Here is a 53544-nt window from a genome sequence, read left to right as displayed (position 1 = left end):
ACAACGGGCCTGTTTTCGGCAGGTTTGTTCATCGGGCGTCAGGCTCCCCGCTCCGGCTTCCTGCAATGGTGATCTTGGCCAGCGTGCTGATGTGGAAGGCGGTCCAGCAGAAAATCCCGAAAAACTTGGCACTGTCCTCAAGCAGGACCAGCCTTGGATCCAAGCTGTGGAAAAGCGTATCGACGGCGACGCTCGTTGCAAGGGCCGTACCACCCATGATCAAAAGCCAGACATCGCCGGCAAGCATGACTTTCCGGTTGGAGACGAAATAGGCTGCGGCAAGACCGGCATACGCCATGAGTACCGCGTTTTGCGGAACGCCAAGGGAAGGCATCACGGTTTCATGCACCAGGAACGCATCGTCCAGCGCCATCCAGCCATTGAACAGGCCCGCAGTAAGAGCAAACCGGAAAACGGCGCCGCCAAAGCCGGTGGCCAGCAGATGAACAGCAGCAAATAATCCTGTTGCCGCCGTCATTGCCCACAACATCACACCGAGCATGGAAACAAATCCGTAGTGGGTATGGCAGCAGTCACCTGAAAGCTGGGCGGCAGTCAGCGGATCGAGAAACATCCACTTGGGCTCCACCCAGGGCTGGAGGATCACCGCCGCCAGGAACACAACCGGAAGAAAGAAGGTTGCCGCCCTGACCAGCCAGTCGACTGTTGAGGCGCGGCGCACGAGCGGCCGGAAATAGGGAGACAGACGCAGCAACAGCGTCAGTGACGGCCGCTGTTCGCCAAGCGGATCTGCGGGCAGAATGGACATGTCAGGCGTCCTCCGGTGTTTTTGGCCAGTATTTGGCTGTCGTGATCTGGGGGGTGTGATTGGATTGGTTTGGACCAAACAGGCCCAACACCAGACTGTCAGCCCGGATTTGAACGCCTTTGTCCGGTTTTTGGCGGGCTTTCAGCATCCAGCGGGCAAAGTTGTTGAGCCAAACCTTGCTTAGGATCAGTTTCTTGCCGGCCAGGCGTATCGCCAGCCCGGCACAGATCAGTCTTCCCCGAAGGGAGAAGGGCCGCGAATAATTTACGAGCGGGATTTCCGTATCGCACCAGTCGGTTTTGTAGGGTTCATCGCCAATCAGAAAATCGTAGCGCTTCAGTTGGCTGCGGGCAGCCAGTTCAAGGGTTTTGACCAGAAGTTGAACGCCAATCGAGTATTTTCCGTTGAGTTCGGGCGCGTAGGCGGAAACGAAATAGTAGAAGGTGTCGCGGGTAATGAATGCAAGCATTCCGGCCACCGGCTTGCCGTCCAGGAACATGGCGAAAACCCTCAGGCCGCTGCCTTCAGGATTGGCAATCGTTCCTTCAATGGCTTTGCGAACGCTGCTCGGCGAATCCGCGCTGCCAAACGGGTTGCGATAACCGTTTGCCGAGAGCTGACCTGCTTTCCAGTCCAGTATTCTGCGGGTGATCGCAGCACGTTCGGAGTGGTCGCGAACCTGGCGGAACCGGACTTCCCCCTGCTTTGCAAGCGAGCGCAATTTGCTGCGAAGCCGTTGCCGCGATTTGCCCGATCGTAAACCGGCATAGAGTTTTTCCCAGTCTTTTTCGAGCGTTACGGCATGAGACTTGAATTCGGCAGTGGTAACCGTCGCCCCCGGCTCCCTGGTTTGCTCCATATCGAAGCTGCCGACCGGATTGCGAATGAGATGGACTGCCTGAATGACCGGGAAGGCAACGCGCAACATTGTGACAACCCGGCAAATCAGGCCGCGCGGCATGATGGCGGCATAGCTGCGGTCGACAATCATGCCATTGTAATCGGACATTTTTTCGCCAAGCCAGGCGAGGCGCATTCCCAGTATTCCGGGTTGAAGGGTGAAAGGCAGGATCACGACCGGCTTGGCACCGACAAATCCCACCACGAAAACACTCTGCTGCCGCTCGCCGGCATGTTGCGTTCCGGCATCAACCAATGCCTTCGCCCAGGCCAGCGATTGAAACGGTGAATAAGTGCCGCTGCGTTCAAGCTGGGACCAAAGACCGGCAATCTCGTCCAGATGGTGGTAGACGTAGAATTCGCAGGCATCATAGGCGCCAAGATGGAGGCGTCCAGGCACTTTCGTGCCCTGACGAAAGACAGAATGCTTCTCTTTGGCGAATCTGATCAACGCACACCCCCACGACGTACAAGGTGCGGTTCAATTTCCCGGAAATTCCGCCCGGGTTTGCTGGCCGCATGTTGGAGGCGGAAGATAACAGCTACTGCCGGAGCAAGGGTAAAAGAGCAGGGTAAAGATGAGAACTGGGTTAACGGATTGCGCGCAAGTTCACTTTCCTGCAACGGAAGTGCTTGTTTTGCGATCTTGGCGGTCTGAGATGGTGCCCCCCGCCGGAATCGAACCGGCACTCCCGAAGGAACCGGATTTTGAATCCGGCGCGTCTACCAATTCCGCCAGGGGGGCATAGCACAAACGGCAATCCCGGACGGGCGTGTGCATCTACCGTCAAGCCCCTTTGCCGGTCAACCACAAACACGAGAGCGTCACCAAATCCGAAGGCTGGTAAACAGCCTGCGCAGGCACAGCACCTGCTTGCGCCTTGATGTGGCAGCAAGCTTGCCATATGGGAGGCCCAGATCAGCCGATGGACGGGCCGATTCGGGCTGCCATCCTGCCGAAGCAGTTCATGATGTGAAACTCGGGGAGTTCTCGGTGCTGACGACGATCAACCGCTGGATCCGTGCCCTTTACGATTGGGTGCTGGCGCTTGCCGCCCACCGGCGGGCAAGCTGGGCGCTGTTCGGTGTTTCGTTTGCTGAAAGTTCGTTCTTCCCAATTCCGCCGGATGTGATGCTCATTCCCATGGTGCTGGCAAGGCGCCATCGCTGGCTGTTTTATGCAGGCCTTTGCACGCTGGCGTCGATTTTGGGGGCCTTTCTGGGTTACTGGATCGGTGCCCAGCTGTTTGAAAGCGTCGGCAAACCGATCCTTGCCTTTTACGGCAAGGAGGATTCGTTTCAGGCGGTGCGCGAGTGGTACAATACCTGGGGCGGCTGGGGCGTGCTCTTTGCCGCCGTTACACCGTTTCCCTACAAGGTGCTGACGATCTTCTCGGGCGCTACCGGCCTTGATCTTGCCACCTTTACGGTGGTCAGTATCATTGGCCGGGGGCTGCGATTTTTCCTGGTTTCCTGGCTGCTCTACAAAATCGGCGAACCGATCCGCGACTTTATCGAAAAGCGCCTAGGGCTGATGTTCACCATCGCCCTCGTATTGCTTGTCGGCGGTTTTGTTGCCGTGCGCTATGTTTTCTGACGGAGCTGCGCTGCTCAGATGCTGATGAAAGAAACAGGTCTCAACCAGCAGATGGTTGCCTTGCTCGTTCTGCTGGGCATGGTCGCCGTTATCCTGACCGTACTGGGTTTTGAGCATATTGGCGGCTACACGCCGTGCAAGCTGTGCCTGGGTCAGCGTGAACCTTACTATGCCGCCATTCCTGTGGCGGTACTGGCGCTGGTGGCGGGCTTTTTCAAATGGCCTGCCTGTGTGATTCGGGGTTTGCTCGCCATTGCAGGGATTTTGATGGTCTATGCCATGCTGCTTGGCGTTCAGCATGCGGGCATTGAATGGGGCTGGTGGGAAGGGACCGGCGACTGCGGTGGCGGGGGAACCGTCAGCGATGCTGGCAATCTGCTCGATAGTCTTGGAACAGTGAAACCGCCGTCCTGCGATGAAGCGGCAGGCCGGTTTCTCGGCCTTTCCTTTGCGGGCTGGAACGTTATCGTTTCGCTTGTGCTCGCGGTAATCGCCTTCAAAGGTGCCTTTGGCAATGCGGAGCGCAGTTCCGGTAAAGCCTGATCACGGCTCCAGTTCGCTGTCCCAGTAGAGAAAATCCATCCAGCTTTCGTGCAGATAGTTTGGCGGGAACTTGCGGCCATTGCGGTGCAGGTCCTCCACTGTTGGCATGAAAGGCTTCTGGAGCGGCCACATGCCGGCCTGTTTGGGCATCTTGTTGCCCTTGCGCAGATTACAGGGTGAACAGGCCGCGCAAACGTTTTCCCATTCGGTGCGCCCGCCCCTGGAACGCGGGATGACATGATCGAAGGTCAGTTCGGACGGCGAGCCGCAATACTGGCACTCGAACCTGTCGCGCAGAAAGACGTTGAAGCGGGTAAACGCCGGATGGCGGTTTGGCCTGATGTAGGATTTGAGGCTTACAACGCTGGGCAGCCGCATTGCGAAAGAGGGACTGTGCACCGCCGCCTCGTATTCGGCAACGATGTTCACCCGGTCGAGAAACACGGCCTTGATTGCATCCTGCCAAGACCACAGCGACAGGGGATAATAACTGAGCGGGCGGTAATCCGCATTCAGTACCAGCGCCGGATGTGCATCCGGCGAAACCGCAACCGTCAAGGAATTCTCCTTCAAGCGATTCGTTTCGTCGGTGATCTTATGAATATCCTATAAAACAGGATTGTGAAGCTTTTTGAGAAAGTTGGGGCCCGCTTTGGCGGTCTGGAATTGAGGCAAGAAGCCCTAGGCTGTATCGACATTCAGGATTTGGAGCGCGGTATGGGGGAAAATCGTTCAATTCCAAGAGCGGGACCGATGACAGGTCGCTATCCTTTCGAGGTTCCGCGACGCCGAAGTGGGCGATTTTACCCCTAATTCTTGCAGAACGCGGCGGATTTTGCCCCTGGCATCGTTGAAAACCCCTTGTGGTGGGGCGACACCACGGCGGATTTTTAGCCTTGCCAGAGACGAAATCCGTCTCGCGCCGCGTGCGAAACCTGAATGTCGATACAGCCTAACGCAACAGGATCGGCAGGATCGAAGCAATCAGCAGAACCGCCATGGTCCAGTTGAAAACCTGTAGCCGGCGCCGGCTTGTCAGAAAGCGGCGCATTTCCTGTCCGAGCCAGGTCCAGGCCGTGATCGCCGGAAAATTGACCGACATAAAGCCGATGGCGACGAACAGTGCTCCCCACACAGATGCCTCCGGGGCATAAGCCGTTTGCGCTGCAACCGCCATGATCCACGCCTTCGGGTTGACCCACTGAAAGGCGGCAGCCTGCAGAAAAGTCAGGGGATTGCCCCGTTTTTCGCCCGCGCCGGGAGGTGCTGCATTGGCGATTTTCCAGGCAAGCCACACCATGTAGGCGCCAGCGACAACGCCAAGCGCCATCTGCAGTTTCGGGAAGGTGACAAAAAGCCCTGCGAGCCCAAGCCCGACCATGAAAACCATGAAGGAATGGCCGATCGAAACGCCGAACATGTGCGGCAGGCTGCGGCGGACGCCAAAATTGGCGCCCGATGCCAGCAGCATCACATTGTTCGGTCCCGGTGTGATCGATGAGACGAAGGCGAAGGCAAGCAGCGCGGTGAGCAGCGTAAGCGTCATGAGGTGATACTATGACGATTTATGCGATGAAGTGTTGCAAGATTGGGCGATGACCGAGTAATTTTGCAACAAATGCCGAAAGTTGATGACATAGACCAAAGAATATTGCGCGAATTGCAGCGCAACGGCCGGCTATCCAACCTCGAACTTGCCGAGCGCGTTGGCCTGTCGCCCTCGGCGACATCGCGGCGGGTTGCGGAGCTTGAGCGCAGCGGGGTGATCTCCGGCTATCGTGCCGTGCTTGATCCGGCGAAGCTGGGCCAGGGCTTCACCGCTTATATAACGGTCGGCCTTTCCCTGCACACCAAGGCCGCACAGGAGGCTTTCGAGCGTGCAATGGAAACCGCCCCGCAGGTCCGGGAATGTCACAACATCACCGGTGTCGTCGAATATCTGCTGCGGGTGGAGACGGCTGATCTTGTTGCCTACAAGAATTTCCACACCAACGTGCTCGGCACCCTGCCGCAGGTCAATTCAATCACCAGCTATATCGTGATGGGAAGCCCGAAGGATGAGCGTGGCTGACCTGTTGGATTGTTGTATCAGACAACCGGCATGGCATCGCGCTTCTTGACGGCATAATAGGCCCAAAGGATGCGCGCGGCGACGGACCGCCAAGGTGCCCAGGCTTCGGCTTCGGCCCGGCAGGTTTTTTCGTCGGGGCGCTCTTCCATGCCGAAACCCATTCGCATGGCCTCCTGAAGGGCAAGATCGCCGGCGGGGAAAACGTCGCGGTGTCCGGCGCAGAACATCAGATAGACTTCCGCCGTCCAGGGGCCGATCCCCTTGATGGCGACCAGTTCGTCAATGGCCTGGCCGGGCGGCAGGGCACACAGTCCTTCGAGATCAAGGCGGTTTTCCAGCACCGCATTGCTGATCTCAACCAGTGTGCGTTGCTTGGGCCGGGAAAGGCCGGCTGTCTTCCAGCCATCTTCGCCTGCTTGCAGAAAGCGCTCCGGCTCCAGCGGGCCAGTAACGGTCTTCAGCCGCCCGAAGATCGCATCGGCGCTTGCCTTGGACACCTGTTGCGAGACAATGATGGAGCACAGCCCCTCAAACCCCGGTGGCGACAGGCGCAACGGAATGGGCGGGCATTCCTCCAGCATGGCGCGCAGGTGAGAGCAGGAATTGCGCAGGTGTTTCACACCTGTTGAAATGTCACGTTTGCTGGCAATGCGTTTCATGGCCTTCAAATCCGTTCCGCCTTGAGGCAATTCGCTTCAATGCAGGCTTGGAGTGTGAGAGAAGTAGCTCCATGACGCAAGCCGTATTCCGATTTGCACCGTCTCCCAATGGCAGGCTGCATCTGGGCCACGCCTATTCGGCCCTGCTTAACCAGAAGCTGGCCCGGGAGACGGGCGGCAGGCTGCTGCTGCGCGTTGAGAATACCGACACGGTTCGGTGTTCACCTTTGCTGGAAGCTCGGATGCTGGATGATCTGCGCTGGCTCGGCGTGACCTGGGAGGGCGAGCCGCGCCGCCAGAGTGAGCATGGTGAAGACTATGTGGAGGCTGTTGAACGGCTGCAAGCCCTGGGGCTTGCCTATCCGGCTTTCCTGAGCCGGGGCGAGGCGCGGCGGCTTGTTGAGGAAAAGGCAGCCGCTGGCCGGTCCTGGCCGTGTGATCCTGACGGTGTGCCGCATTATCCCGGGGAAGAACGATTGCTCGGTGAGGCGGAGCGTGACGTCAGGATCGAAGCGGGAGACCCGTTTGCCATTCGGCTGGACATGAAAAAGGCGCTGGCAATGTGTGATTTGCCGCCGAAGCAGCTTTGCTGGCAGGAGGAAGGCAACGGGCCGGAGGGTGAGCATGGGGAAACTGTCGCCGATCCCGCGGCATGGGGCGATTTCATGCTGACCGGCAAAGACCGGTCGGCAGCCTATCATCTGGCCTGTGTGGTGGACGATGCCATTCAGGGAATTACCCATGTTGTGCGCGGGCGGGATCTGTTTCACGCCACTTCAGCACACCGGTTGCTCCAGGAATTGCTGGGGCTGCCGGTACCCGTTTATTGCCATCACGATCTCATTCTCGATAGCGACGGGCGCAAACTCTCCAAAAGCCGTGCTGATACCAGCATTGCAGAGCTGCGGACTGCCGGAGCAGCGCCAGGCGACATTGCCAAAATGGTGGGATTTTGAGTGCAGTGCGGATGTGCTCTCAGGACCGCAACTCCAGTTTAGCGGAACCGGAAGACCGCCTTTACCGACAACATGATGAACAGCATGGCGAAGGCCGAACCAAACGCCATCGCCAGGGTCAATTGTGAATCCCATGAAAAACTGTGGCCCATCAGGTTGTAGGCAAGCAGGCCGATATAAGTGCCAGCCAGCATGAGCAGCCAGTTTCCCAGGACGGAAAAGCCGGCATAGCCCACAATGCGGTCGGCAACCCAACCGCCGATGAAGCAGCAGCAGCAGATGAATGCAAAGGACATCATCCACTGCTCGAAGGAAAGTTCCCAAAGCATGATGTACTCCTGTTGCTTTCCGTCAAGTGTAAACCGAACGGGTTGTTGTCAGGTAAATGACAATACTAAAGCTTTAACCAGGCCGTTTTCGCCGTAGGCTGGCGGCATTTATCTCTCCGCCAAAGATGAAAATAAGACCCAGCATGTAGAGGAAAATCAACCCGACCATGGCACCGGCAAGCCCCGCATAGGTGGAAACGTAATCGGCAAACTGCTCAAGATACATGCCGAAAGCGAGCGAACCTGCCAGCCAGCAGATGAGGGTGAAGAAGATGCCGGGCAGCACGGAAGAAATGCTGCGATGGCCTGCGGGCAAAACAAGGTGGCTGACCAGCAGTGCCAAAAACAGCACGGCAAGGGCCAAGGCCACCCGCCAGATCAAAACGGCTTCCCGCCAGGGGATCAATTCGGGAATATACCGGGCCATGATCTGCCAGCCGAGGGGGAGCAGAACAAAAAACAGCGTGATGACCATCAGCACGACAATCGAGAGAAACACAAAACCAAAACTCTGGAGCCGCAGATACCAGAAAGGGCGCTCGTCCTTTTCACGATAGGAGCGGTTCAGCGCCACTCTGAGAGCCTCAACGCCATTGGAGGCAAAATAGAGTGTCAACAGGCCACCGATCGTGATGATGTCTGTTCTGGGGACCGTCAGGATTGTTCTGATTTCTCCGGCAATCGCTTCGCGGGCGGCCGGTGGCCAGTAGTCGAAGATGAGGTGGATGACGTTTTCAGTAAAACCGCCAAGCTCGAAAAAGGCAGCGATGGAGGTGGCAAAGATCAGAAACGGAAACAGCGCGAAGAGGCTGGACAGGGCCACATGGCTTGCGATTGCCCAGCCGTCGTCCCGATTGAACTTGTCATAAGCGTCCCTTAGGACATGCCACCAGTGAAGCAATTCCTTGTACATGGGTGAGATATGACTGGTGAATGCGGTTTCGACAATAGCGGCACTTGGGCCGCGCTCAATAGTGCCGGTGTGACATGGCTGTCATTCTGATTACCGGCTGTTCCTCCGGCATTGGAAAGCACTGCGCCATTCGGCTGCAGGAAGATGGATGGGACGTTATCGCTACAGCGCGCCGGCCCGGCGATATCAAAATGCTGCGGGAAGCAGGGTTGAACGCTGTCTATCTCGACTATACGCAAACCGGCTCGATTTCATCTGCGGTCGAGGCAGCGCTGGAAAAGGGCGGCGGCAGGATAGAGGCCCTTTTCAACAATGGCGCCTATGGCCAGGCAGGCGCGGTGGAAGATATTTCCACCGACGTGCTTCGCCGCCAGTTTGAGGCAAATTTCTTCGGCTGGCACGAACTGACCAATCAGGTGCTGCCGCATATGCGAAAGGCGGGCCAGGGCCGCATCGTGCATTGTTCGTCCATACTGGGATTTGTTCCCTATCGCTGGCGCGGTGCCTACAACGCATCGAAGTTCGCGCTGGAAGGACTGGCCTCTACCATGCGGCTGGAACTTCGCGGCAGCGGCATTCATGTAAGTCTCATCGAGCCGGGTCCGATTGAATCGAAATTCACTGTCAACGGATTGAAGCATTTTGAGGAGAATATCGACATCGAGAACTCGGTTCACAACAAGGTGTACCGCAAGGAGTTGAAACGGCTGCAATCGGAGGGCGGTGTCAACCGCTTCCGGCTCCCGCCGGAGGCAGTATACGAAAAACTGCGCCATGCGCTGACATCGGCCCGCCCCAGGGCGCATTATCATGTTACGGTGCCGACGAAATTCATGGGCGTGGCAAAACGGCTGCTTCCCCAATCCCTGATCGACAGGCTATTGCTCAAGTCTGGCTGACCGCAAAAACCTGATTACCGCAAGACAGAAAGCCCATGACCGCCCTCATTCCCTATGCCATTCTCGGTCTCATCCTCATCGTCGCCGTCATTTTGGCGATGGGTCTCATCAACATGATGCGGGGCGGTTCGCCGAACCGTTCACAGACGCTGATGCGCTGGCGGGTGATTGCCCAGTTCATCGCAGTCCTTGCCATGGTGGCTGCATTGTATTTCTTTGGCCGCTAGAGCGTGTCTTGATTAGCTGGAAGCAGTTTGAATGGATGGATTTTTCGCCTCTGGCAAGGAGAATACCGCAGAGCGATGCCATGGCATCGGACGGGGATTTCGACGAAGCCAGCGCGCAAAAGACACCACAGGTGATGCAATACCATGTTGAATAGCTTTTGTTTTCTGCAATCGCCTGAACCTGGTTCCCGGGCCTTTGGGCTGCGTTGCAAAAGGCTGACAGTGCCTGCACTGCTGCGCTTTTTGCGCCTTGCCGAAGACCCGGTTACCGGCGTTCAAACGATTCCATCTAACCAGGACACGCTCTAGTAACGGGCCCGGGGGCCGCCAATAACAGGCCGGGAGGAAATTTCGAATGGTCGTGCTGAACAAAATCTATACAAAGACCGGCGATGACGGCACGACGGCACTTGGCAGTGGCGAGCGCCGGAAAAAGTACGATCTCAGAGTGGCTGCCTATGGTACGGTCGATGAGGCGAATGCCTGTATCGGGCTGGCGCGGCTGCATCTTGTGGATAATGGCGAACTGGATGCGGTTTTGATGCGCATCCAGAATGACCTGTTCGACCTTGGAGCAGACCTTGCGACGCCGGAAATCGGCGAAACGCCCGACTATGAACCGCTGAGAATTACTTCGGGACAGGTGACGGCGATTGAAGAGGAAATCGACCGCATGAACAAGGAATTGAAGCCATTGCGTTCCTTCGTCCTGCCGGGCGGCTCTCCGGCTGCGGCCTATCTGCACCTGGCGCGCACCGTTGCCAGGCGCGCAGAGCGGATGATCGTCGAATTGTCCGAAGAAAAGGGTGAACAGGTTGGCGGTGAGGTGATTTGCTACATGAATCGCCTGTCGGATTTTCTGTTTGTCGCTGCGCGGGCATCGAACGAAAACGGCGCGGCGGACGTGCTTTGGGTACCGGGCGCAAATCGCTGATGGCGGAATTTTCCGCTTTTCTGGCAAGGTTCGAAAGGTAAGCCGGTCATGTTCATCCCCCTGCATGATGCCAACGCGCTCAAGCACATCCGGCTGCAATATGTCACGCTTGGCGTCATTGCGGTGAACGTCCTGTTCTGGCTTGCCACCGGCACGCCGATGGTTTCCGACGCCGCGGTCAAGCAGGCGAGCTTTCTTGCCTATGGTTTCATTCCGTCGGTGGCCAACGGATTCGAGGTGCTGCCGGTCGAACTTGACCGCATTCCGCCGCTGGCGACCTATGTCACCTATGCGTTTTTTCACGGCGATTTCATGCATCTGGCCGGCAACATGCTTTTCATCTGGGTGTTCGGCGATAATGTTGAGGATGCAACCGGCCATTTTCGGTTCGTGATTTTCTATCTGGTCTGTGCTGCTGCTGCGGCGCTGACGCACTCGCTGGTCGACCCGCAATCCCCGGTGCCGCTGATAGGTGCCTCGGGTGCGGCGTCGGGCATTATGGGCGCCTATCTCCTGCTGCATCCCAAAATCCGCGTATGGGCGCTGGCGCTTGGCCGAATTCCGTTGCGCATTCCAGCTGCGGTGGTGCTGCTGGGCTGGATCGGGTTTCAGATATTCCAGTTTTTCAGCGACCTGGGCGGCCAGGTTTCCTGGGCAGCGCATATTGGCGGGTTTCTTGCCGGAATGGTGTTGATCCTGTTCATGCGGCGCTCCGGTGTCCTGCTGTTTGACCGTGTCGACAATGTCGTGCTTCCTGATCCGGCAGACATCGGGTCGGCTGGGGAAACCGGCAATTCCGGTCAAACAACGGAAAAAGCGGCCGATAAAGCGGTCAGGACGGGCTCGGTTCCCGCCACCGGCAAACGGGGGACGATACGCTGGGGCCGCGGCGGTGGCGACGAAAACTGACCTTGAGCACTGAACGTCCTGGCAATGGAAAAACGGGCAGCACCAGTTCACGAAACCGCTCTGCTGATTGACGTGCACGTCAATTTTGTTTAGGGAGCGCTGCATCCGCGAAAACGCGAGCCGGGTGTGCCAAAGCGCCCAGCAGGAATTTGACACGAAAAGTCGGTTTTAGCCTATCAGTCCAGCATTGAATGCCATAGGGGAAGCCTGTATTTGCAGTTGCGGCCCGCCGGGCGAAGAGATGTTTCTGAGGGTCGGTTTTTACCGGAAGAAGCGAAAATCAGCGGGTTGATGCCAAAGGCAGAGGAAAAGCAATGAAGATCATAGTACCGGTCAAACGCGTGGTCGATTACAATGTGAAAATCCGCGTGAAGGCGGATGGCAGCGGTGTTGACCTTGCCAATGTGAAGATGTCGATGAACCCGTTCGACGAGATTGCCGTCGAAGAAGCGATCCGGCTCAAGGAAGCTGGCAAGGCGGAAGAGATCATCGCTGTTTCGGTTGGTCCGCAGCAGGCCCAGGAAACCATCCGTACCGCGCTTGCAATGGGTGCAGACCGGGGCATTCTGGTAAAAACCGACGATCTGGTGGAGCCGCTGGCCGTGGCCAAAATCCTCAAGGGCGTTGTCGAGGCGGAAGGCCCCGGTCTTGTCATCCTCGGCAAGCAGGCAATCGACGACGACAGCAACCAGACCGGCCAGATGCTGGCGGCATTGCTCGGTTGGAGCCAGGCCACCTTTGCAAATACCGTGGAGATCAAGGGCGACGTGGCGGAGATCACCCGCGAGGTCGATGGTGGTCTGCAGACCATCGAGGTCACGATGCCGACGATTATCACTACCGATCTGCGCCTTAACGAACCGCGCTATGCTTCGCTGCCCAACATCATGAAGGCGAAAAAGAAGCCGCTCGACGAGAAGACGCCGGGCGACTTTGGGGTTGATACCGCTGCCCGGCTGAAAGTCATCAAAACGGTTGAACCGGAAGGCCGCAAGGCCGGCGTCAAGGTTGCCGATGTCAATGAACTGCTCGACAAGCTGAAAAACGAAGCCGGTGTGCTGTAAGAAAGGGACTACGAGACCATGACCATTCTTCTTCTCGCAGATCACGACAATTCTGCCCTTTCCGACCAGACCGCAAAGGCGCTGACCGCTGCCGGCGAAATAGGCGGCGATGTGCATGTTCTGGTGGCCGGTCAGGGCTGCAAGGCCGTTGCCGACGAGGCTGCCAAGCTTGCCGGAGTTTCCAAGGTGCTGCTGGCCGACGATGCGGCCTATGCCAATCATCTTGCCGAGCCGGTGGCCGATCTGATCGTTTCTCTAGCCGGCGACTACGATGTGCTGATGGCGGCCGCCACCTCCAGCGGCAAGAACATCATGCCGCGGGTTGCAGCCCTGCTCGATGTCATGCAGGTTTCCGATGTCATTACAGTCGTTTCCGAAGATACCTTTGAGCGGCCGATCTATGCCGGCAATGCGATCCAGACTGTGCAGGCGACCGATGCCAAGAAGGTTCTGACCATCCGCACGGCGGGCTTTGCCGCAGCAGGCGAGGGTGGCAGCGCCTCCGTCGAAAATGCATCGGCCGCAGGCGATCCGGGTCTTTCCAAATTCATCGGCGACAAGATTGTCGAGAGTGACCGGCCGGAACTCACTTCTGCCAAAATCATCATCTCCGGGGGCCGGGCGCTGGGCTCGAAAGAGAACTTCATGAAAGTCATCCTTCCCGTTGCAGACAAGCTGGGTGCTGCTGTTGGTGCGTCGCGCGCGGCGGTGGATGCCGGCTATGCGCCGAACGACTGGCAGGTCGGCCAGACCGGCAAGGTTGTTGCTCCCGATCTTTACATTGCCTGCGGCATTTCCGGTGCCATTCAGCACCTCGCCGGCATGAAGGATTCCAAGGTCATCGTCGCCATCAACAAGGACGAGGAAGCGCCGATCTTCCAGGTTTCCGATTACGGCCTGGTTGCCGATCTCTTCGACGTTCTGCCGGAAATGGAAAAGGCGCTGTAGCCTTCGCAGCGTAAGCCAGAATCTTGAGGCCGGAGCAGGAAAAACCTTGCTCCGGCCTTTTCTTTTTCCCACATAAGCAGGACAATCGCATTGAGGCCAGTAAGGTCAGAACGCGAGAAAACAGGAATACGATGAGCGGCAAGACAAAGTCCGTCGGGGTTATTGGAGCAGGCCAGATGGGCGCCGGCATTGCCCATGTATCGGCACTGGCTGGCTATGATGTGTTTTTGCACGATCTGGGTGCCGAGCAGATCGAATCGGGCATTGCCACCATCAATGGCAATCTCGCGCGGCAGGCAGCGTCCGGCAAGATCAGCGATAAGGAGATGAAGGCCGCCCAGGAGCGGCTTGACGGGGCGCCAACGCTCAACGATCTGGCGAGCTGCGATCTGGTTATCGAGGCAGCGACGGAAAACGAGGCGATCAAGCGGCAGATTTTCGCCAATCTGTGTGCCCAGCTCAATCCCCAGGCGATCGTCGCCTCCAACACCTCTTCGATCTCGATCACACGGCTGGCCTCTGCCACCGACCGGCCGGAAAAGTTCATCGGCATTCATTTCATGAACCCGGTGCCGCTCATGCAGCTGGTTGAGCTGGTGCGGGGCATTGCGACCGGCGATGAAACCTTCGATACAGCGAAAGCCTTTGTCGATTCGCTGGGCAAGACCATTGCCGTGGCGGAGGATTTTCCCGGTTTCATGGTCAACCGTGTCCTGCTGCCGATGATCAACGAGGCGATCTACACGCTGTATGAAGGCGTTGGAAACGTGCAGAGCATCGATACCGCCATGAAGCTTGGCGCCAATCATCCCATGGGACCTCTGGAGCTTGCCGATTTCATCGGGCTCGATACCTGCCTTTCTATCATGCAGGTGCTGCATGACGGGCTGGCGGATTCGAAATACCGGCCTTGTCCGCTGCTGGTGAAGTATGTCGAGGCCGGCTGGCTCGGCCGCAAATCCGGCCGCGGGTTTTACGACTATCGCGGGGAGACGCCGGTTCCCACGCGCTAGGTTATGCTTCGAAAGTCATACTCTTCGTCCGTGCGCAAGGCAGGCTCCGGGTCCAACACTTTTTGAACGGTATCCCGCAATAGCAGCGTGCACCAAGCTGCGGCACCAGGCGGCGGCACATTGCGTGATTTATCCACGTTTGACGAGCCATCACCATTCGTCATCGCCGGGCCTGACCCGAGGCAAGCGAAGCGCCGCCGATGGCGAAAGACAAACGAAGCGCCGTCGAAAGCCGGCGATCCAGCGCTGGTCGTTGTGCACTGGATCCTCGGCTCAAGGCCGAGGATGACGAAGGAGGGGCCGAGGATGACGAAGGAGGGGCCGAGGATGACGAAGGAGGGGCCGAGGATGACGAAGGAGCAAACGACGCACTCCATCCGGCCCCGTCAATTGCCGGAACAGCAGCTACTTCCCCACTACCGCGCCGATCAGGCGCCTGGCATCGCTGCCAGCCCAGTCGGCAGGGCCGTTGAGATTGCCGAGGACGCAGCCGTCGGCATCGACCAGCAGCGTAACCGGCAGGCCGAAGGCGAGGCTCTTCTTTTTCAGTTCATTGAAGATGCCCATGGTCTCGTCCTGGTAGAAGGGCAGGTGCGATATGCCGATCTCCTCAAAAAAGGCGAGGGGTTTGTCCGGCCCGCCCCGGTCGATCGAAACCGGCAGAACCTGAAAGGCGTCACTGCCGAACTCGGCCTGCAAGGTGTCGAGCGCCGGCATTTCCTCCCGGCAGGGCGCGCACCAGGTGGCCCACAGGTTGAGCAATACGGTCTTGCCGGCAAAATCGGCTGTGGAAGCCTTGTTGCCGCCCCGCCCGGCAAATTCGAAGACCGGCAGGGGTATCGGCTCGTCTGAAACAGCGAAGGCGGCAACATCGCCGCCTGCGTGTTGCTCCAGTGCAGCGACCCGTTCTGCGGAGGCGGCACATTGCGCCGTTTGCACCGTGGAATTATCGCTGCAGGCAGCCAGCACAAAGACTGCCATCGCAAACAGCGTACCGTGGCGCCAGTTAGCGGGTAGCACTGAACGGTTTTTTTCTGTATCGCTCACGCGACTTTTCTCCAGGAGCAGATCATGGCCAGGAAGCCATCGACCAAGGGTTCGAGCAACAAGATGTGGGGCGGGCGGTTTTCCGACCGGCCCGATGCCGTCATGGAGGCTATCAATGCCTCCATCAGCTTCGACAAGAAGCTGTATGCGCAAGACATAGCGGGTTCGAAGGCGCATGCAACCATGCTTGCCGAACAGGGCATTCTTTCAAAGCGTGATGCCAAAGCGATCCTCAAAGGTCTAGACACGATTTTGTCAGAAATCGAGGCTGGCACTTTCGCGTTTTCCGCCGCGCTTGAGGACATTCACATGAATGTTGAGGCACAGCTTTCCGAGCTGATCGGCCCGGCGGCAGGCCGGCTGCATACCGCTCGCTCGCGCAACGATCAGGTGGCGGTCGATTTCCGCCTGTGGGTAAAGGCGCAGGCCGAAGCCATGCATTTGGAACTGGGCAGGCTGATCGATGTGCTGCTCGATCATGCCGAGGCCCATGCAGGGACCGTGATGCCGGGATTTACCCATCTGCAGACGGCGCAACCGGTGACGTTCGGCCATCACTGCATGGCCTATGTGGAGATGTTTGCCCGCGACCGCTCGCGGCTTGCCGATGCGATTGTCCGCATGGATGAGTGTCCGCTGGGGGCAGCAGCGCTTGCCGGCACGGGCTTTGCCATCGACCGCAAGGCAACGGCGAAGGCGCTGGGTTTTCGCGAGCCAACACGCAACTCGCTCGACAGCGTTTCCGACCGGGATTTCGCGCTGGAATTTCTTGCCGTTGCCTCGATATGCGCCACTCACCTGTCGCGGCTGGCAGAGGAACTGGTCATCTGGTCAACGCCGCAGTTCAACTTCGTTCGCATGTCGGACCGGTTTTCCACCGGCTCCTCCATCATGCCGCAGAAGAAGAACCCCGATGCTGCCGAACTCATCCGCGCCAAAACGGGCCGTATCAATGGCAGTCTCGTCGCGCTGCTGACGGTGATGAAGGGGCTGCCGCTGACCTATTCGAAGGACATGCAGGAAGACAAGGAAGCGGTGTTCGATACGGCGGAAAATCTGGAACTTGCCGTTGCTGCGATGACGGGTATGGTCGCTTCCATGACCATCAATGCCGATGCGATGAAGCGGGCGGCAGGTTCCGGCTTTTCGATTGCCACGGATCTCGCCGACTGGCTGGTACGTGAAACCGGCCTGCCGTTCCGCGAAGCCCATCACGTGACCGGCAAGGCGGTTGCGCTTGCCGAAAAAATGGGCTGCGGGCTGGAGGACCTTGCCCTGGAAGACCTACAGAAGCTGAACGGCAAGATCACCCGGTCGGTTTTCGATGTGTTGTCGGTGGAAAAGTCCGTTGCCTCGCGCAAGAGCTATGGCGGCACGGCGCCGGCAAATGTAAAGCGCCAGGCCGCACGGTGGCGCAGGTTGCGGGCAAAGGAGCGCAGACAGTGCTGATGAGATGATCAGGCGGGGCTGCTGCCCTGTTTGACAATTGATCCGGCTTGACGAATATGAGCCGCAACGATGACGGAGTTACTGCCATGATGTGTGGCAACGGATATAACAGATTGCTGGCTGTTGTACTGCTGGCGGGCCTTGTGGCGGTCTCCGCTTGCGGGCGAAAGGGACCGCTTGAGCCGCCGCCGGGCAGTGTGTCGCCTTCGACCTCTTCAGGCACCGCAAGTGAACCTGCCGCAGAGGATAACCGCATCATTCTGGATGCGCTGATCTGATCTGTTGCATCGCGCCTTTCCGGCGGGACTTCTTCCGAGATTTTTTTGCAAGGCAGCGCCCGTGAACCATTTCCAGTACAGGCAAGGCATCCTGCATGCCGAAGACGTACCTCTGCCACAGATTGCGGCGGAAGTCGGCACGCCGTTTTACTGCTATTCGACGGCGACGCTGGAGCGGCACTACAAGGTGTTTTCGGGCGCCTTTGGCGATATCCCCTCACTGGTGTGTTACGCCATGAAGGCAAATTCCAACCAGTCGGTGCTAACAACACTGACCCGGCTTGGCTGTGGTGCGGATGTGGTGTCGGGCGGTGAATTGAAGCGGGCACTTTCTGCCGGCATTCCGCCCGAAAAAATCATGTTCTCCGGCGTCGGCAAGACCGATGATGAAATGGATGCCGCGCTCGAAGCCGGCATTTTGTGTTTCAACGTAGAATCGGTGCCCGAACTGCATGCGCTGTCGGCGCGGGCGGCGGCAATGGGGAAAACGGCGCCCGTCTCCTTCCGCATCAATCCGGATGTGGACGCGAAAACCCATGCCAAAATCTCCACTGGCAAGAAGGAAGACAAGTTCGGCGTGCCCTGGGAGCAGGCGGAGGATATCTATGCACTTGCCGCGAGCCTGCCCGGCATCGCGGTTACCGGCATCGACATGCATATCGGCAGCCAGATCACAGAGCTGGAGCCTTTCGATCATGCCTTTTCAAGGCTGGAAGGCCTGGTGCGGCGGCTACGGGCGGAAGGGCACACCATTGACCATGTTGACCTCGGCGGCGGGCTGGGCATTCCCTATCGCGGCGACAATGCGCCGCCACCGGGCCCCGACGCTTATGCCGACATCGTCAAACGCCATGTGCGGGCGCTCGATTGCCAGGTGATTTTCGAGCCGGGCCGCCTCATCGTCGGCAATGCGGGCATTCTGGTCGGCAGCGTGATCTACCGGAAGGAAATGCCGCACAAGACTTTCCTGATCGCCGATACCGGCATGAACGACCTGATCCGGCCGACGCTCTATGATGCCTGGCACGATATCCGTGCCGTGGTGGAGCCTGCCTCCGATGCGGTATGGAGTCAGTGCGATGTGGTCGGCCCGGTCTGTGAAACCGGCGATTTCATGGCCCATGACCGCGACCTGCCGCCGATGGACCGTGGCGACCTGTTTGCCATCTTTTCGGCAGGGGCCTATGGTGCGGTGCAGGCGGGAACCTATAATTCTCGCCCGCTGGTGCCGGAGGTACTGGTAAAGGGCGACCGGTTTTCCGTCATCCGTCCGCGGGTGGAGGCGGATGAAATCCTGGCGCTGGACCGTATCGCGGACTGGCTTTCCTGACACGTTCTTGTATCGACGCCATCTGGCTTGTTGCGCCGCTATCTGGCTCCATCGTTTCCATGCGCTCTGGCGCTAGGGGTTTCATCCCAATTCCCCGACAATGGGAAAATTGAGACTATCAGTGCGGCGGGCGCTGCTGCTAGAACCTGAAGTGTGAAGCGCCGGCGACACATACCAAGCAATCCAGCCAGCGCATGTGAAGTACTGGAAACACCGGGACCGCCTGCGGGCAGATCATCTGGCGGAATTGGGAGAAACATCATGAACATCAACGCACCGCAAAATCCAAACGATTATTCGGCAGTGGTAGAGGCCGACAAGACCAATGTCTGGCACCACCTGGTCCAGCACAAGAAGTTCGAGACGGTCGACCCGATGATCGTCATCGAGGGTAAGGGCATGCGGGTGTGGAACCAGGCGGGCCGCGAAATTCTCGATGCGGTTTCCGGCGGGGTTTGGACCGTGAATGTGGGCTATGGCCGTGAATCGATTGCCAATGTGGTGCGCGACCAGCTGGTAAAGATGAACTATTTCGCCGGTGCCATGGGCTCGATCCCCGGTGCGCAGTTTGCCGAGCGGCTGATTTCAAAGATGCCGGGTATGAGCCGGGTTTATTACTCGAATTCCGGTTCGGAGGCGAATGAGAAGGCTTTCAAGATCGTTCGCCAGATTTCCCATCGCAAGGGTGGCAAGAAGAACAAGATCTTGTACCGCGACCGGGATTATCACGGCACGACGATCGGCACCCTTGCCGCCGGCGGCCAGAACGAGCGCAAGATGCAGTACGGCCCTTTTCCGGAAGGGTTCGTGGAAGTGCCGCACTGTCTTGAATACCGCTCCCAATGGGGCGAAGTGGACGACTATGGCCTGCGTGCCGCCAATGCCATCGAGGAGGTTATCCTGCGCGAGGGGCCGGATACGGTCGGTGCGCTGATCCTCGAGCCGATCACGGCAGGCGGCGGTGTCATCACCCCGCCGGAAGGTTATTGGCCGCGGGTTCAGGAAATCTGCAAGCAGTATGATGTGCTGCTGATCATCGATGAAGTGGTCTGCGGCATGGGCCGCACCGGCAAGTGGTTCGGTTACCAGCATTACGACATCAAGCCAGACATGGTGACGATGGCAAAGGGTGTGGCCTCCGGCTATGCGGCGATCTCCTGCACGGTGACCACGGAAGAAGTCTTCCAGCAGTTCAAGGAGGATGCCGCAGATCCGCTGTCCTATTTCCGTGACATCTCGACGTTTGGCGGCTGCACGGCAGGCCCGGCAGCAGCGCTTGAGAACATGCGCATTCTGGAAGAAGAACAACTGATCGAGAATTCGGCTGCCATGGGCGACTATCTTCTGGAACGTCTTGAGGGACTGAAGGAAAAACACCCTGTCATCGGCGAAGTTCGCGGCAAGGGGCTGTTTGCCGGTGCCGAACTGGTCAAGGACCGCGAGACGAAGGAACCGGTGGAAGAAGCATTTGCCCAGCAGGTGGTGGCCAACTGTCTTGCCGATGATGCCGTCATCATCGGGGTAACCAACCGCTCGGTTCCGGGTTTCAACAACACGCTGACGCTTTCACCGGCGCTGATCGCCAGGAAGGCCGACATCGATGCCATTGTCGGGGCCATCGACAATGCGCTGGCCAAGGCGACAAGCTGAACCTGTAATTGTCAGCGTTTGGCTGGCAGCCCGATTGCGTTTGGCTGGCAGCCCGATTGTATGAGACCTGCCCCCAAAAACAGGGGGCAGTTTTTTTGTCAAAAGGTCAACGCGCAGTCGGCAGATCGCTTATTGGTGTGTCGATGATCATCCTGATGGATGTGGTCTTGCGGCTTGAACCATCCTTGACCGCAAGGGTAGCCGGTCAGACTGGGTTGATGGCGTAACGGGTCAGGACTGCGCCGGTATCCATGCGCTCGATTTCCAAAAGGGAGAGCTTTCGCCTCAGGTTATGGCCTTCGAACAACCGGGTTCCATGGCCGAAGAGTTCCGGCAAGGTGAGGAGCCAAAGCTCGTCGACGGCATCGCTCCGCAGGGCAGATTGAGCCATCAAGGCACCGGCGAAGATCACCATGTCCTTGCCCTCACGTTCCCTTTCCCGCGCAATCACCTCATTGAATGCCCCCTCTGCCTTTTTACTGTTTTCCCAAGCAGAAACCTCGTTCAGCGTGCGCGAAAAGACGAGTTTTCTGCTGCCGTTCATGAAGGCGGCAAGGGCTCTTGTCGGTTCGGGTAATGTTTCATCGCGCCCGGCCTGTGGCCAGAACTCGGACATTTTTTCCCATGCCGTGCGACCGTAGATCAGCGTGTCGAAGCGTTCGATCATACGTCCGGTCCAGCGGTCGAGATCGGGCGACCATTCGGGCGCAATGAATTCGCCACCCGGGCCGTTGATATAGCCGTCGAGGCTAAGAACAATCGAGACGACGAGTTTTCTCATGACATTCTCCACTTGCATTATGCAATCGGTTGATTGGTAGGCAATCTGATTGCATAATGCAAGCAGTATAAGGTGGAGAATGGACCATCGCTCGGGATGCCCGATCAATCTTGCAGTCGAAGTGCTTGGAGACCGTTGGAGTGTTGTCGTCCTGCGTGACATGATGTTCGGCAACCGCCGTACCTTCCGTGACCTGCATGTCAATTCGCTGGAAGGTATCGCCACGAATATCCTGGCCGCCCGGCTAAAACACCTTGAAGCCGAGGGGCTGATCACATTCGCCCCTGATCCCGGTCATAAGCAGAAGAAAATCGATAGCCTGAGCGAAAAAGCAATATCGCTTGTTCCCGTACTTGTGCATCTGGGCGCATGGGGTCTTGAGCACACCCCATCTACCCCGGAACTCGGCGTGCGCGCCGAAGTGCTTGCCAGGGGCGGGCCGAAAATGTGGGAAGACTTCATGGCCGAACTCAGGAGCATTCACCTGGGTATTTCCATGCCGGAAGGGGTTACTTCGGTGTGCGACTTCATGCAGAAATCTTATGAGGCTGTGTTGAACGAGCAGCAGAAAAGCTGAACACCCGCTCCGGCCATGCCGATCAGCCCGTAAGTTATTGCTTCAGTACTCCCCAAGTCTCTTGTCCGGATCGTAGGCCGATTCCACCTCCTTGATGACCGCCTGGCCACAGCGCATGTCGCCGCTCATCGGATCGTGGGCGTATTGCGGCGGGCCGTAAAGCTCCCAGCCGTCTGAAAGCGCTTTCGTCACCTTGTGGCAGAACTCGGAGGTGTCCGGGCCGGTCAGGAAGCGGTAGAGGCGCGTCATGGCGTTCTCCTTGTTGTTTTCGCCGCTGCAAGGAGCCTCTCGGCCTGCTCGAGATGGAGGCGTTCCACCATTGCACCGTCGATCTGGATTGCGCCCTTGTGAGTATTTTCTGGCTTGGCGAAGGCTGAAACGATCGCCTCGGCACGGGCAAGCTCTTCCTGCGACGGTGAAAAGGCCGAATTGGCGGTTTCGATCTGGGCGGGATGGATGAGCGTCTTGCCGTCAAACCCCATCGCGGCTCCCTGGGCACATTCAGCCGCCAGGCCGTCGAGGTCCCTGAAGGCGTTGTACACCCCGTCGAGCACATGAAGGCCATGGGCGCGGGCGGCTGCAACCACCTGCATCAGCCAGGGCAGCATCACGGGGCGGCCCCCTTCCATTTTTACGCCGGTTGCCTTTGCAAGATCGTTGGGGCCGACAACAAGGGCTGAAAGTGGCGGGCCGGAGCCGGCAATCTTATTGAGGTTCATCAACGCCATCGGCGTCTCGATCATGATCCAGAGCGCGGCCTTTGACCCCTGTTTTTCAAGCATGGCAGTTGCCGTTTGCAGCGGCTTAAGGGTTTCTACCTTGGGCAGCAGGATCGCGTCGGGTGCACATTGAATTGCGACGTCAAAGGCCGCATCGAATCCCGGACAGCCAGTTGCGGGCGTGCGGATGATCCGTTCGCGGCCGCCGAAATCGGCACCCTTTACCAGTTCAAGGAGATTGGCGTGCGCCGTTTTGCGCGCTTCTTCAGCGACCGAGTCCTCAAGATCGAAAATCACGCAATCAGCTGAAAGCGTTTTTGCCTTTTCGATGGCACGGGCATTGGAGGCCGGCAGGAACAGCACCGAGCGGCGCAGGCGAAACGGCTTGCTGCCGCCATCTGGAGGAATGAAAACCATTCCTGCTTGTCACCCGGAAAACGGCGCTTGGCAAGGCGGCAGCGCCGGAGCGCTGTAAAACACTCCGGTGCTAAATTCAGGCGCGTTTTACCAGCCGGATGATGAGCAGCAAGATGACGGCGCCGATGGTGGCGTGGATAATCGCGCCGACGATCCCCGCACCGATGGAAACGCCAAGCTGTGGCAGTATCACTCCCGCCAGAAATGCCCCGACAATGCCAATGACAATATTGCCGATCAGGCCGAAACCGAATCCCTTGACCAGTATGCCGGCGAGCCAGCCGGCAACCGCGCCAATCAGAATGAAGATGATAAGGCTTTCAAGTGTCATGGGTTTTCCCTCCAAATCGCATAGGCCCCGACTATACTGTAACACAGCGCCAATGCCATACTACCGTAGCCGGGCTCTGCCACGGCAACCGGGATGGTCCAAACGGTTTTCAGTATCTGAAGTGCAGTTACCGGGTTCGGTTGGCACCGTCGCGGGCAACGGTCAGGGAATCGTCGAGCTGATAGGCACGGCGGAATGCCTTTCTGGCCTGCGCCTTGTCGCCTTTCATCTCAAGGGCGAGCCCCTGGGTCACCCATGCCTCCGCGTAGTTTTCCTTGATCCGCAAAGCCCGGTTGGCATCTTCCAGGGCGTTGAAGGAATCGTTGATGGCAAGATAGGAGACGCCGCGCGAATTGTAGGGCTCGGGCGCTGAAGCATCCAGGCTGATTGCGGTGGTGAAATCCTCGATTGCGCGTTGATGCTGGCCGTCGGCCTGGTAGATCAGGCCACGCGAGTGATAGGCGCGCGGATTGGTGGAGCCGAGCTGGATGGCGCGCTCATAGTCGCGCAGCGCCTGTCGCGGGTTGCCGGTGGTGCGGTAGACATTGCCACGGCCGATATAGGCGATGTCGTATTGCGGATTGATTTTCAGTGCCCTGGAATAGTCCTCGATTGCTGCCCGCGAATCGCCGGTCTGGCGGTAGACCAGTGCCCGGTTGGCATAGGCCTGATAGAAGCGTGTGTTAAGTTCGATGGCGCGGGAGAAATCGGCAAGAGCTTCGCGGTAACGGCCCGCCCGGCCATAAGCAGTGCCGCGGACATTATAGGCCTCCGGCGAATTGGGATTACGATCGACGACCGCGGAAAGCGACGCGATGTTGGCCTCTGACCCCTGGGCGGGATCGATGTCGATGGCGTTGCCGATGCCGCTGGTGGTGCAGGCGGACAATGCCAGGCCACAGGCGAAAAAAAGCGCGATCGTCCGTGCACCCGCCACGGTACTGAGCCGGGCGCTGGAAGCAGTCACCTGTCCTTGAGAGGCAGCTTGTCTTTGGGGGCAGCGTGCATGCCATGTGCCGTTTTGTTGATCGGTTGCCAGTAAACCGTCTTATTGGTTGCCGTCACGGCAAGAAAAAGGCGAAACGGGTTTTTCACCGTTTCGCCCATGGATTGTGCCCGAAATTCCACAGCTTGTCTCCGCCGTTTGCGGAGAGGCGCCGGAAATCCCCCTTCCGGCCTGGCGGGAGAAACGCCTTAGCGGCGGCCTGGAATCAGACCTTCGCGCTGAGCTTTCTTGCGGGCCAGCTTGCGAGCGCGGCGGATCGCCTCAGCCTTTTCGCGGGCGCGCTTTTCCGACGGTTTTTCGTAGAAATTGCGCAGCTTCATTTCGCGAAATACGCCTTCACGCTGCAGTTTCTTCTTCAGCGCACGCAGCGCCTGGTCCACATTGTTGTCACGAACGAGTACTTGCACGTTGTCTCCGTTTCATTATCGTCCTGTCGCCGTGCCCTCCAGTGGGCTGTCTGGCGGCCTTGATTGCCTGGCATTTAATCGGGGATTTGTGAACGTCAATCGCAAGTCCAGCCTGTGGAACAAGCGGTATCAGGCGCAATCCCGATGCAGATTAGTGCAGGTTGTTGCTGCGGATGTTCACCCTGTTGCGAGTATTCGATGAGATAAAAAACACCGCTCCCGTAACGGCAGCCGTCACCAGATGACCAGCCAATACCAAACAAGCCCTGATTTGTCTAGGGTTCAGACCCTTTATTCTGGCTTGAATGGCAGGAGCGGACTTGTGCGGATGCAAGGAGGGAATGCGCCGGAAACCTTCCGGTTTTCAAGCATCTACAACGCCATTGTCCGCGCCATTCAGGTCACAATAAGGAGTGCGAACCCTGGGTCGTGGATCGATAAACAGGATTGAAATGGTGTGAGAAAATTGTCTGCTCAACGGGAGCATGCATGCCGGGAGCGATCCCGATTGCAGGGGGTTGCGACGCCGGGGCCCGTGTTTTTCCATCAAATCCGTTTGCCGGAAATGATGCCCATGGTACGAATTTGGCGTCGAACCGGACGAAATGCCATGACGAAACGCCAATCGGGGGAAAATGCCGGTGCCCAAACCGGCCGGATGGAGGCCAGGCTGCGCCTCAGGCTGCTGTTTGACGGAGTGGCGTTGGCCCGGGCCGGCAGAAATCCGAACGCCAGACCCCACAAGGCGATGCTTGGGCCGGGAAAGGCCGATCTGCTGGAGTTAATTGGCGAAACCGGATCGATTGCTGCAGCCGGGCGCGCCATGGGCATGAGCTACAAGCGTGCATGGATGCTGGTTGAAACCATGAATGCGATTTTTGCAACGCCCCTGGTAACCAGCAGCCGCGGCGGATCAGCTGGGGGCGGTGCGGCGCTGACGGAGGCCGGTCGCGAGGTGCTTTCCCTGTTCCGGGCTCTGGAAGAAAAGACGCTGGAAGCCGGCGGCGCGGAAATCGAAGGGATCTGTGCCTTGCTGAAAGGGCAGCGTTGACAGCAGGTCTTGTGCTTGCGTGCGTATGTTTGAGCCTGGACGTCCCCCGGCCAGTAAGTTAGCCACTTGGTTATCGCCGAATTTTATCCAGCGATGAGACACCAAATCCAGCGATCAGACACCAAGGGCAGTTTGCTGGTTCCCTGCCTCAAGGGCGAGGATGACGGCGAAAAACATGACGTATGCTTCCTACTTCATCCTTTGCGCACCGAAAGCAAAGTTCTTCATGTTCATATCACAGGACAAGAGACGTAAAGGCGCGACAACTCCCCATTGCGTATCGGATATGTACTGGCGGAAATAACGCTTGCCTTGACGGGTAAATCCTTGCGATATTTCCATTCGTACACATCCCTACTTCACGCAAATTCCGGCAATTTATTCATGAAATCCGGCATTATTTCCCGTTTCAGGCTGTTTTCCCGGCGATATGCCCGGCTTCGCGGCTGGTTTGGCGGCACGCGGAGGGGCTTTCCTGCCGTTGCGGGAAGTGCGGTAGTGACCGGCCTTGTGTTTGTGGCCGCCTTTGGGGCAGTGTTGTCAGGCGGCTCGGCGGCGACGGAAAACCGGCCGATTGTGGTCTTTGCCGCTGCCAGCATGAAAAATGCCCTGGAAGAAATCACCGGTACATGGCAGGCGGAAAGCGGCCATGAGGCGGTCGTTTCCTTTGCCGGCAGCTCCCTGCTGGCCCGCCAGATTCTCCAGGGTGCACCGGCTGACCTCTATATCTCGGCCAATCCCCGGTGGATGGATGAAGCAGAACAGGCCGGCCGGCTGGTTGCAGGCACCAGACACGACCTTGTTTCCAACCGGCTTGTTTTGATTTCTACTGGAAAGAATGCGGGCAACTTCCAGCTTGATCAGGATTTCGACCTGGCAAGCCGGCTGGAAGGCGGAAAGCTTGCCATGGCGCTGACCGATGCGGTTCCCGCCGGGCAATATGCCAAGGCAGCGCTTGAAAAACTGGGCATATGGCAAAGCGTTGCGCCGCATGTGGTGGAGGCTGACAATGTTCGCGCAGCGCTTTACTTCGTGGCGGCAGGTGAAGCGCCTTTCGGCATTGTCTATGCCAGCGATGCCAATGCCGAGCCGCGCGTATCGGTTGCTGCGACCTTTCCAGTCAGCAGTCATCCACCAATCCGTTACCCCGTTGCCATGCTGAAGCAGGCTGACCGGGCGCGAGCCCTTTCCCTGCTTGATTACCTGACCGGCGAGAAAGCGGCTGGAGTTTTTCTAAAGCACGGGTTTTACCCTTTGCCCGGCAGGGATTCGTAAGTTCATGAGCGAATGGCTGGCACCCCAGGAATGGCAGGCGGTCGCGCTGTCGCTCAAGGTGGCTTTCTGGGCTGTCGTGATCAGCCTTCCCCCAGGTATCCTGATTGCCTATGCCCTGGCGCGATGGCAGTTCGCGGGACGGCAATTGCTCAACGGGCTGGTGCACCTGCCGCTGATCATGCCACCGGTGGTCACCGGCTATCTGCTGCTTCTGGCGTTTGGGCAGCAAGGGTTTCTCGGAAAATTTCTTGAAGAAAATTTCGGTTTGGTTCTGGCTTTCCGCTGGACGGGTGCGGTGCTGGCAGCGGCGGTCATGGCATTTCCGCTGATGGTTCGTGCCATCCGCCTTTCAATTGAGGCAGCGGACATGAAGCTGGAGCAGGCCGCCTCCACGCTGGGGGCACCGCCGGTTTCCGTTTTTCTGACAGTCACCCTGCCGCTGATCCTGCCGGGCATTCTGGCAGGCAGTGTCCTCGCCTTTGCCAAGGCGATGGGTGAATTCGGCGCAACCATCACCTTTGTTGCCAATATCCCCGGCCAAACCCAAACCCTTCCGTCGGCGATTTATGCCTTTTTGCAGGTGCCGGGCGGAGAGCGTTCCGCCATCCGGCTGGTGATAATCTCTATTGGGGTGGCCATGATGGCGTTGATAGCTTCGGAAGTGCTGGCACGCAGGCTGCAGGAAAGAAACGGCCTTGCCGTCAGGGGAACAGCCTGATGCTGGAAGTATCGATCAGCCATGCCTTTGCGGAGTTCAGTCTGGATTGCGGGTTTTCGGCGCCTGCCGGCGTTACGGCCCTGTTCGGGCGTTCCGGCTCGGGCAAGACGACGATCGTGCAGGCTGTTGCCGGACTTCTCAAGCCAGAACAGGCCAGGGTGGTGGTTGATGGCCGGGTGCTGGCGGACACCAAGAGCGGTGCGTTCCTGCCGCCCCACAAACGGCGTGTCGGCTATGTGTTTCAGGAAGGGCGGCTGTTTCCCCATCTTTCCGTGCAGCAAAACCTGGAATATGGTCGTCGGTTTTCCAATCAAAAGACCGGCAGTTCCGATTTCGATCAAATGGTTGCGCTGCTTGGCATCGAACCCTTGCTGTCCCGGCGTCCTGGCAGCCTTTCTGGCGGTGAGAAACAGCGGGTGGCGATTGGCCGGGCGCTGCTTTCCTCGCCGCAGCTTCTCGCCATGGACGAACCGCTGGCTGCGCTGGATGAGCCGCGCAAGCGGGAAATTCTGCCTTATCTTGAGCGCATCCGCGACGAAGCGGGCATCCCGATCCTTTATGTCAGCCACTCGCTTGGGGAGGTTGCGCGGCTCGCCACAACGCTGGTGGTGCTGGAAGCAGGCAAGGTGGTTGAAGCGGGGCCGGCCGCCCGTGTTCTTTCCGATCCGGCAATGGCTGCCCGGTTCGGGGCGCGGGAGGCGGGCGCTGTTCTGCGTGGCAGGGTAGGCCGCCATCACGAGGACGGGCTGTCGGAAATCACCATTGAAGGCGGAACGCTGTTCCTGCCGGCGGTCAATGCGGCGCCGGGGGCAGAAATCCGCGTTCGCATCGATGCCAAGGACGTGATGCTTGCCCGCGCACGGCCGCAGGAAATTTCCGCCCTCAACATCCTGAAATGCAAGGTGGTTTCGATCCAGGCGGGTCCCGGCCCCGGTGTCCTGGTGCAGCTTTCCATCGGCAATCAGAAGAACACAGGTCAAAACCTTCTGGCTCGGATTACCAAGCGTTCAGCGGCGATGCTGGACCTAAAGCCCGGAATGATCACCCATGCCATCGCCAAGTCGGTTTCGGTGGCGCCTCTGGATATCGGGACCGGCGCTGTTTGATGCCAGTTCAGCCGGCAGGGCCGGTCAGCCGCGTGACATGACCCATTTTGCGGCCCTTTCGGGTCTCCGCCTTGCCGTACAAATGCAGCATGCATTTTTCATCAGAAAGTAATTTCGGAACGCGGTCCATATCATCGCCGATGAGGTTTTCCATTACACAATCGGAATGGCGCAGGGGCCGGGCCAATGGCAAGCCGGCCACGGCCCGGACATGCTGTTCGAACTGGGAAACATCGCAGGCTGCTTCCGTCCAGTGGCCGGAATTGTGTACCCGGGGGGCAATTTCGTTGACCGCCAGCGTGCCGTCTTCTGCGACGAAGAACTCAATTCCCATTACCCCGGTATAGTCGAGGGCCGCAGTGATTTTCTCGGCGGCTTTGGTGGCTGCCATTGCGGTTTTGGGGGAAATGACAGCTGGAACGGTAGAAGTGCGCAGAATGCCCTGCCGATGGACATTTTCGGCCGGGTCATAACAAACGACCCGTGTGTTTCGGTCGCGCGCGGCAATGACAGAGATTTCACAGGAAAAGCCGACAAATCCCTCCAGAATGGCCGGTACTCCACCAATGGCCTGCCAGGCCTCCCCAAGGTCGGTGTCTTTGTTTATGCGCACCTGCCCCTTGCCATCATAGCCGAGGCGGCGTGTCTTCAGGATCGAGGGCGTGCCGATCGTCTCGACCGCCGCCTGCAGTGAAGGCAAATCCTCAACCGGCGCATAAGGCGCGGTGGCAATGCCAAGCTCGCGCAGAAAATTCTTCTCCGTCAGCCGGTCCTGGCTTTTTTCCAGTGCCAGGGAGGAAGGGAAAAGCAGGTTGTTTTCTTCCAGAAAGGATACGGCGGAAACCGGAATGTTCTCGAACTCGTAGGTGATTACGTCGCAGGCAGCGCTGAATTCCCTTAATGAGTCTTCATCGTCGTAGGCGGCAGCGATGTGCCGGGTTGCGGTCTGTGCTGCAGGGCAATCCGCTCCAGGTTCCAAAATGACGGTCTTAAGACCAAGGCGGGCTGCGGCCATTGCCAGCATGCGCCCCAGCTGGCCGCCGCCGATGATGCCGATGGTATCGCCTGGCTTCAGGGCGTCATCCTTTCTCACCGGCATTCGGGCTTATCCGTCGCTTGGGGTTTCTGCAACACCGGCAGTCTGGACGTCACGCCAGGTATCGAGGCGCTCTTTTATCGCAGTGTCGCTTACCGAGAGGATTGAGGCCGCCAGCAGGGCGGCGTTGACTGCGCCGGCGCGGCCGATTGCAAGCGTTCCCACAGGCACACCGGCCGGCATCTGGACGATGGAAAGCAGGCTGTCCTGCCCGGAAAGTGCCTTTGATTGCACCGGAACGCCCAGCACCGGCAGGGAAGTCATCGCAGCCACCATGCCGGGCAGGTGGGCTGCCCCGCCGGCACCGGCGATAATGGTCTTGTAGCCATTTTGGCGGGCGGATTTGGCAAAATCGTACAACCGGCCGGGGGTGCGATGGGCCGAGACGATTTTGGCATCAAAGCCGATATCGAGCGCCGTGAGCGTGTCGGCGGCATGTTTCATCGTTTCCCAGTCGGACTGGCTGCCCATAATGATGGCGACGGGGGATGTGGTGTCAGGCATGGTGCGTTCCTGCCGGTATTGGACTGTGTACCGTTAAAAACGTGCTGTAGCGTATGGGACAGCGGGAAGGAAGCCTGTGAGCTGAGAATTGGAAGAATCGCGTCAAGCTTGCTGCTTCACGCAATGATGTCGGGCGTGACGCGTACCCGCAGGCTGGCAATCTCGTCTTTGAGGGCGAGTTTTTTCTTCTTCAGCCGCTGAATGCACAACAGATCACCACCTACCCGCGTGAGGGCATCGACAGCCTTGCCGAGGTCGGCGTGTTCGAGTTCCAACTCGGCCAGCTGCATGCGCAGGTTGATGTTGTCTTCTTCGCTCATTGCCGCATCGTCTGTACCCGGTGGGAACTGGACCGGATACCGGTTCCATCCTGGGTGCAGATTGTAGTGCTTGCACGGGCCAAAAGGAAGCGGTGTGTATTCCTGTTCTGCCAAACACCGGGCGCCGGGGAGGAGAATGCGCAGGCAGCCTGCGCGCAAGTCAGGTGGCCCATGCCCTGACTGTCTTCATATTCTGTTAGTTTTGTTCACAACTTAACGCTGCGCAGTACCTGGAGGTTGGACAAACCACCAAATCTGTGGTCAAATTTTTTGCCCCGAAACTCCACTCACAGGAAAGGGAGACTGCACATGCCTCTTGATACCCATATCGAACAGCTCAAACAGAAACACGTAGAGCTCGAGACGCGGTTGGAAGAGGCGATGCGGCACCCAAGCAGCCGGGATGACGAAATTGCCGAAATCAAGCGGCAAAAATTGTTGCTGAAAGACAAGATCAACAAGCTCAACAGTTGACCGGCTTCAGCCGCACCGGCATCAGAAAACAAAGTGCAGGGGTTTGCCTTCCACCGCGGCAGGCATACTTTGTCATATTGGCCGTCATGAATGTCGCGGCAGCTCAGAATGCTGTCGGCCCGTTGAAAGCAGCAGACGGCTTGCCAAGCCGGTGGTTGTAAGGCATGCACGCCGGAAAACCGTATGCCGGAAACCGAAATGAACCGCTGCCGGATCGTTCTTGCCATTCCCCCAACGAGGCCGCGCCCGGCCAACTGGCCGATGCCCTTGCTGGCGGCGATGTTGCCAGCGTCATTGCGTTGAAGGGCGAAATGGATGCATCGCGCTATCAGGCACATCTTGAGGCACTGGTTGGTGCGTGCAGCGGGCATGATGCGGCCATACTTTCCGTTGATGATAGCCAGGCGATGGGCCGCGCAGGTGCCGACGGCATGCTGGTTGGCGGTGATGCAAAGTCGCTAAAGGAAACGGTTGCCCGGTTTTCGCCAAAAAGAATCATAGGCTACGGCCCGATCAAGAGCCGCCATCAGGCCATGGAGGCAGCCGAGGCCGAACCCGATTTCCTGTTTGTGGGCAGGCTGGAAGGCGATATCCGGCCTGAGCCGCATCCCAAGAATCTGGGTCTGGGCGAATGGTGTGCCAACGTCATGCAGTTGCCGGTTCTGGTTATGGCGGGTTCGGCGCCGGAAAGCGCGCTCGACGTGGCGGCAACGGGAGCCGATTTTGCCGTGCTCGGATTGGCCGTGTTTGCGCACACCGGCGGCGCGGCGGAAGCGGTAAAGCGCATCAATGCTGTACTGGATGAACATGCTCCGCGTTTTGAAGATGAAGATTAATCCGTTCGCCTGTGCCGCGATCCTGGCGCTGTTTGCTGCGTCTGCCAGTCCTGTGTGTGCCCAGCAAACTGAACCGCAACCGGAATCGGCCGGTGCGGAAAGTGATGCTGTAGAGTCGGCTGAAGGGGGAATTCCCGCCTCAGCTTCGGCGGCTGAGGCCGATCTTGCCTTTGGCGCGTTTCAGCGCGGCTATTATCTGACCGCATTCGAACTGGCCCTGCCGCGTGCGCAGCTTGGTGATCCCAAGGCGCAGACACTGATTGCCGAGCTCTATGACCGCGGTCTCGGTGTTCCCCAGGATCCCAAGGAGGCAGCGGCCTGGTATAAAATCGCCGCTGCCAATGGCGACCGCGATGCCCGGTTCGGCTATGCGGTCAAACTGCTGGAGGGAAAGCATGTTGCCGCCGACCGGGAGGAGGCCAGGCGCCTGATGAAGCTTGCCGCCGATGATGGTCATGCAACGGCCGCCTTCAACTATGCCCAGCTGATCCTGGACCAGCAGCCGACCACAAGCGGCGCCCGTGAAGCGCTGCCTTATCTGAAACAGGCTGCCAATGCCCGGGTTTCCGATTCCTATTATGTCCTCTCGCAAATCTATCAGACCGGCAAGCTGAAAGGCTATGCGGAAGAGGACAAGGCGCTGGAATGGATGCTAAAGGCAGCCAAGGCCGGCATCGATACGGCTCAGGTGGAACTCGGCATATGGCTCGTCAACGGCTATAACGGCGTCAAGGATGACAAGGCAGGCTTTGGCTGGATGAAACGGGCCGCCCTTGGCGGAAACATCATCGCCCGCAACCGTCTGGCCAAGATGTATGCCCAGGGTGTGGGCACAGATGCCGATCCCGTGGAGGCGGCGAAATGGCACATTCTGGCCAAGCGTGCCGGACTGGCGGACGCCTGGCTCGACGATTTCATCAATACGATCGACCGCAAGGTGCTGGCCAAGGGGCTTGAAGCGGCCAACCGCTGGCCGAGCGGGTAACTCAAAGGCGGCCTACTTCTTCCAGCCTGTCCTTTTCCCGGTTTGTCTGCCACATTCACGATCTGGCTCGGAGAATGGAAGAGGCGTTCAATGCAGGTCGTGGTTACCGGTGCCACCGGCCATCTTGGTGCCAATACCGTTCGCGAATTACTGGCGAACGGCATGGATGTGCGGGCACTGCACCACCCAGCGTCAAAGACAACGGCGCTTGATGGTCTGGCCGTACAACGCATCGCAGCCGACATTCTTGAGCCGCAGGCGTTGCGGGATGCCTTTCGGGGCGCCGATGCTGTGGTGCATCTGGCAGGCCTGATCTCCATTGGCGGCGACCTGGACGGCATGGTGATGCGGACCAATGTTCAAGGGGCCAGAAACGTGGCGGAGGCGTGCCTGGCTGCCGGCGTGCGCAAGCTTGTTCATCTCAGTTCAATCCATGCCTTCAGGCCCTCGCCGGAGCTTGCGGTGCTCGATGAATCCTCGCCCAGGGCCAATAGGTCATCTTCTGCTTACGACCGCTCGAAGGCCGCTGGTGAGGATGCCGTGCGCGCAGTGGCGGAAGCCGGGCTTGATCTGGTTATCCTCAACCCTACCGGCTTTATCGGCCCGCACGACTACGACAGGTCGCTTGCCGGCCGCATGCTGTGCAGGCTTTTTAGCGGAGATCTGCCGCTGGTGGTCGATGGCGGGTTTGACTGGATCGACACGCGCGACGTGGCGGGCGCCATCGGATCAGCACTGCAGGCAGAATGTTGCGGGCAGTTTCTACTCTGCGGCCACTGGGTCAGGGTAGCAGAACTGGCACGATTGTGCGGGGAGATATCCGGCAGGAAGACAAAGCGCCTGGCCGTCCCCTGGCAGATCGCCTGTCTTGGTCTTCCGTTTGAGGCGGCAAAGCCGCTGCTGGGTGCAGGGCCGCCCAGTTACACGTATCAATCGCTTGCAATCCTGCGCGACAGCCGTGCCAATTGCGATTGCGGCAAGGCGCGGCGGGAATTGGGTTTTACCGCCCGGCCCTTGCCGGAAACGCTGCAGGATGCCCATGCATGGTACCGGGCGCACATGGCCGAATTTGGGGCAGGGGGGAGTATCGTTGAGCAGTATACCGGGCGAAGTAGCCGAAGGGGCGCCGGGACCGAGGGGAATGGGCGTTCTTCGCGCTTTTCGCGCCATGGGCCGCACCGATCCCCTGAGTTTCTGGCGGGAGATGCATGCCCAGTATGGCGATGTGATTTCGCTGAAACTCGGTCCGCTTAACATCTGGTTTTTTGCTTCACCCGAAGCAATCTACGAGATTTTCGTCACCCAGAACCGTGTGATGCGCAAGGGGATCGGTTATTCCGGACTGCGCAAGCTGCTGGGCAACGGGCTGATCACCAATGACCGGGAAAACTGGGGCGAGCAGCGCCAAAGACTCAATCCGGTCTTTTCGCCCGGCGCCATCAACACCTATGCCGGTTCGGTGCATGATGCCTGCGAGGCGGGCATGGCGGAATTACGGGAGTTGGCGGCAAGCGCCAAGCCCGCCGATCTTGGCCATGCCATGACGCGGCTTACCATGCGGATCATCTCGCTGGCAGCTTTCGGTATCGACCTGACACGCGGCCATGACGAAATCGTCGATGCATTCGAATATGCTTTCGCCTTTGTCGCCGACATCACCGCCGATCCGGTCCGGCCACCGCTTTTCGTTCCCACCGCAGAAAACCGCAAATTCAAGCATGCGCTCTCTGTGATCGACGGATTTCTGGACGAACTCATCGACCAGTCTAAATCGCAATCAAAGGCCGGCGGCATGAGCGGTAGTATTTTCTCCGCGCTTGAAGGGGTGGATCGGAACCTGCTTAGGGACGAGATCATCACGCTCTATTTTGCCGGGTTTGAAACCACGGCGCGCACGATGACCTTCTTGATGCACCTGTTGCCGCAATATCCAGAAACGTTAAACGCCTTGCGGAAAGAAGCTGCAACGTTGGTGCGACCGGGTGTTGCGGACAGCGTCCCGAAAATGCTGCCGGTCGCAACCGAGGTGGTGAACGAAGCGCTCAGGCTCTATCCGCCGGTGGCGATGATGGCCCGGCAGTCCAATGCCGATTGCACCATCGACGGCTACCGAGTGAAGGCAAACAGCCTGATCATCGTTTGCCCGTTTCTTGCCCAGCGCAATGAAATCTGGTGGCCACAGGCAGACGCATTTGCGCCATCGCCACAGCAGCCGCTTTCAGAGCGGCTGTTGCATCGCGGTGCCTTTGCGCCCTTTGGGGCAGGCGCGCGCATGTGTCTCGGCAAGCATTTCGCCATGGTGGAAATGGCGCTGGCAACGGCCATGATTGTGCGGGACTTTACCTGGCAACTGAAAGATGCCTCACCGCTGGTACTGGATTTTCATGGCACGCTGCGTCCTGCGCGCCCGGTCTTCGGGCAGCTTTCGCTGATCTAGCATCAGAGCACCCGGCGGCAATCAATGCCCTGTTGCTTCAGGAACTGGGTGAAGGCGTCCATGTTGGCGTGGATTTTGGGGTCTGCATGGAAGTTGAGGCTGAAGCCGCCGAGATAAGGAACGAAGACGCAGGAATTTGCGCCGGGGGTGTAGGAGCCGCAGAAAATGGAGCGGCGGAACAGTTTGCGAAACCAGCCGCCGGTCAGGTGGGGCGGCAAAAGCGACAGCACGAAGTCATAGGGCACATAGGTAAAAAACCTGCCGCGGTAGAGGAAGGGAAATAACCGGTGGAGAACCCGGTGTACGCCGAGAATCGAATTGTAGAAGGCCTGGCTGTAGATTTCCGTTGTGTCTTCCTTGCCCAGAACCTGATCGATGGCTTTAAGATGTGCCTCGAAACTTTCAGCAGACGGTATGCGGCCAACCTGCATGCGCAGGTTCAGCGCTGCGTCTTCCAGTGTTGTCTTGGAGTCCGGCAAGGTTGAATAGCTGATCAGCTGCGCCTTTTTTGTTGTCTGATGGGGCAGGGATTTTTCAAAGTGCAGGCCGTAAAGCGGCAGCGAAAACAGCACACTGCGCTGGCGCACGCCGTGGCGCTTTGCCAGTTGCTTGATGCTTTTGCGGCTGATGTCGATGATGGCCCAATTGCCGTGGGAGACATCCCGGCGGTCGAACCAGGATGCAATGAGATGGAGCGGTGCCAGGATCAGGCCGGCAAGGGTGATCATCGCAGTTTTCAGAAGCCCCAATCTGGCCGGACTGCGTTCGGCATGGTGGACGGTGTTGCGCATGCGCATGATCCGTGCGCTTTCCGAACCTTCCATCAGCGCGTGTGAGGAACAGCAGACATAGAGCGAGCGAGCGCTGTCTTTGCGCGCCCGCCGCAAACGAAACCCGTAGGCGCGGAAGTTCGGCCGGTCCGAATCGGTATAGATTTCCTTGTGGTTTTCGATCGCCCAGGCAAGCGCCTGATGAAGATCGCCGACTTCTTCATGATGACAGATCGCTTCAGGTTTTACCGGAACCGGCAAATGCCGGTCGCCACGACCGTTTGCCCGATAGTTGAGTTGGGGAGCAAGCGTCATGAACCAGCCGGCGATTTCATGCAGGTTGCGTTCGCTTAGCACATCGTCGCTTTCTGCGGCGAGGTAGACGGTGTTTTCTGCGTGATGGAGGTACCATTGCAGATGGCTGAAGGGTTGCTCATGAAGTGCGTCTGGCCGTTCCGGCGTATCGTGCGAAACGCTGTGTGCATCCATTGCCTCATCCCCTGCCGCCGCTTTGGGCAGCATCGTTGACCGGATTAGGATCGATTGCAATGCGGCCAATGCGGTATGCCTTTCGCGAATCCGGGAAGTTCCTGCCGGATCACAACCGGTTTTCGAGTGCTGCCACGAGCGTGCCGCCACTTGCCTTTCGGTTCCTTTTATGGTCTTGCAGGCCGCAATCTGGCACAGGCGGCGCTTCTGCCTGCACCGGTGCAGGCATCAGGGCGCCAGACATCCATTGGCGCGGCCTTGCTCTCTATCCAATCCGTTACGGTGACCCATGAAAATCAACGGCAACCAGATCAAACCCGGCAATGTGCTGGAACATAACGGCCAGCTCTGGGCGGTGGTGAAGACCGACCACGTAAAACCCGGCAAGGGCGGGGCCTTCGCCCAGGTGGAGATGAAAAACCTGCTCAATGGCAGCAAGCTCAACGAACGCTTCCGAGCCACCGAATCGGTGGAGAAGGTGCGGCTGGAACAAAAGGATTTCCAGTATCTCTACGAGCAGGGCGACATGCTGGTTTTCATGGACAATGAAAGCTATGAACAGCTTGAGTTGGCCAAGGATTTCGTTGGCGACCGGGCGGCGTTTTTGCAGGACGGCATGATGGTGACGGTTGAGATGTATGAGGAGAAGCCCATCGGCATTTCCCTGCCTGATCAGGTCGTGCTGGAAGTCATCGAGACCGAACCGGTGGTCAAGGGGCAGACGGTTTCATCTTCCTACAAGCCGTCGACTCTGGAAAACGGCGTGCGCTGCATGGTGCCGCCCTTTGTTTCGGCTGGCGAGAAAATCGTCGTCGACACCAGCGAAATCGCTTATCTGCGCCGTGCCGACTGACACGCCGCTGCAACCTTTCTGAAAGCGTATCATGGCCCGTTCTGCCCTTCTCAATGTGATGGTCAACGCCGCCCACAAGGCGGGGCGCCGGCTGGCACGCGACTTTGGCGAAGTGCAGAACCTGCAGGTTTCGGTCAAGGGGCCGGGAGACTTCGTTTCCTCTGCCGACCGGATGGCGGAAAAGATCATCCATGAGGAGCTTTCCAGGGCACGGCCCGACACCGGCTTCCTGATGGAAGAGCGCGGCGAGATAAAGGGCAAGGACCCGCAGAACCGCTGGATTGTCGATCCGCTCGACGGCACAACCAATTTTCTGCACGGCATTCCGCTCTTTGCGATCTCGATTGCGCTGGAACGCGAGGGGCAGATTGTTGCTGCCGTCGTCTACAATCCCGCCATGGACGAGTTGTTTACTGCCGAAAAGGGGCGCGGCGCGTTCATGAACGACCGGCGTATCCGCGTTGCCGCACGCCGCGAGATGACCGATTGCGTGTTTGTGACGGGCATTCCCCATATTGGCCGCCCGGCCCATGACGCTTTTTTGGAGCAGCAGCGCCGGGTGATGCGAAATTCGGCTGGCGTGCGCCGGTTTGGTGCGGCGGCAATCGATCTGTGCTGGGTTGCAGCCGGCCGGTTTGACGGGTTCTGGGAGACTGGCCTTTCGCCCTGGGACATGGCAGCGGGAATCCTGATGGTGCGCGAGGCCGGCGGCTATGTCACCGATCTAGCCGGCGGCCAGGACATGTTCGGCACCACGACCATCATAGCCGGCAACGAAATCATCCTCGAAAAACTGCTTAAGACAGTGGATGGCGAGTAGAGAGCCGGATTGCCGCCTCTTGCCGTCCTTTCGCCCATGGCGTAATCGGTTGCCGGTATTGCCAATTGCCGGTTGTTTGCGTTCATGCCTCTTGAAGCCTTCGCCCATGCGGTTCCCTCGGTTCAACACACTGCCGCCGATATCGCCCGGTGGACAGGCGCCGATCAGCAATTCATCGAGAACAAGATCGGGCTGAAAACCCGTTACGTGCTGGGGGAGGGAGAAACCGGGGTAAGCCTTTCCAAACAGGCGTGCGAAACGCTGTTTGCCGCACATCCGGATTTAAAGAACAAGATTTCGCTGGTGATAAACATCACCCAGACGCCGGACCACCGCCTGCCGCAGAATTCGGCAGCGCTGGTTCATGAACTGGGCCTTCCGGTCTCAACGGCCAGTTTCGACATATCACTTGGTTGCTCGGGATATGTTTATGGCGCAGTGGTGGCGCAAAGCTTTCTTGCAGCAAGCGGCGGCGGCGATGGATTGCTGGTGACCTGCGATCCCTATTCGCGCATCATCGAACCCCACGACAAGGATACCAATTGCGTTTTCGGCGATGCGGCTGCCGTTACCTGGATTAGGGCGGGAGAGAGCCGTTGCAGGATTCTGGCCACCGACTTCGGTACCGATGGCGAAAAGGGCGATGCGATCATCGTGCCTTCGGGCGGGGCGGCAAGGCCGCTGATGGACAATGAAGGCGAACTGACCGCGCAGACAAAGGACGATGTTCGGCTGCACATGAAGGGGCGGCCAGTGTTCAATTTCGTCAACAGCGAAATCCCCCTGTCGATCAACCGCTGCCTTGAAAAGGCCGGCATGGGCATTGGCGATGTGGACTGGTTCGCCCTGCACCAGGGTTCGATCTACATGCTGGATGCCATGGCGAGACGGGTCGGTGTTCCGCGCGAGAAAGTGCTGAAAAACATGGAGCGCTTCGGCAATACGGTTTCTTCGACCATTCCGCTGCTGCTTGAGGAACTCGACGAAAGGGGCGCGCTTGCCGGCAGCACGGTTCTGCTTTCGGGCTTCGGCGTCGGGCTTTCCTGGTCGACGGCAGTGGTGCAGTTTTCCTGACAAGCTGGAAGAATATCCGGCAATTTGCGGTTTCCCTTTCACAATGCTGCGCTATAGTTTGCCGAGTGGTGATCTGCCCGATGCGGCAGGAGGAGGAGCAAGGTGGCGCGCGCGTTTGATCCCTACCGGTTTACAAGTCCGGGACTGTTTTTGTTGTCGATGGTCGTTTTCCTGATCATTGCAGGTTTCATCATCGCCATTCTTTATAGCCAGATTTCAACGGCCTTCATGGCCAATCCGGGCCTTAACGGATTGATCGTGCTTGTTCTGGTTTTCGGCATATTGCTCACCATCGGACAGGTGGTGCGGTTGATGCCGGAAGTCTCCTGGGCAAATTCGTTCCGGCAGGGAGACGAGTTTTCGGGAAAGCGCGATCCGGTTCTGCTGGCGCCGATGAAGGCGCTGCTCGGCAATGCGGCAGCCAACATGTCGCTAAACACCGCTTCGCTTCGCTCCATTCTCGATTCGATCGGCAACCGGCTGGATGACCTGCGTGACATCACCCGTTACCTGATTGGCCTGCTGGTGTTTTTGGGACTGCTTGGCACGTTCTGGGGCCTGCTGCAGACGATAGGCTCCATTGGCGATACGATCCGTTCGCTTGACCCGGGCTCGGGCGACACCAATGATATTCTGGAAGCGCTCAAGAGCGGGTTGTCTGCACCGCTTGATGGCATGGGCACGGCGTTTTCCTCTTCCCTGTTCGGGCTTGGCGGATCGCTTATTCTCGGGTTTCTCGACCTGCAGGCGGGCCGGGCGCAAACGCGGTTCTATACCGAGCTGGAGAACTGGCTGTCCTCGATCACCGACATGACGGCAGATTTCGGCAGCCTTTCGGGGGCCAGTGGCGAGGAATTGAGGGAGCATCTGGATTCGCTCACCAAAAACCTGCAATCGGGGGGCGGTGAAAGCAGCGGGCGGGCGACGGCGGCCATGGCCAGCCTTGCCGAAAGCATTCAGGGCCTGGTGCAGCACATGCGTGCCGATCAGCAGGCCATGCGCCAGCAACAGACGGAATTGCAGGAAACGCTGAACAAGCTCAACAAGTTTTTCGACAAGGCGTCGAAGAGCTGACCGGTTCAAGATCATTCCTGGCGGAGCGATAGATGGCATTGGCAAGAAACAGGCGCGGAGACCGGCAGATCGATTACTGGCCCGGTTTCGTTGATGCGCTGTCGACATTGCTGCTTGCCATCATCTTTCTGCTGTCGGTTTTTGTGCTGGCGCAATTCCTTTTGAGCCAGGAAATCTCGGGCAAGGACGCGGTACTCAACCGGCTCAACCAGCAAATCAACCAGTTGACGGAACTGCTGGCGCTCGAACGCGGCTCGCGGCAGGATCTGGAGGACAATCTGGCCAATCTGCAGGCGTCCCTTTCCGAGACAGAGGCAGAGCGCTCCCGCCTGGAAGAACTGATGGCGTCGGGGGCAGGTGACAATGAACAGGCGGAGGCACGCATTGGCGAACTCTCCCAGCAGCTTGATGAACAACAGCAGCTTTCACAGCGCGCCCAGTCCCAGGTGGAATTGCTGAACCAGCAGATTTCCGCGCTGCGGCGGCAGATTGCCGTGCTGGAGGATGCGCTTGATGCTTCCGAAACGCGCGACCGGGAAAGCCAGACCAAGATTGCCGATCTTGGCAAGCGGCTTAACGTTGCTCTGGCACAGCGGGTGCAGGAGTTGAACCGCTACCGGTCCGATTTCTTCGGCCGGCTTCGCGAAATCCTCTCCGACCGGCAGGATATCCGCATTGTCGGCGACCGGTTCGTCTTCCAGTCCGAGGTGTTGTTCGGTCAGGGGCTTGCTGAGCTCAACGAGGGCGGCAAGGAGGAAATGCTCAAGGTGGCCGAGGCGCTGATCCAGATCGGCAACGAGATTCCCGACGATATCGCCTGGGTGTTGCGCGTTGACGGGCACACCGATGATGTGCCGCTCTCGGGCACCGGGCGCTATGTGGACAATTGGGAACTATCCCAGGCGCGGGCACTTTCGGTGGTCAAGTTCTTCATTGAACAGGGCATTCCCGCTGACAAGCTGGTAGCGGCAGGCTTTGGCGAGTTTCAACCACTTGAAGAAGCCGATACGGATGAGGCGCGCGCCAAGAACCGGCGCATCGAGTTGAAGCTGACCGAGCGGTAATACCGGGCCGCTTTGAAGGAGGATGGATGACCGGCAAGGCCGAATGCATCATTGTGGGGGCGGGGCTTGCCGGTCTGGTGGCAGCCTGCGAATTGGCAGCCCGGGGAAAATCGGTGCTGATCGCCGATCAGGAAGGCGAGCAGAATCTGGGTGGCCAGGCATTTTGGTCGCTCGGCGGGTTGTTCATGGTGGATACGCCCGAGCAGCGCCGCATGCGCATCCGCGACAGCCGGGACCTTGCTCTTGCCGACTGGATGGGGTCGGCAGGCTTCGACCGCAAGGAGGACTACTGGCCGAAAAGAAGCGCTGAAGCCTATATCGATTTTGCAAGCGGGGAGATGCGCTCCTGGCTTTCATCCTTCGGCATGTCGTGGTTTCCCGTCGTTGGCTGGGCCGAGCGCGGCGGGGCGCTTGCTACCGGCCACGGCAATTCGGTGCCGCGCTTTCACATCACCTGGGGCACCGGGCCGGGCGTGCTGAAACCCTTCATTGACCGGGCGCGGGAATTTGAAAAACAGGGACTCATCCGCTTTGCCTTCCGCCATCAGGTGTCAAAAATCGAGAAGGCCGCCGGCAATATTGCCGGCGTCAGCGGGAAAGTTCTGGAGGCAACCAGCGTTGCGCGCGGACAAGAATCCTCGCGCAAGGTGGTTGGCGAATTCCGCTTTGATGCAGATTGCGTCATTGTGACCTCCGGCGGCATTGGCGGCAATTTCGAGCTGGTGCGGAAGAACTGGCCGGTGAAGCGCGTGGGGCCGGCGCCGAAGAATCTCATTTCGGGCGTGCCGCGCCATGTGGACGGAAGGATGATCGCCATTGCGAAAAGGGCAGGTGCGGCGATCATCAACGAAGACCGCATGTGGCATTATACCGAAGGGGTACAAAACTGGGATCCGATCTGGCCAGATCACGCGATCCGTATTCTGCCTGGCCCGTCCTCGCTGTGGTTCGATGCCCAGGGCAACCGCTTTCCCGCGCCCTGTCTGCCCGGTTTCGACACACTTGAGACGCTGCGCCAGATTCTGGCAACGGGGCATGACTATTCCTGGTTCATCCTCAATCAGGCGATCATCGAAAAGGAATTTGCGCTTTCAGGCTCCGAGCAGAACCCCGATTTTACTTCGGGCAGCTGGAAGGTGCTGCTGAAATCGCGCCTCGGCAAGGGCGCGCCGCCGCCGGTGGAGGCCTTCAAGCAGCATGGCGCCGATTTTGTGGTGCGCGACACTCTGGATGACCTCGTTACGGGCATGAACGAGCTGGTCGACGTGAAGTTGGATACTGCGAAGCTGCAGGCCCAGATCGAGGCGCGCGATGCCCAGATCGACAATCCCTTCACCAAGGATGCGCAGGTGATGGCGATCAGAACGGCGCGGAACTATCTTGGCGACAAGCTGATCCGCACGGCAAAGCCGCACAAGATTCTTGATCCTTCAAAAGGACCGCTGATTGCCGTCAAGCTGCACATCATGACGCGCAAGACGCTGGGCGGCATTCACACCAATCTGGATGGCGAGGTGCTCGACGCGAAAGGCAATACCGTCAGCGGGCTGTTCTCGGCAGGCGAATGCGCGGGCTTTGGCGGCGGTGGCTATCACGGCTACAACGCGCTGGAGGGCACGTTTCTGGGCGGCTGCATTTTCTCAGGCCGCAATGCGGGAAGGAATGCGGGGTAGGGTGTTTGATGTTTCAAAGTCCAGGAGCTGAGTTCGCGAAGTGGTACAAATGGTCGACCAGTCTCCGCTGCTCGGCGTACCTTCAAAACGAGTATGCGACCGAATGACAGGTATTTAATCAAACATCTCACAAAGATCGGCTCCATCCATGCACACAATGCGCCGGGTTGATTCAAATGCCTTGAATGCATCTTCAGAGAATCCCGAACAGGATACAAAAGCCCCCGCTTCCATTCAGTCTTGTTTCCCCGCCGGCCGTTCGATGCCAACCGCGGGCTGGCGAGGTGGGAAGCCCGAGGACAAGAAGGCAGGAAACCCCTCACTCTGCCGCCTCTCTCCCCGCCGGCCGCTCCATGTCGAATTGCAGGCTGGCGAGGTGGGCGTAGAGGCCGTTTTTCTTCTTCGACAGGCTGGCATGGGTGCCGGTTTCGACGATCTTGCCGTGGTCCATGACAATGATGCGGTCGGCCTTCTTGATGGTGGCGAGGCGATGGGCGATGACGATGGTGGTGCGCCCCTGCATCAGCCGCTCCATGGCGTCCTGCACCAGGCGTTCGCTTTCCGCATCGAGCGCGCTGGTTGCCTCATCGAGCAACAGGACGGGCGCATCCTTTAAAATGGCGCGTGCAATGGCGATGCGCTGACGTTGGCCGCCTGACAGGGTGACACCACGCTCGCCGAGCTGGGTGTCGTAGCCCTCCGGCATTGCGGTGATAAAATCATGGGCGTTGGCAGCTTCTGCCGCCGCGATGACATCTTCGCGGCTGGCGTCCTCGCGGGCAAGCGCGATGTTTTCATGGGCAGTGGCGGCGAAGATCACTGTGTCCTGGGGCACGATGGCAATCTTGCTGCGCAAGGCTTCGGGATCGAGATCCCCAAGGGCGATGCCGTCCAGCGTGATGTTGCCGGAAACGGGATCATAATAGCGCAGCAGCAGGGCGGTCAGTGTCGACTTGCCGGCGCCCGAAGGCCCGACCACGGCAAGGGTTTCTCCCGCCTTGATTGCGAGGTTTGCATCGCGCAATGCCGGTTCGCCGGGCCGTGCAGGATAGGCGAAGGATACCTGATCGAAGACGATCTCGCCCTTGACCGGTTCGGGCAGGGCTTTCGGGTTTTTTGGTGCCTTGATGTCCGGCTCCTCGTTGAGCAGTTCGGTGATGCGTTCGGCAGCACCGGCAGCCTGGGAAAGTTCGCCCCACACTTCCGACAATGCGCCCAGCGAACCGGCCGCAAAGATCGCATAGAGCAGGAACTGGGACAGCAGGCCCGGCGTCATGGTGCCGCTCAACACGTCGCGGGCGCCGATCCACAAAACCGCGATGACACTGGAAAAAATCAGAAAGATCGCAAAAGCCGTCAGCAATGCCCGCATGGCGATGGCCTTGCGGGCGGCATCAAAGGCGTTTTCAACCGCAGTTGAAAACCGGCGGGCGACCGAATTGGCGGTGGCGAAGGCCTGCAGGATGCGGATTGCACCGATCGCCTCGGATGCATAGGCGGTGGCATCGGCCAGCGTGTCCTGCGCCTTGCGTGAGCGCCGCCTGACCGCGCGGCCGAAGGCGATGATGGGAAAGACGATCAGCGGAATGGCGCCGATGACGAACAGCGAAAGGCGGGGCGAGGTGTAGACCATGGCGCCAAGGGCACCGATACCCAGCAGGATGTTTCGCAGCGCCATGGAGGCGGTGGCGCCCACTGCCGACTTGATCTGGGTCGTATCGGCGGTCAGGCGCGAGACAATCTCGCCGGAGCGTGCCTTGTCATAGAAGGAGGGCGACAGCGTTGCCACGTGTGAAAAGACGTCCTTTCGAACATCGGAGATCACCCGCTCGCCAAGCCAGATGACGAAGTAATAGCGGCAGGCGCTGGCAAAGGCGAGCAGGGCAGCGACCGCCACCAGGGCGGAAAAGTAGTTGCCGATAAAGCTGGTATTGTTGCCGATGAAGCCCTGGTCGATCATGTTGCGCACCGCAACCGGCAGGGTCAGCGTGGTGCCGGCAGCAAGCAGCAGAAAGCAGATTGCGGCAACAAGCTGGGGTTTGTAGCGCGCCAGATAGGGCCAAAGCCGGGCGAGCGGGCGCAAATTGCGCTGCCTGCGGTTTTCGCCAGTCAAATTGTCGTTGCCGTTTGCCAAAGCCGACTCCGTTTGCGCCTTTCCCATCCCGCATTCCCGGGTAAGAGGCAAGAGCGAATGACGCCAAAAACGCACCCGGTTATGGCTGAGTGCAATATGGCTGGTCAGAACCGGGATGGGGATGTTGCGGGACTTGTTTGCCCATAAAATCTGGTGTATGGGAGCGCCCAGCAAACTTGGGAATTGCCGTGGAACGCTTTCCGCGGCATTTTCGTTGAATTTCCAGCCGATGCGCTTTTGACAAGGAAATCTGCCAGCAGACAGGCTGGCGATGCCGGAAAACAAAACGCGGGTGCGAGAGGACGCAAGCGATGAAAAAAGATACCCACCCCGATTACCACACCATCAAGGTCGTGATGACCGATGGTACCGAATACGAAACCCGTTCGACCTGGGGTTCGGAAGGCGATACGCTGAACCTGGATATTGATCCGAATTCCCATCCGGCATGGACCGGCGGCAACCAGAACCTGGTTGATCGCGGCGGCCGTGTTTCGCGGTTCAAGAAAAAGTACGAAGGCCTCGGCATCTAAAGCCGAAGCATCCGAACGTTTACTGGAAACCCGGCTCTAAGCCGGGTTTTTTTGTTTTGCGATTGCCGGTTTTGGCAGGGAAGGTTCTGCCGAGATCGCCCGAACGAAATCTGGGACCGGTCAGTTCAGCTTCATGCCCAGTGCCGTTGAGAGCAGGTCAAGCTGCTGACGGACTGGGTTTTCGTCCGCTGGACGGTCCTTAGACTGGGCATAGACTTCAGCATCGATGGAGGTAATGCGGTTCTGCAGGGTCAGCGAGCGGGTTACCAGTTCGACAAATTCGCGTGGCAGCACATCCCAGTCGGCGTTCACCGTGCTGACAGGCAGGGTCTCCAGCTTCACCTTCTGCTTTTCCTCGTGGAACTGCTCGGGCGTCATTTCGCCTTCCTTCGCTGCACGCTGCAGCAACAACCAGGAGGCAAGCTGCATCAGCCGGGTTGTAAGGCGCATGGATTCGGTGCCGTAAAGGACGATTGCCGCCTTGGGCAGGGACTTGGCCGACCGGCGGCCGGGCCCGTCAAGATAGCTTGCGCTTTCCTCGACCAGCGTCATGCCGTCGGCGAAGAGCTGATTGAACTTCTCCGAAAAAGCGAAGCGTTCTGCCAGATTGACCGTATTGTCCGGTTGGCGGTTGCCGTGATTGTTCATGAGATTCCTTGCCCTGCTGCGCGCCCTGTTTAACCTTGACACAGTCGGGCGTAAAGGGCGCACGCCCGTTATAGGCGGCATCTCGTCAAAACAGCGTTAAGGGGAAAGCCCTTGGCGTAAAAAAAAGAGCCGCAATTGCGGCTCTGAAGAGTTAACAGGGAGGCGTCAAACAAGGTGATGACCAGCACCACCCGGATTGAACCCGGTAAAAACCGGATGCATGTATTAAAGCCCCATAAAGCCTAACAAATGGTTAACGGGTTTGCCGTTATGATGAAAAAGGTCATCCAGGCTTGGAAAACAGCGCCTCGGCGGCGCTTAAATGGTCGCTTTTTGCCTCGTATGCGGCGTTTAGCCGGGCAATCTCGGCTTCCAGGATTTCGATGGTCGCGGTAATTTCCTCCACCGACATGTCCTCAAGATTTTGGCCGATGGCATAGGCCGGTTTCTTTTTTTCTTCCTCCTCATCGAACATCGTGTTTCTCCCGATTTTGCCTCAACCCGGCCAAACCAACCATATTTCCGGTGGTTCAACGGTGCCTGGGTGGTTGACCGCAAAGGTGCCAGACGGCAAGCATGACGGCAATGGAAATGAGTTTTGACCCCAGGATACTGCAATGGCAAGCGCGCTGCCGGAAACCATGACTGCCGTGGAAATCTCCGAACCTGGCGGGCCGGAGGTCCTCAAACCGGTCACGGTGCCGTTGCCCAGGCCCGGCAAGGGAGAAATACTGATCCGTGTTGACCATGCCGGCGTCAACCGGCCGGACTGTCTTCAGCGTGCGGGTGCCTATCCCCCGCCCAAGGGTGCAAGTCCGCTACCGGGCCTGGAAGTTTCCGGCACGGTTGTGGCCGCTGGAAGTGGACTAACGCCCGGCATCATGGGCAAGGCCGTGATGGCCCTGTCGCCCGGCGGCGGCTATGCGCAGTATGTTGTGGTGCACGCAAGCAACGCTCTACCGGTTCCAGCCGGCCTTTCCATGGCGCAGGCAGCGGCAGTCCCGGAGACCTTCTTTACCGTTTGGCACAATGTGTTTCAGCGGGGCGGGCTAAGGAAGGGGGAGGTTTTCCTCGTTCATGGCGGATCGAGCGGCATCGGCACCACCGCCATCCAGCTTGCCAAGGCATTCGGGGCTGTGGTGATCGCAACTGCGGGAAGCGATGAGAAATGCAACCTGTGCCGCGAACTTGGTGCCGATCTGGCGATCAACTATCGTGAGCAGGATTTTGTCGAGGCGGCCCGGCACTATACCGATGGCCGCGGCACCGACCTCATTGTCGACATGGTCGGCGGCAGCTATATCGAGCGCAATTACGATGCATCAGCTGAAGACGGGCGCATCGTGCAGATTGCCTTTCTGGGCGGGCCGAAGGCCGAGGTCAATTTCGCCAAGCTGATGGTCAAGCGGCTAACCCATACGGGCTCCACGCTGCGCCCGCGCAGCACCGAATTCAAGGCACAGATCGCTCGCGAACTGGAAGAGCAGGTTCTGCCGCTTGTCGAAGCAGGAAGGGTTTTGCCGGTGATGCATTCGACCTTTGCGCTCGAAGAGGCGGCCAAGGCCCATGCCTTGATGGAATCAGGCGATCTCACCGGCAAGATCGTTCTGGAGGTTTCCCATGACCAATAAACAGAAAACGGACGAGGAAACCGTCGCTGTCTACGATGCGCGGGTAGGCGATTATACCAGGATGATCGAGCGGACAGGTGACAATCCGGCCCTCATTTCCTTCATGGAACTGGTGCGGCCCGGAGGAATAGTGCTCGACCTTGGGTGCGGGCCGGGCAATTCTGCCGCCATTCTCAAACAGCACGGCTTTGATGTTGAGGCGGTGGATGCATCGGCGGCAATGGTTCAGGCTGCAAGTGACATGCATGGCATTGCCGTTCGCCAGGCGACGTTTGAGGATGATTATCGGGACAACGCCTATGATGGTATCTGGGCCAATTTCAGCCTGTTGCATGCGCCGCGGGAGCGATTTTCAGATCTGATTGCCAAGTTTGCCGCATGCTTGCGCGAGCAGGGGGTATTCCATCTTGGTACGAAGCTCGGTACAGGCGAAGCGCGCGATCGTCTTGGACGGTATTATGCATATTATTCGCGGGAGGAGTTGATGGCGTATTTTCATGCGGGGGGGCTTACGCCAGTGCGCGAATTTACCGGTGAAAGTGCGGGGCTTTCGGGAGAAACGGCCTCCTGGATCGAGATACAGGCGCGGCGTGGCGACGAAAGCAGCAATGGGAGCAGCAATGGGAGCAGCAATGGTGCGTAACCCACATCTTCAGTTGCAGATCATGATTGCCACCGCTATATAGGTTTTATTCCCGACAATGCGTCGAAATTGCCCTTCAAGAAGGGCGCCCCCAGAACCCGGGCGGGCAGACAGCAGGTTTTTACCCGAAAGGACGATTGAACCATGGCCGAACTTCTCATGCCCAAGGCAACCGCCGTCTGGCTGGTGGACAACACTTCGCTTTCCTTCGACCAGATTGCCGAGTTCTGCAAACTGCATCCGCTGGAAGTCAGGGCTATTGCCGATGGCGAAGCTGCCCAGGGCATCAAGGGGCTTGACCCGATCTCCACCGGCCAGCTTACACGAGACCAGCTTGAAAAGGCCCAGAGCGATCCGAACTTCAAGCTGAAACTGCAGGAGTCGCGGATCAAAATCCCGGCTGCCAAGCGCAAGCGACCGCGCTATACGCCAGTCTCCAAGCGTCAGGACAGGCCCAATGCGATTCGCTGGCTGACCCGCAACCATCCTGAACTGAAGGATTCGCAGATCATTCGCCTTGTCGGCACGACCAAGAACACGATTGAGGCAATTCGCGAAGGCACGCACTGGAATGCAGCAAATCTGACGCCGATGGACCCGGTGACGCTGGGTTTGTGCACCCAGATCGCGCTCGATTTCGAAGTGCAGAAAGCCAACAAGAATCGTCCGGTCGAAGAGCAGAATGCACCGGTCCCCGCTGAACCGGGGGATCAGCTCATTCCCGCTTCCGAAACACAGGCCCTGGCTGAAGCCCAGGCGGCTGAAGCGGTTGAGCAGTCAGGTGAAGCAGTAGATGCAGCTTCCGTCTTCTCCGACTTCGGGAATCTCAACAAGCCCAAAGCAGCAGAAGAAGACAGCGCGAGCGGTGAGGCCGGGAGCAATGTTGCAACCGGCGACACAGCCCCCGGCGACACAGGGACCGGCGACACAGGGACTGACGACACTGGAACTGGTGAAGCTGAAGCCGGCGATGCGGAGACTGATGTCGAAGGAACTGGCGGAGATGAAGCGGCCTCTGGCGGCGAAGACAAAGCCTAGAGCGTGTCCTGGTTGGATGGAATCGTTTGAACTTGGTTCCTTGCCCTTCGGGCAGCGCCGGAAAATACTGACAGTGCCTGCACTGCGTCGCATTTTCCTCCTTGCCGAAGACCAAACTCCCGGCGCTCAAACGGTTCCATTTAAGCCGGACACGCTCTAGCGTTCATTGCAGTTGTCCGGACGGTGGGCAGGTCCTTCGCGGCTCATCTGCAGCAGATAGTCGCGCAGGGTTCGGCCCTTTGCCGGTTTGGCCTGCTCACCGGTTTCGCGCATTGACCGGATACGGTCGATACGGAAGGAACGGAAGTCTCCCCGGAGCCTGCACCAGGCGGCAACGGTCCAGGTCTTGCCCCAATAGTTGAGGCCGATCGGTTCAATCTCCCGCCTGGTGGGCTCGCGCTCCGGTGCTTCATAGTCCAGTTCCAGTACCGTGCGATTTGCAATTGCGGCGTTAAGGTCGTCAAGGCGGCGCTTGAGAAAAGCGGGCATCTGGAAATCAAAGGCGAAGACCGGTGTCGTCTGGGCCATGCCGCGCATGTCGTCGGGCAGGATATTGTCGATTTTCGACAGGGCGGTCTCAGCGGCAAGCGCCATGCGGGCGCCGCTCCATGCGCCGACCATGCGCGCACCGACGATCAGGGCGGAAACCTCTTCGCGGCTGAACATGATCGGCGGCAGATCATAGCCTTCGCGCATCATGTAGCCGATCCCGGCCTCCCCATCGATGGGGACGCCGGAGCCCTGCAGATCGGCAATGTCGCGATAGATGGTGCGCTCGGAAACCTCCAGCCGGTCGGCCAGCATGCGGGCGGTGATCAACCGCCCTGAGCGCATGATCTGGACAATCTGAAACAGGCGGTCCGCGCGGCGCATGGTTTAGTTAAACAGGCCGATGGAATTGCCGGCCGGATCGACGGCATAGAAGAACCGTCCGCCGGGAATATCGATGGCCGGGGACACGACCTGGCCGCCGGCGGCCGTTACCCGTTCCATCACCTTTTCCAGGGGATCGGCGACGGCAAGGTGAATGGTGTTACCATTGCCGGCACCTGCAGGTTCGCCTGGATATAGATGCCCCGACACGCCTTCATCTGACATGCTCGAAAACATCACCATGGGATTGGGCCCGTCATTGTTTCGGGTCATCGAAATCGCCAAAACATCCTCATAGAAGCGCTGTGCGGCATCGAGATCGGTGACGGGAATTTCAAACCAGACGGCGGTGTTTTTTGGTGCATCGGACATGATCGGTTCCTTTTGGAAGAGGGTGGATGATGCCTGCACTCTTGCACACCGCTCCTGACAACTACCTGTCAGGAGGCTGGCAGCTTCTACCCGTCTTCCTTCACCGGAACGGTATAGTTCAGCCCAAGCCTTCCGCCATCGGCGTAGATGGTCTGCCCGGTGACGTAGCTCGCATCACCAGAGGCAAGGAAGGCAACGATGGAGGCGATTTCCGCCGGATCGCCGATACGGCCCATCGGGGTGCGCGAGAGGACCTTGTGACGGGCTGCCTTGTCGTTGGCCACCGACGCAAGCATGTCGGTCATGATCGATCCCGGGCCGATCGCGTTGACGCGAATGCCATGTTCGGCAAGGGACAGTGCCATGACCTTTGTAAGCTGGTTGATGCCGCCCTTGGAAACCGAATAGGGAACCTGATTGGGAATCGCGAACACTGCGTTTACCGAGGACATGTTGATGATGGCGCCCGGCTCCTGGCCTTTGCCTACCTGCTCCACCATGTGTTTTGCCACGGCCTGGCCACACAGGAAGGCGCCTTTCAGGTTGACGGAAAGTACCCGGTCGAAATCTTCCTCATTGAGTTCAAGAAATTCACCGGCGATCAGCATGCCGGCATTGTTGACCAGAATATCGATGCGATCGTGCAGGTCGAGTGCAGATGCAACAAGGTTGTGAACGTCCAGCTTCTGGCTGACATCGCAGTGGATGTAGGTGCAGGAGTTGATCTTGGACAGGGTTTTGGCGGCTTCCTGGCCCTTCGAATCGTTGACATCGGCAATGATGACCTTCGCCTTTTCCCTCAGCAGGCGCTCGGCAATGGCGTATCCTATGCCCTGTGCTGCTCCGGTGACGATGGCGATCTTGTTTTCCAGATTTGGCATGTAAGACTCCATGTGAATTTGGCCGGACAATGGAACTGCATGAGACAAAGGTCAAGCGGCTGCCGAACCTCCCGGCGGGCCACAAAATGCGGATTTCCGCCGAAAGCGGTATTGACACAGAAAGCTACTTATTGGTGTATGTGTCTTGCCGGATTCGCCTTGTGGGAAGGCTTCGGCAAAGCCGGTTGCCGGTTCTTGTGGGGTATCAATGGAACTCAATGCAGATTTTTCCCAGCGGGTGGTAATTCGTCCGGAGGACTACAAGTGGACGGCCTCTCCGGCGCCCGGTGTCGAGCGAATGATGCTTGAACGGGTTGGTGGTGAGGTTGCGCGGGCAACAACCATCGTACGGTTTGCGGCAGGCTCGCACTTTGCAGCGCATACCCATGACGGTGGCGAGGAATTTCTTGTGCTGGACGGGGTCTTTTCCGATGAAAGCGGCGATTACCCGGCAGGCAGCTATGTGCGCAATCCGATTGGCACCAGCCACACACCCCGCACCGCGCAAGGATGCACGATGTTCGTGAAACTGCATCAGTTTTCAGCCAGTGATACCGAACAGTTTTCGCTCGATACCCGCAGCATGCGTTTTGTTGAGGGTCTGGCAGACGGCTTGACCATGCTGCCATTGCACAGCACAGCCAATGAGAATGTCGTGCTTGTCAAATGGGAGCCGGGCGCCCGCATGGTTTCCCATGACCATTGGGGCGGAGAAGAGGTGCTGGTGCTGGAAGGCAGGCTGCAGGACGAGCACGGGGACTACCCCAAAGGCACCTGGATACGCAATCCGCACATGTGGCGCCATGCGCCGTTTTCGCAGGATGGCTGTCTAGCCTATGTGAAAACCGGCCATCTGGAACTGACCGGTTTTTAACCTGACCGGCGTTTGCGGTTGCAGAAGAGCCGCCGGCTGCCCGGCGCTGCCCTTTACCCACCTGCTTTCGTTCGGTACGGTGGGGAAACGAGCACCCGCAGGCAAGACATACTTGGCGGCCTCTTAAACTCACCCCACAGCGAAAGAGAAATTCATGACCCAGGTCAAGACGGGTGACACCGTGCGCATACATTATTCCGGCACGCTGGCCGACGGCACCCAGTTCGACAGCTCAAAGGGCCGCGACCCGCTGGAATTCGTGGTTGGCTCCGGCCAGATCATTCCCGGACTGGATCAGGCGATCCCCGGAATGGCGGTTGGTGACACGAAAACCGTCGATGTTGCTGCCGATCAGGCCTACGGCGCTGTCAATCCGTCGGCGATCCAGAGCGTGCCGCGCTCACAAGTGCCGCCGGAAATCGAACTTGAAGTCGGCATGCAACTGCAAATTCAGGCGCCGGACGGACGCACTGTTCCTGTGACGGTAAGCGGAATGGACGAGGAGAGCGTGACGCTGGACATGAACCACCCCCTGGCCGGCGAGGATCTGTCTTTCGACATCGAACTTGTTTCCA

64 protein-coding genes, 1 tRNA gene and 1 pseudogene (2 of these 66 only partly in view) are annotated in these 53544 nt (G+C 58.7%); 38 read left to right on the top strand and 28 right to left on the bottom strand.

Annotated features, from left to right (window positions below; translation table 11 throughout):
• The 4 genes from BVL55_RS13375 to BVL55_RS13360 form a co-directional block, all read right to left on the bottom strand.
• Window positions 1–32, bottom strand: partial view of an ATP-binding protein gene (locus BVL55_RS13375; protein WP_075997321.1) — the 5' end (the start) only. The gene continues 1225 nt to the left of window position 1, outside the view; 32 of the gene's 1257 nt are visible here — the first part of the coding sequence; it begins with the start codon at window positions 30–32; its stop codon lies off the left edge, out of view.
• Entirely contained in the window at window positions 29–769 is a 741-nt protein-coding gene (locus BVL55_RS13370; protein ID WP_075997320.1) for a hypothetical protein, read from the bottom strand. The genes BVL55_RS13375 and BVL55_RS13370 overlap by 4 nt, the downstream gene beginning before the upstream one ends.
• Before the next feature lies 1 nt (window position 770).
• Window positions 771–2069 (bottom strand): GNAT family N-acetyltransferase, encoded by a 1299-nt coding sequence (locus BVL55_RS13365; protein WP_156892554.1) that lies wholly within the window; start codon window positions 2067–2069, stop codon window positions 771–773.
• Window positions 2070–2329: 260 nt separating this feature from the next.
• Window positions 2330–2414, bottom strand: a tRNA-Leu gene (locus BVL55_RS13360).
• Between the two features lie 228 nt (window positions 2415–2642).
• Here BVL55_RS13360 and BVL55_RS13355 point away from each other — a divergent pair.
• Both BVL55_RS13355 and BVL55_RS13350 read left to right on the top strand, forming a co-directional pair.
• Window positions 2643–3266, top strand: a complete 624-nt coding sequence (locus BVL55_RS13355; protein ID WP_244530512.1) for a YqaA family protein — start codon at window positions 2643–2645, stop codon at window positions 3264–3266.
• Window positions 3267–3290: 24 nt separating this feature from the next.
• Window positions 3291–3809: a disulfide bond formation protein B gene (locus BVL55_RS13350; RefSeq protein ID WP_244530511.1), complete on the top strand. Its 519-nt coding sequence runs from the start codon at window positions 3291–3293 to the stop codon at window positions 3807–3809.
• Here BVL55_RS13350 and BVL55_RS13345 read toward each other — a convergent pair whose 3' ends face one another.
• Window positions 3810–4367: an HNH endonuclease gene (locus BVL55_RS13345; protein ID WP_075997317.1), complete on the bottom strand. Its 558-nt coding sequence runs from the start codon at window positions 4365–4367 to the stop codon at window positions 3810–3812.
• A 394-nt stretch (window positions 4368–4761) separates the two neighbouring features.
• Window positions 4762–5355: a LysE family translocator gene (locus BVL55_RS13340; protein WP_075997316.1), complete on the bottom strand. Its 594-nt coding sequence runs from the start codon at window positions 5353–5355 to the stop codon at window positions 4762–4764.
• Window positions 5356–5427: 72 nt separating this feature from the next.
• Between BVL55_RS13340 and BVL55_RS13335 the strand changes: the two genes are divergently transcribed.
• Entirely contained in the window at window positions 5428–5880 is a 453-nt protein-coding gene (locus BVL55_RS13335; RefSeq protein WP_075997315.1) for an Lrp/AsnC family transcriptional regulator, read from the top strand.
• 17 nt (window positions 5881–5897) lie between these two features.
• Here the strand turns inward: BVL55_RS13335 and BVL55_RS13330 are convergent, their stop codons facing one another.
• Window positions 5898–6539, bottom strand: coding sequence for a DNA-3-methyladenine glycosylase family protein (locus tag BVL55_RS13330; protein ID WP_075998159.1), 642 nt, complete (start codon window positions 6537–6539; stop codon window positions 5898–5900).
• Window positions 6540–6610: 71 nt separating this feature from the next.
• Here BVL55_RS13330 and gluQRS point away from each other — a divergent pair, with 71 nt between their 5' ends.
• Window positions 6611–7495, top strand: coding sequence for a tRNA glutamyl-Q(34) synthetase GluQRS (gluQRS, locus tag BVL55_RS13325; protein ID WP_075997314.1), 885 nt, complete (start codon window positions 6611–6613; stop codon window positions 7493–7495).
• Window positions 7496–7533: 38 nt separating this feature from the next.
• Here gluQRS and BVL55_RS13320 read toward each other — a convergent pair whose 3' ends face one another.
• Window positions 7534–7824 (bottom strand): hypothetical protein, encoded by a 291-nt coding sequence (locus tag BVL55_RS13320; RefSeq protein WP_075997313.1) that lies wholly within the window; start codon window positions 7822–7824, stop codon window positions 7534–7536.
• 73 nt (window positions 7825–7897) lie between these two features.
• On the bottom strand, window positions 7898–8737 hold the full coding sequence (locus tag BVL55_RS13315) for a YihY/virulence factor BrkB family protein (RefSeq protein WP_075997312.1): 840 nt from the start codon (window positions 8735–8737) through the stop codon (window positions 7898–7900).
• 74 nt (window positions 8738–8811) lie between these two features.
• Here BVL55_RS13315 and BVL55_RS13310 point away from each other — a divergent pair, with 74 nt between their 5' ends.
• The 8 genes from BVL55_RS13310 to BVL55_RS13280 all read left to right on the top strand — a co-directional run bounded on the left by BVL55_RS13310 (window position 8812) and on the right by BVL55_RS13280 (window position 14731).
• Entirely contained in the window at window positions 8812–9636 is an 825-nt protein-coding gene (locus BVL55_RS13310; RefSeq protein ID WP_075997311.1) for an SDR family oxidoreductase, read from the top strand.
• 35 nt (window positions 9637–9671) lie between these two features.
• Entirely contained in the window at window positions 9672–9863 is a 192-nt protein-coding gene (locus BVL55_RS13305; protein WP_075997310.1) for a twin transmembrane helix small protein, read from the top strand.
• Between the two features lie 8 nt (window positions 9864–9871).
• Window positions 9872–10018: a hypothetical protein gene (locus BVL55_RS16635; RefSeq protein ID WP_156892553.1), complete on the top strand. Its 147-nt coding sequence runs from the start codon at window positions 9872–9874 to the stop codon at window positions 10016–10018.
• A gap of 200 nt (window positions 10019–10218) precedes the next feature.
• Window positions 10219–10797 carry a cob(I)yrinic acid a,c-diamide adenosyltransferase gene (locus tag BVL55_RS13300; protein ID WP_075997309.1) on the top strand — a complete coding sequence of 193 codons (579 nt, stop codon included), beginning with the start codon at window positions 10219–10221 and terminating at the stop codon, window positions 10795–10797.
• 48 nt (window positions 10798–10845) lie between these two features.
• Window positions 10846–11706 carry a rhomboid family intramembrane serine protease gene (locus BVL55_RS13295; RefSeq protein WP_075997308.1) on the top strand — a complete coding sequence of 287 codons (861 nt, stop codon included), beginning with the start codon at window positions 10846–10848 and terminating at the stop codon, window positions 11704–11706.
• 314 nt (window positions 11707–12020) lie between these two features.
• The gene (locus BVL55_RS13290; RefSeq protein ID WP_075997307.1) at window positions 12021–12770 is read left to right on the top strand and encodes an electron transfer flavoprotein subunit beta/FixA family protein; all 750 of its coding nucleotides are present in this window, start codon (window positions 12021–12023) and stop codon (window positions 12768–12770) included.
• Window positions 12771–12788: 18 nt separating this feature from the next.
• Window positions 12789–13718, top strand: coding sequence for an electron transfer flavoprotein subunit alpha/FixB family protein (locus BVL55_RS13285; protein ID WP_075997306.1), 930 nt, complete (start codon window positions 12789–12791; stop codon window positions 13716–13718).
• A 131-nt stretch (window positions 13719–13849) separates the two neighbouring features.
• Window positions 13850–14731, top strand: coding sequence for a 3-hydroxybutyryl-CoA dehydrogenase (locus tag BVL55_RS13280; RefSeq protein WP_075997305.1), 882 nt, complete (start codon window positions 13850–13852; stop codon window positions 14729–14731).
• A gap of 405 nt (window positions 14732–15136) precedes the next feature.
• Here the strand turns inward: BVL55_RS13280 and tlpA are convergent, their stop codons facing one another.
• Entirely contained in the window at window positions 15137–15778 is a 642-nt protein-coding gene (gene tlpA / locus BVL55_RS13270; RefSeq protein ID WP_075997303.1) for a thiol:disulfide interchange protein TlpA, read from the bottom strand.
• 24 nt (window positions 15779–15802) lie between these two features.
• Here tlpA and argH point away from each other — a divergent pair, with 24 nt between their 5' ends.
• The 4 genes from argH to BVL55_RS13250 all read left to right on the top strand — a co-directional run bounded on the left by argH (window position 15803) and on the right by BVL55_RS13250 (window position 20485).
• Window positions 15803–17227 carry an argininosuccinate lyase gene (gene argH / locus BVL55_RS13265; RefSeq protein WP_075997302.1) on the top strand — a complete coding sequence of 475 codons (1425 nt, stop codon included), beginning with the start codon at window positions 15803–15805 and terminating at the stop codon, window positions 17225–17227.
• A gap of 86 nt (window positions 17228–17313) precedes the next feature.
• Window positions 17314–17505 (top strand): LPS translocon maturation chaperone LptM, encoded by a 192-nt coding sequence (gene lptM, locus BVL55_RS13260; RefSeq protein ID WP_205410801.1) that lies wholly within the window; start codon window positions 17314–17316, stop codon window positions 17503–17505.
• A 61-nt stretch (window positions 17506–17566) separates the two neighbouring features.
• Window positions 17567–18835, top strand: coding sequence for a diaminopimelate decarboxylase (gene lysA, locus BVL55_RS13255; RefSeq protein WP_075997301.1), 1269 nt, complete (start codon window positions 17567–17569; stop codon window positions 18833–18835).
• A gap of 261 nt (window positions 18836–19096) precedes the next feature.
• Window positions 19097–20485, top strand: a complete 1389-nt coding sequence (locus BVL55_RS13250; RefSeq protein WP_075997300.1) for an aminotransferase family protein — start codon at window positions 19097–19099, stop codon at window positions 20483–20485.
• Between the two features lie 205 nt (window positions 20486–20690).
• Here the strand turns inward: BVL55_RS13250 and BVL55_RS13245 are convergent, their stop codons facing one another.
• Window positions 20691–21266: a dihydrofolate reductase family protein gene (locus BVL55_RS13245; protein ID WP_075997299.1), complete on the bottom strand. Its 576-nt coding sequence runs from the start codon at window positions 21264–21266 to the stop codon at window positions 20691–20693.
• 79 nt (window positions 21267–21345) lie between these two features.
• Between BVL55_RS13245 and BVL55_RS13240 the strand changes: the two genes are divergently transcribed.
• The gene (locus BVL55_RS13240; RefSeq protein WP_075997298.1) at window positions 21346–21843 is read left to right on the top strand and encodes a winged helix-turn-helix transcriptional regulator; all 498 of its coding nucleotides are present in this window, start codon (window positions 21346–21348) and stop codon (window positions 21841–21843) included.
• A gap of 42 nt (window positions 21844–21885) precedes the next feature.
• Here BVL55_RS13240 and BVL55_RS13235 read toward each other — a convergent pair whose 3' ends face one another.
• The 6 genes from BVL55_RS13235 to rpsU all read right to left on the bottom strand — a co-directional run bounded on the left by BVL55_RS13235 (window position 21886) and on the right by rpsU (window position 24723).
• Window positions 21886–22092, bottom strand: a complete 207-nt coding sequence (locus BVL55_RS13235) for a DUF1737 domain-containing protein (protein WP_075997297.1) — start codon at window positions 22090–22092, stop codon at window positions 21886–21888.
• A complete protein-coding gene (locus tag BVL55_RS13230) occupies window positions 22089–22979 on the bottom strand; it encodes an HpcH/HpaI aldolase/citrate lyase family protein (protein WP_075997296.1) in 891 nt (296 codons plus the stop codon). Before BVL55_RS13230 ends, BVL55_RS13235 begins: the two co-directional genes overlap by 4 nt.
• 76 nt (window positions 22980–23055) lie before the next feature.
• Window positions 23056–23310: a GlsB/YeaQ/YmgE family stress response membrane protein gene (locus BVL55_RS13225; RefSeq protein ID WP_075997295.1), complete on the bottom strand. Its 255-nt coding sequence runs from the start codon at window positions 23308–23310 to the stop codon at window positions 23056–23058.
• Between the two features lie 127 nt (window positions 23311–23437).
• A complete protein-coding gene (locus BVL55_RS13220; RefSeq protein WP_156892552.1) occupies window positions 23438–24247 on the bottom strand; it encodes a tetratricopeptide repeat protein in 810 nt (269 codons plus the stop codon).
• 26 nt (window positions 24248–24273) lie between these two features.
• A complete protein-coding gene (locus tag BVL55_RS16630) occupies window positions 24274–24417 on the bottom strand; it encodes a hypothetical protein (RefSeq protein WP_156892551.1) in 144 nt (47 codons plus the stop codon).
• A gap of 87 nt (window positions 24418–24504) precedes the next feature.
• Window positions 24505–24723: a 30S ribosomal protein S21 gene (rpsU, locus tag BVL55_RS13215; RefSeq protein WP_075997293.1), complete on the bottom strand. Its 219-nt coding sequence runs from the start codon at window positions 24721–24723 to the stop codon at window positions 24505–24507.
• Window positions 24724–25333: 610 nt separating this feature from the next.
• Between rpsU and BVL55_RS13210 the strand changes: the two genes are divergently transcribed.
• The 4 genes from BVL55_RS13210 (at window position 25334) to modC (ending at window position 28873) form a co-directional block, all read left to right on the top strand.
• Window positions 25334–25774, top strand: a complete 441-nt coding sequence (locus BVL55_RS13210) for a winged helix-turn-helix domain-containing protein (protein ID WP_244530510.1) — start codon at window positions 25334–25336, stop codon at window positions 25772–25774.
• 384 nt (window positions 25775–26158) lie between these two features.
• Window positions 26159–27049 carry a molybdate ABC transporter substrate-binding protein gene (gene modA, locus BVL55_RS13205; RefSeq protein WP_083649538.1) on the top strand — a complete coding sequence of 297 codons (891 nt, stop codon included), beginning with the start codon at window positions 26159–26161 and terminating at the stop codon, window positions 27047–27049.
• Window positions 27050–27053: 4 nt separating this feature from the next.
• Window positions 27054–27767 carry a molybdate ABC transporter permease subunit gene (gene modB, locus BVL55_RS13200; RefSeq protein ID WP_075997292.1) on the top strand — a complete coding sequence of 238 codons (714 nt, stop codon included), beginning with the start codon at window positions 27054–27056 and terminating at the stop codon, window positions 27765–27767.
• Entirely contained in the window at window positions 27764–28873 is a 1110-nt protein-coding gene (modC, locus tag BVL55_RS13195) for a molybdenum ABC transporter ATP-binding protein (protein ID WP_428977286.1), read from the top strand. The genes modB and modC overlap by 4 nt, the downstream gene beginning before the upstream one ends.
• A 7-nt stretch (window positions 28874–28880) precedes the next feature.
• Here modC and BVL55_RS13190 read toward each other — a convergent pair whose 3' ends face one another.
• The 3 genes from BVL55_RS13190 to BVL55_RS13180 form a co-directional block, all read right to left on the bottom strand.
• On the bottom strand, window positions 28881–29972 hold the full coding sequence (locus BVL55_RS13190; RefSeq protein ID WP_075997290.1) for a 5-(carboxyamino)imidazole ribonucleotide synthase: 1092 nt from the start codon (window positions 29970–29972) through the stop codon (window positions 28881–28883).
• 6 nt (window positions 29973–29978) lie between these two features.
• On the bottom strand, window positions 29979–30473 hold the full coding sequence (gene purE / locus BVL55_RS13185) for a 5-(carboxyamino)imidazole ribonucleotide mutase (protein WP_075997289.1): 495 nt from the start codon (window positions 30471–30473) through the stop codon (window positions 29979–29981).
• A 116-nt stretch (window positions 30474–30589) separates the two neighbouring features.
• Window positions 30590–30793 (bottom strand): YdcH family protein, encoded by a 204-nt coding sequence (locus BVL55_RS13180; protein WP_075997288.1) that lies wholly within the window; start codon window positions 30791–30793, stop codon window positions 30590–30592.
• Window positions 30794–31102: 309 nt separating this feature from the next.
• Between BVL55_RS13180 and BVL55_RS13175 the strand changes: the two genes are divergently transcribed.
• From BVL55_RS13175 to BVL55_RS13155, 5 genes are all read left to right on the top strand, one after another.
• The gene (locus BVL55_RS13175; protein ID WP_075997287.1) at window positions 31103–31267 is read left to right on the top strand and encodes a YdcH family protein; all 165 of its coding nucleotides are present in this window, start codon (window positions 31103–31105) and stop codon (window positions 31265–31267) included.
• Window positions 31268–31431: 164 nt separating this feature from the next.
• On the top strand, window positions 31432–32103 hold the full coding sequence (locus tag BVL55_RS13170) for a thiamine phosphate synthase (protein WP_244530509.1): 672 nt from the start codon (window positions 31432–31434) through the stop codon (window positions 32101–32103).
• Window positions 32069–33088, top strand: a complete 1020-nt coding sequence (locus BVL55_RS13165; RefSeq protein ID WP_205410800.1) for a tetratricopeptide repeat protein — start codon at window positions 32069–32071, stop codon at window positions 33086–33088. Before BVL55_RS13170 ends, BVL55_RS13165 begins: the two co-directional genes overlap by 35 nt.
• A 90-nt stretch (window positions 33089–33178) precedes the next feature.
• Window positions 33179–34342 (top strand): NAD-dependent epimerase/dehydratase family protein, encoded by a 1164-nt coding sequence (locus BVL55_RS17115; RefSeq protein ID WP_075997286.1) that lies wholly within the window; start codon window positions 33179–33181, stop codon window positions 34340–34342.
• Window positions 34230–35525 (top strand): cytochrome P450, encoded by a 1296-nt coding sequence (locus BVL55_RS13155; RefSeq protein WP_342098063.1) that lies wholly within the window; start codon window positions 34230–34232, stop codon window positions 35523–35525. Before BVL55_RS17115 ends, BVL55_RS13155 begins: the two co-directional genes overlap by 113 nt.
• A gap of 2 nt (window positions 35526–35527) precedes the next feature.
• On the opposite strand, the gene BVL55_RS13150 is transcribed toward BVL55_RS13155, so the two are convergent.
• Window positions 35528–36784, bottom strand: a complete 1257-nt coding sequence (locus BVL55_RS13150; RefSeq protein WP_156892550.1) for a hypothetical protein — start codon at window positions 36782–36784, stop codon at window positions 35528–35530.
• 289 nt (window positions 36785–37073) lie between these two features.
• On the opposite strand from BVL55_RS13150, the gene efp reads away from it, so the two are divergent.
• From efp to BVL55_RS13120, 6 genes are all read left to right on the top strand, one after another.
• On the top strand, window positions 37074–37637 hold the full coding sequence (gene efp / locus BVL55_RS13145) for an elongation factor P (protein WP_075997283.1): 564 nt from the start codon (window positions 37074–37076) through the stop codon (window positions 37635–37637).
• A gap of 31 nt (window positions 37638–37668) precedes the next feature.
• On the top strand, window positions 37669–38457 hold the full coding sequence (locus tag BVL55_RS13140) for an inositol monophosphatase family protein (RefSeq protein ID WP_075997282.1): 789 nt from the start codon (window positions 37669–37671) through the stop codon (window positions 38455–38457).
• 84 nt (window positions 38458–38541) lie between these two features.
• Window positions 38542–39531 carry a 3-oxoacyl-ACP synthase III family protein gene (locus tag BVL55_RS13135; protein WP_156892549.1) on the top strand — a complete coding sequence of 330 codons (990 nt, stop codon included), beginning with the start codon at window positions 38542–38544 and terminating at the stop codon, window positions 39529–39531.
• Window positions 39532–39633: 102 nt separating this feature from the next.
• Window positions 39634–40605, top strand: coding sequence for a flagellar motor protein MotA (locus BVL55_RS13130; RefSeq protein WP_075997280.1), 972 nt, complete (start codon window positions 39634–39636; stop codon window positions 40603–40605).
• A 32-nt stretch (window positions 40606–40637) separates the two neighbouring features.
• The gene (locus BVL55_RS13125) at window positions 40638–41669 is read left to right on the top strand and encodes a peptidoglycan -binding protein (RefSeq protein WP_075997279.1); all 1032 of its coding nucleotides are present in this window, start codon (window positions 40638–40640) and stop codon (window positions 41667–41669) included.
• Window positions 41670–41695: 26 nt separating this feature from the next.
• On the top strand, window positions 41696–43342 hold the full coding sequence (locus BVL55_RS13120; protein ID WP_075997278.1) for an FAD-binding dehydrogenase: 1647 nt from the start codon (window positions 41696–41698) through the stop codon (window positions 43340–43342).
• Window positions 43343–43456: 114 nt separating this feature from the next.
• Here the strand turns inward: BVL55_RS13120 and BVL55_RS17330 are convergent, their stop codons facing one another.
• Window positions 43457–43576 carry a restriction endonuclease gene (locus tag BVL55_RS17330; protein ID WP_428977261.1) on the bottom strand — a complete coding sequence of 40 codons (120 nt, stop codon included), beginning with the start codon at window positions 43574–43576 and terminating at the stop codon, window positions 43457–43459.
• Between the two features lie 85 nt (window positions 43577–43661).
• Window positions 43662–45503 (bottom strand): ABC transporter transmembrane domain-containing protein, encoded by a 1842-nt coding sequence (locus tag BVL55_RS13115; protein ID WP_075998154.1) that lies wholly within the window; start codon window positions 45501–45503, stop codon window positions 43662–43664.
• Between the two features lie 284 nt (window positions 45504–45787).
• Between BVL55_RS13115 and rpmE the strand changes: the two genes are divergently transcribed.
• The gene (gene rpmE, locus BVL55_RS13110) at window positions 45788–46009 is read left to right on the top strand and encodes a 50S ribosomal protein L31 (RefSeq protein ID WP_075997277.1); all 222 of its coding nucleotides are present in this window, start codon (window positions 45788–45790) and stop codon (window positions 46007–46009) included.
• Window positions 46010–46129: 120 nt separating this feature from the next.
• Here the strand turns inward: rpmE and rcdA are convergent, their stop codons facing one another.
• Together rcdA and BVL55_RS13100 are read right to left on the bottom strand one after the other, a co-directional pair.
• Window positions 46130–46657 (bottom strand): protease adaptor protein RcdA, encoded by a 528-nt coding sequence (gene rcdA / locus BVL55_RS13105; RefSeq protein ID WP_075997276.1) that lies wholly within the window; start codon window positions 46655–46657, stop codon window positions 46130–46132.
• A gap of 283 nt (window positions 46658–46940) precedes the next feature.
• Complete coding sequence (locus tag BVL55_RS13100) at window positions 46941–47132, bottom strand: DUF1192 domain-containing protein (RefSeq protein WP_075997275.1); 192 nt, start codon at window positions 47130–47132, stop codon at window positions 46941–46943.
• A gap of 142 nt (window positions 47133–47274) precedes the next feature.
• On the opposite strand from BVL55_RS13100, the gene BVL55_RS13095 reads away from it, so the two are divergent.
• The 3 genes and pseudogenes from BVL55_RS13095 to BVL55_RS13085 all read left to right on the top strand — a co-directional run.
• On the top strand, window positions 47275–48288 hold the full coding sequence (locus BVL55_RS13095) for an NAD(P)H-quinone oxidoreductase (protein WP_075997274.1): 1014 nt from the start codon (window positions 47275–47277) through the stop codon (window positions 48286–48288).
• Window positions 48278–48931 (top strand): class I SAM-dependent methyltransferase, encoded by a 654-nt coding sequence (locus BVL55_RS13090; protein WP_075997273.1) that lies wholly within the window; start codon window positions 48278–48280, stop codon window positions 48929–48931. Before BVL55_RS13095 ends, BVL55_RS13090 begins: the two co-directional genes overlap by 11 nt.
• Window positions 48932–49075: 144 nt before the next feature.
• Window positions 49076–49786, top strand: a pseudogene (locus tag BVL55_RS13085) (DUF1013 domain-containing protein); the annotation flags it as partial.
• A gap of 339 nt (window positions 49787–50125) precedes the next feature.
• On the opposite strand, the gene BVL55_RS13080 reads toward BVL55_RS13085, so the two are convergent.
• The 3 genes from BVL55_RS13080 to BVL55_RS13070 all read right to left on the bottom strand — a co-directional run bounded on the left by BVL55_RS13080 (window position 50126) and on the right by BVL55_RS13070 (window position 52095).
• A complete protein-coding gene (locus BVL55_RS13080; RefSeq protein ID WP_075997271.1) occupies window positions 50126–50842 on the bottom strand; it encodes a helix-turn-helix transcriptional regulator in 717 nt (238 codons plus the stop codon).
• 3 nt (window positions 50843–50845) lie between these two features.
• Window positions 50846–51214 (bottom strand): VOC family protein, encoded by a 369-nt coding sequence (locus tag BVL55_RS13075; RefSeq protein ID WP_075998153.1) that lies wholly within the window; start codon window positions 51212–51214, stop codon window positions 50846–50848.
• 86 nt (window positions 51215–51300) lie between these two features.
• Window positions 51301–52095 carry an SDR family NAD(P)-dependent oxidoreductase gene (locus BVL55_RS13070; protein ID WP_083649675.1) on the bottom strand — a complete coding sequence of 265 codons (795 nt, stop codon included), beginning with the start codon at window positions 52093–52095 and terminating at the stop codon, window positions 51301–51303.
• A gap of 208 nt (window positions 52096–52303) precedes the next feature.
• Between BVL55_RS13070 and BVL55_RS13065 the strand changes: the two genes are divergently transcribed.
• Window positions 52304–52969 (top strand): cupin domain-containing protein, encoded by a 666-nt coding sequence (locus tag BVL55_RS13065; protein WP_075997269.1) that lies wholly within the window; start codon window positions 52304–52306, stop codon window positions 52967–52969.
• A gap of 154 nt (window positions 52970–53123) precedes the next feature.
• Window positions 53124–53544, top strand: partial view of an FKBP-type peptidyl-prolyl cis-trans isomerase gene (locus BVL55_RS13060; RefSeq protein ID WP_075997268.1) — the 5' portion only. 14 nt of this gene lie beyond the right edge of the window; the window shows 421 of its 435 coding nt (coding positions 1–421); its start codon is at window positions 53124–53126; its stop codon lies beyond the right edge, outside the window.

Source organism: Salaquimonas pukyongi (assembly GCF_001953055.1).
In the GTDB taxonomy this organism is placed as follows: Bacteria; Pseudomonadota; Alphaproteobacteria; order Rhizobiales; family Rhizobiaceae; genus Salaquimonas; species Salaquimonas pukyongi.
The sequence above is the reverse complement of the archived record's forward strand: the minus strand, read 5'-3'. Positions and strand labels throughout refer to the sequence as shown.

What these genes read in the sequence shown, in the direction of transcription:
- BVL55_RS13370 (WP_075997320.1), bottom strand. Translation starts at nt 769, where the DNA reads ATGTCCATTCTGCCCGCAGATCCGCTTGGCGAACAGCGGCCGTCACTG.
- BVL55_RS13350 (WP_244530511.1), top strand. Translation starts at nt 3,291, where the DNA reads ATGAAAGAAACAGGTCTCAACCAGCAGATGGTTGCCTTGCTCGTTCTG.
- BVL55_RS13340 (WP_075997316.1), bottom strand. Translation starts at nt 5,355, where the DNA reads ATGACGCTTACGCTGCTCACCGCGCTGCTTGCCTTCGCCTTCGTCTCA.
- BVL55_RS13335 (WP_075997315.1), top strand. Translation starts at nt 5,428, where the DNA reads ATGCCGAAAGTTGATGACATAGACCAAAGAATATTGCGCGAATTGCAG.
- BVL55_RS13330 (WP_075998159.1), bottom strand. Translation starts at nt 6,539, where the DNA reads ATGAAACGCATTGCCAGCAAACGTGACATTTCAACAGGTGTGAAACAC.
- gluQRS (WP_075997314.1), top strand. Translation starts at nt 6,611, where the DNA reads ATGACGCAAGCCGTATTCCGATTTGCACCGTCTCCCAATGGCAGGCTG.
- BVL55_RS13320 (WP_075997313.1), bottom strand. Translation starts at nt 7,824, where the DNA reads ATGCTTTGGGAACTTTCCTTCGAGCAGTGGATGATGTCCTTTGCATTC.
- BVL55_RS13315 (WP_075997312.1), bottom strand. Translation starts at nt 8,737, where the DNA reads ATGTACAAGGAATTGCTTCACTGGTGGCATGTCCTAAGGGACGCTTAT.
- BVL55_RS13310 (WP_075997311.1), top strand. Translation starts at nt 8,812, where the DNA reads ATGGCTGTCATTCTGATTACCGGCTGTTCCTCCGGCATTGGAAAGCAC.
- BVL55_RS13305 (WP_075997310.1), top strand. Translation starts at nt 9,672, where the DNA reads ATGACCGCCCTCATTCCCTATGCCATTCTCGGTCTCATCCTCATCGTC.
- BVL55_RS13300 (WP_075997309.1), top strand. Translation starts at nt 10,219, where the DNA reads ATGGTCGTGCTGAACAAAATCTATACAAAGACCGGCGATGACGGCACG.
- BVL55_RS13295 (WP_075997308.1), top strand. Translation starts at nt 10,846, where the DNA reads ATGTTCATCCCCCTGCATGATGCCAACGCGCTCAAGCACATCCGGCTG.
- BVL55_RS13290 (WP_075997307.1), top strand. Translation starts at nt 12,021, where the DNA reads ATGAAGATCATAGTACCGGTCAAACGCGTGGTCGATTACAATGTGAAA.
- BVL55_RS13285 (WP_075997306.1), top strand. Translation starts at nt 12,789, where the DNA reads ATGACCATTCTTCTTCTCGCAGATCACGACAATTCTGCCCTTTCCGAC.
- BVL55_RS13280 (WP_075997305.1), top strand. Translation starts at nt 13,850, where the DNA reads ATGAGCGGCAAGACAAAGTCCGTCGGGGTTATTGGAGCAGGCCAGATG.
- argH (WP_075997302.1), top strand. Translation starts at nt 15,803, where the DNA reads ATGGCCAGGAAGCCATCGACCAAGGGTTCGAGCAACAAGATGTGGGGC.
- lptM (WP_205410801.1), top strand. Translation starts at nt 17,314, where the DNA reads ATGATGTGTGGCAACGGATATAACAGATTGCTGGCTGTTGTACTGCTG.
- BVL55_RS13250 (WP_075997300.1), top strand. Translation starts at nt 19,097, where the DNA reads ATGAACATCAACGCACCGCAAAATCCAAACGATTATTCGGCAGTGGTA.
- BVL55_RS13245 (WP_075997299.1), bottom strand. Translation starts at nt 21,266, where the DNA reads ATGAGAAAACTCGTCGTCTCGATTGTTCTTAGCCTCGACGGCTATATC.
- BVL55_RS13240 (WP_075997298.1), top strand. Translation starts at nt 21,346, where the DNA reads ATGGACCATCGCTCGGGATGCCCGATCAATCTTGCAGTCGAAGTGCTT.
- BVL55_RS13235 (WP_075997297.1), bottom strand. Translation starts at nt 22,092, where the DNA reads ATGACGCGCCTCTACCGCTTCCTGACCGGCCCGGACACCTCCGAGTTC.
- BVL55_RS13230 (WP_075997296.1), bottom strand. Translation starts at nt 22,979, where the DNA reads ATGGTTTTCATTCCTCCAGATGGCGGCAGCAAGCCGTTTCGCCTGCGC.
- BVL55_RS13225 (WP_075997295.1), bottom strand. Translation starts at nt 23,310, where the DNA reads ATGACACTTGAAAGCCTTATCATCTTCATTCTGATTGGCGCGGTTGCC.
- BVL55_RS16630 (WP_156892551.1), bottom strand. Translation starts at nt 24,417, where the DNA reads ATGGGCGAAACGGTGAAAAACCCGTTTCGCCTTTTTCTTGCCGTGACG.
- BVL55_RS13210 (WP_244530510.1), top strand. Translation starts at nt 25,334, where the DNA reads ATGACGAAACGCCAATCGGGGGAAAATGCCGGTGCCCAAACCGGCCGG.
- modA (WP_083649538.1), top strand. Translation starts at nt 26,159, where the DNA reads ATGAAATCCGGCATTATTTCCCGTTTCAGGCTGTTTTCCCGGCGATAT.
- modB (WP_075997292.1), top strand. Translation starts at nt 27,054, where the DNA reads ATGAGCGAATGGCTGGCACCCCAGGAATGGCAGGCGGTCGCGCTGTCG.
- BVL55_RS13190 (WP_075997290.1), bottom strand. Translation starts at nt 29,972, where the DNA reads ATGCCGGTGAGAAAGGATGACGCCCTGAAGCCAGGCGATACCATCGGC.
- purE (WP_075997289.1), bottom strand. Translation starts at nt 30,473, where the DNA reads ATGCCTGACACCACATCCCCCGTCGCCATCATTATGGGCAGCCAGTCC.
- BVL55_RS13180 (WP_075997288.1), bottom strand. Translation starts at nt 30,793, where the DNA reads ATGAGCGAAGAAGACAACATCAACCTGCGCATGCAGCTGGCCGAGTTG.
- BVL55_RS13175 (WP_075997287.1), top strand. Translation starts at nt 31,103, where the DNA reads ATGCCTCTTGATACCCATATCGAACAGCTCAAACAGAAACACGTAGAG.
- BVL55_RS13170 (WP_244530509.1), top strand. Translation starts at nt 31,432, where the DNA reads ATGCACGCCGGAAAACCGTATGCCGGAAACCGAAATGAACCGCTGCCG.
- BVL55_RS13165 (WP_205410800.1), top strand. Translation starts at nt 32,069, where the DNA reads ATGAACATGCTCCGCGTTTTGAAGATGAAGATTAATCCGTTCGCCTGT.
- BVL55_RS17115 (WP_075997286.1), top strand. Translation starts at nt 33,179, where the DNA reads ATGCAGGTCGTGGTTACCGGTGCCACCGGCCATCTTGGTGCCAATACC.
- BVL55_RS13155 (WP_342098063.1), top strand. Translation starts at nt 34,230, where the DNA reads ATGGGCGTTCTTCGCGCTTTTCGCGCCATGGGCCGCACCGATCCCCTG.
- BVL55_RS13150 (WP_156892550.1), bottom strand. Translation starts at nt 36,784, where the DNA reads ATGGATGCACACAGCGTTTCGCACGATACGCCGGAACGGCCAGACGCA.
- efp (WP_075997283.1), top strand. Translation starts at nt 37,074, where the DNA reads ATGAAAATCAACGGCAACCAGATCAAACCCGGCAATGTGCTGGAACAT.
- BVL55_RS13140 (WP_075997282.1), top strand. Translation starts at nt 37,669, where the DNA reads ATGGCCCGTTCTGCCCTTCTCAATGTGATGGTCAACGCCGCCCACAAG.
- BVL55_RS13135 (WP_156892549.1), top strand. Translation starts at nt 38,542, where the DNA reads ATGCCTCTTGAAGCCTTCGCCCATGCGGTTCCCTCGGTTCAACACACT.
- BVL55_RS13125 (WP_075997279.1), top strand. Translation starts at nt 40,638, where the DNA reads ATGGCATTGGCAAGAAACAGGCGCGGAGACCGGCAGATCGATTACTGG.
- BVL55_RS13120 (WP_075997278.1), top strand. Translation starts at nt 41,696, where the DNA reads ATGACCGGCAAGGCCGAATGCATCATTGTGGGGGCGGGGCTTGCCGGT.
- BVL55_RS17330 (WP_428977261.1), bottom strand. Translation starts at nt 43,576, where the DNA reads ATGGAAGCGGGGGCTTTTGTATCCTGTTCGGGATTCTCTGAAGATGCA.
- BVL55_RS13115 (WP_075998154.1), bottom strand. Translation starts at nt 45,503, where the DNA reads ATGGGAAAGGCGCAAACGGAGTCGGCTTTGGCAAACGGCAACGACAAT.
- rpmE (WP_075997277.1), top strand. Translation starts at nt 45,788, where the DNA reads ATGAAAAAAGATACCCACCCCGATTACCACACCATCAAGGTCGTGATG.
- rcdA (WP_075997276.1), bottom strand. Translation starts at nt 46,657, where the DNA reads ATGAACAATCACGGCAACCGCCAACCGGACAATACGGTCAATCTGGCA.
- BVL55_RS13100 (WP_075997275.1), bottom strand. Translation starts at nt 47,132, where the DNA reads ATGTTCGATGAGGAGGAAGAAAAAAAGAAACCGGCCTATGCCATCGGC.
- BVL55_RS13095 (WP_075997274.1), top strand. Translation starts at nt 47,275, where the DNA reads ATGGCAAGCGCGCTGCCGGAAACCATGACTGCCGTGGAAATCTCCGAA.
- BVL55_RS13090 (WP_075997273.1), top strand. Translation starts at nt 48,278, where the DNA reads ATGACCAATAAACAGAAAACGGACGAGGAAACCGTCGCTGTCTACGAT.
- BVL55_RS13080 (WP_075997271.1), bottom strand. Translation starts at nt 50,842, where the DNA reads ATGCGCCGCGCGGACCGCCTGTTTCAGATTGTCCAGATCATGCGCTCA.
- BVL55_RS13075 (WP_075998153.1), bottom strand. Translation starts at nt 51,214, where the DNA reads ATGTCCGATGCACCAAAAAACACCGCCGTCTGGTTTGAAATTCCCGTC.
- BVL55_RS13070 (WP_083649675.1), bottom strand. Translation starts at nt 52,095, where the DNA reads ATGCCAAATCTGGAAAACAAGATCGCCATCGTCACCGGAGCAGCACAG.
- BVL55_RS13065 (WP_075997269.1), top strand. Translation starts at nt 52,304, where the DNA reads ATGGAACTCAATGCAGATTTTTCCCAGCGGGTGGTAATTCGTCCGGAG.